The following is a 56,351-nucleotide window of genomic DNA, read 5'->3' as shown; positions in this document are numbered from 1 at the left end:
AACAGGTTTCCGATAAACTGCGTGAAAAAATTGAAGCTGCGGTGCAGGAGCTGGGCTATATGCCCAATCTCGCCGCCAGCGCACTGGCATCCGCGTCCTCATGGACGATTGCGATGGTTGTTCCCAACCTTTCCGAAGCCGGTTGCTCTGAAATGTTTGCGGGCCTACAGCAGGTGCTGCAGCCCGCCGGATACCAGATTATGCTGGCAGAGTCCCAGCATCGGCTTGAGCAGGAAGAGAAGCTGCTTGAGACCCTGCTGGCGTCAAATATCGCCGCCGCGATTTTGCTCAGCGTCGAGCACACCGACACCGTTCGCCACTGGCTGAAAAACGCCTCGATTCCGGTAATGGAGATGGGTGCGATGCGCGCCGATCCGATCGATATGAATATCGGGATCGATAACGTGGCGGCCATGTACGAGCTGACGGAAATGGTGATTAGGCGCGGCTACCAGAATATCGGCCTGCTGTGCGCCAACCAGGAGCAGTGGATTTTCCAGCAGCATTTGCAGGGCTGGTACAAGGCGATGCTGCGCCATCATCTGTCGCCGAACCGGGTGATTAACGCGGCGATGCCGCCGAGCTTCTCGACCGGCGCGGCACAGCTGCCAGAGTTCTTGCTGGCGTGGCCGGAGCTGGATGCGCTGGTGTGCGTATCAGACGAGCTGGCCTGCGGCGCGCTGTATGAGTGTCAGCGTCGACGCATTAAAGTGCCGGACGATCTGGCTGTCGTGGGCTTTGGCGATAGCGACGTGAGCCGCGTCTGCCAGCCGCCGCTGACGACGATGGCGGTACCGCATCGAAAGATTGGGATTGAGGCAGGTAAAGCGCTACTGGAACGTCTGAATGACGGAGACTGGCGCGACCAAAAACCCATCGCGTCCAGCCTGTGCCTGCGGGAAAGCTGTTAAGGCTTACTCAGCCTCTTCCTCTTTTTCCGCTTTGTTTTCCGGCTTAGCGGATTCGTTTTTGGCGTTGCGGGTCATCCACAGCGCCAGCGCTTTTAACGAATCCGGCGTGAACTCGTCGCAGCGGGCGGTAATCTCTTCCGGCGTCATCCAGCAGACTTCGCTCACTTCCTCTTCCTGCAGGGCGAAAGGCCCATGGGAAACGCAGCTAAACAGTCCACCCCAGACGCGGCAATGTTCGTCTTCGAAATAGAACTGCCCGTGCTCGGCAAACGGCACCCCGGCGATACCTAACTCTTCTTCCGCTTCACGACGTGCGGAATCCAGCAGCACTTCATCGGCCTGCACGACGCCGCCTGCGGTGGCATCAAGCATGCCCGGAAGAAAATCTTTGGTGTCCGTGCGGCGCTGGACCAGAATCTTGCCCATGCCGTCATGCACAACGATGTACGTTGCACGGTGACGCAGGCGCTCTGCACGCATTTGTTCGCGGCTCGCCTGCGCGATCACTTCATTTTCTTCGCTGACAATGTCAACCCATTCAGTACTTGCCAAATGATTCTGCTCCACCATCGGGAAACCTTCTCGTCTAAGCGCTCTTTCGGCGCGTTTGCAGTTGTGGTGTAACTTACGGATTAATCGCTACCTGCGCAATAACTTGCTGATCATTAAGTGCGATAACGCTCAGGGTATTTCCATCCAGCAGGCCATAGCTCGCAGGATACCCGCCTTTCGGGATGCTGACCGATCCCGGGTTAAAGTGGTAAATCTCACCGCGTTTTTCAGCCACCGGAATATGAGTATGGCCGTAAACCAGGACATCGCCAGCCGTGAGCGCCGGGAGATTATCCGGGCCGAAAAGGTGTCCGTGGGTCAGAAACAGGCGGCTGTTTTCCAGCAGAACCTGTTGCCATGGCGCGGTAAGGGGAAAATGCAGCAGCATCTGGTCGACTTCGCTGTCGCAATTACCGCGAACGGCGATAATGCCCGAGGCAAACGGGTTAAGCTTTTCCGCCACCTGCGCCGGGGCATAGCCTTCCGGCAGCGCATTACGCGGACCATGATTTAACACATCCCCCAGAATCACCAGCCATTGGGCCCCGCTTTGCGAAAACAGAGAAAGCACTCGCTCGGTCGCGGGCAGCGATCCATGGATATCTGACGCAAACATCAGTTTCATCCGTCACTCCCTGGTAAAAAAACTCCCCTTATCATACCTGAAGCGTCAGGGCTTATCAGCCCGCGCGCTTAGCGGAGAGTGCCACATAGCGCTGTACGGAGGCTCGCTGCCACTGGAACGCCGCATAGTCCACCAGCAGTTGAGGGATCTCATCGCCGTTGAGGATCAAACGGTTCAGCATCAGCGCCAGATCGGTATCGGCAATACACCATTCACCGAACAGGTTCGGGTTGCCGTGAGCGAGCAGCGAGGTTGCAGTTTCAATCAGCTTTTGCGCGCTATCGACGCCTTCTGCGCTGAGCGCTGGCTTTTTCACACCGGCAAACACGACATCCGTGGAGCGCTCGACGCGAATCGGCACCAGGTCGCTACGCAGCCACGCCTGGATCTGCCGGGCGCGGGCGCGCTTTTGCAGATCGTGAGGATAGATGCGCTCCCACTCCGGCGGCGCAAAACGATCTTCCAGATATTCATCGATCGCCGAGGATTCGCTCAGTGCAAAACCATCCAGTTCCAGCACCGGCACGCGTCGCGTCAGGTCGTAACCCTGCCACTGGGGTTTGAGGTGTTCACCACCGTCGAGATCGACGGTCTTCAGCGTAAAAGAGAGCCCCTTTTCGGCCAGCGCGACGTAAACGCTCATAACATAGGGAGAAAAGAAATTTGCATCGGACCACAACGTAATTACGGGCTGGTTCATAACATCCTCATCGGCTGATCGGTTTTTACTCAACATATAATCTCTTTGCTTCGCTGTCACTTGATGAAAACTCACGATTTACAACAAGCACCTATACTCATTTGTCATGGCACCACTATTCGCATGGACAGGAGTTGAGAATGATTGACCTTTATTACGCCCCTACCCCAAATGGCCACAAGATCACCCTCTTTCTCGAAGAAGCCGAACTGGATTACAGAATCATCCGCGTGGATATCAGCAAAGGCGAACAGTTCAACCCTGTGTTTTTGGCTATCTCGCCCAACAATAAAATTCCGGCCATTATTGATAGCCAGCCGGCGGACGGAGGCAGGCCGTTAAGCCTGTTTGAATCCGGTGAAATTTTGCTTTATCTGGCAGAGAAAACCGGCAAGCTGCTGAGCGGTGAACTGCGCGAGCGTCACCACACTCTGCAGTGGCTTTTCTGGCAGTCAAGCGGCTTTGGGCCGATGCTGGGGCAGAACCACCACTTCACCGCCTTCGCGCCGCAGACCATTCCCTACGCCATTGAGCGATATCAGGTTGAAACCCAGCGTCTTTACGGCGTTCTGAACCAGCGGCTGGAGAAAACGCCGTGGCTCGGGGGCGACCATTACAGCATTGCCGATATCGCCTGCTGGCCGTGGGTAAATACGCATGATAAACACCGGATTGACTTAGCGTCTTACCCGGCGGTGAACAACTGGTTTGAGCGTATCCGGACCCGCCCGGCCACCGAACGCGCAATGCAAAAAATCCAGCAGGTTTAATCACCTATGAGGCTGGGTGGCTGAGAGGCTCTCATGTATTATGGGCGGGAAATACTGACACGGAGAAGACCTGCAATGTCACAGCCAGACGCTATTATTCGTATAAAAAATTTACGCTTGCGCACGTTCATTGGTATCAAAGAGGAAGAGATTGCCAACCGTCAGGATATCGTCATTAATGTGGTGATTCACTACCCGGCAGACAAAGCGCGGGCCAGCGAAGACATCAATGACGCGCTGAACTACCGCACGATCACTAAAAACATCATCCAGTACGTGGAAAACAACCGCTTCTCGCTGCTGGAGAAATTAACCCAGGATGTGCTCGATATCGCACGCGATCATCACTGGGTCACTTATGCTGAAGTAGAGATCGATAAACTTCACGCCCTGCGCTATGCCGACTCCGTCTCCATGACGTTAAGCTGGCGACGCCAGGCGTAAACCTGGAGGTTGTATGAAGATTCTGCTGACCGGCGGTACAGGCCTGATTGGGCGCCATCTCATTGCGCGTTTGCAGGCGCTGCATCACGACATTACCGTAGTGACCCGCAGCCCGGAGAAAGCGCGCCAGGTGCTGGGAGCGGGGGTCGATATCTGGAAAGGGCTGGCCGATCGGCAGAATCTGGACGGCTTCGACGCCGTCATCAACCTTGCGGGTGAACCCATCGCCGATAAGCGCTGGACCGAAGAGCAGAAACAGCGGTTGTGCAGCAGCCGCTGGAACATCACCGAGAAGCTGGTTGAGCTGATTCGCAACAGCCAGACCCCGCCATCGGTGCTTATTTCAGGCTCTGCAACGGGCTATTACGGCGATCTCGGCGAAGTGGTGGTGACCGAGGAAGAGCCGCCCCACAACGAGTTCACCCATAAACTCTGCGCCCAGTGGGAGCGCATCGCCTGCGCGGCGCAAAGCGATAATACCCGCGTCTGCCTGCTGCGTACCGGCGTGGTGCTTGCGCCGAAAGGCGGCATTCTGGGTAAAATGCTTCCGCCCTTCAGGCTGGGGCTCGGCGGGCCGATCGGCAACGGGCGACAGTACCTGGCCTGGATCCATATCGACGATATGGTGAACGGCATTATATGGCTGCTGGATAACGAACTGCGCGGGCCATTTAACATGGTTGCGCCGTATCCGGTGCGAAATGAACAGTTTGCCCACGCGCTGGGGCATGCCCTGCATCGCCCGGCGATATTACGCGTGCCTGCGACGGCGATTCGCCTGTTGATGGGCGAAGCGTCCGTGCTGGTGCTGGGCGGTCAGCGCGCGCTGCCAAAACGGCTGGAAGCGGCGGGGTTTGCGTTTCGCTGGTATGACTTAGAAGAGGCGCTGGGGGATGTGGTACGCTGAATATGTTACAGTGATACGCCATGTTCCGATGAAATGGCGTAACAATGGCAACCATCACCACTCCCCGGCTTCATCTCACCCCTTTCGAACCCTCTGACTGGGCGTTCTTCCGCTCGCTGCGCGAAAACCGCGACATTATGCGCTATATGGCCGCGATTGCGCCTGAGAAAGAGACCCGACGCGTGTTTGCCGCACGCCTGATGGCGGAGCATGTCTTCGTGATCCGCTTTCTGAATGAAGATACGCCCCTCGGCGATATCGGCCTGCAAATCAGCCCTGAGAATCGTGAAGAGGCGGACATCGGCTACACGGTTGTGCCTGCTGCGCAGGGAAAAGGCATCGCCAGCGAGGCGCTGCGCGCGGTATGTGACTACGCGTTTAACCAGACCGCCGTGAAGGCGATTAACGCGTACGTGCTGGCGGACAACGGCGGGTCTGTGCAGGTGCTTGAGAAAGCCGGGTTTGTGCGCACGCAGGTGCTTGAAAAGGCGTATGAGATTGACGGTGTGCGGTATGACGACTGGGTGTATCGCCTGGAGTGTGGTGCGGCCTGAATGCCGGGCGGCACTGCGTTTGCCCGGCCTGGGGTTTTGTAGGCCCGGTAAGCGAAGCGTCACCGGGCGATTGGGCTGCACTGCGGGCTGATGCCCTCTTTATTTCAGAGATCCTTTAAGGAACTGCTGCAAACGCGGGCTCTGCGGGTTTGCCAGCACCTCGTCAGGGTGCCCCTGCTCTTCAATTTTCCCCTGATGCAGGAAAATCACGTGGTTCGAGACGTTACGGGCGAAGCCCATCTCGTGCGTCACCACCACCATCGTTTTGCCCTCTTCGGCCAGCTTCTGCATGATGCGCAGCACTTCGCCGACGAGTTCCGGGTCCAGCGCGGAGGTCGGTTCGTCGAACAGCAGCACTTCCGGCTCCATCGCCAGCGCGCGGGCGATAGAGACACGCTGCTGCTGGCCGCCGGAAAGATGTACCGGATACTTCATCTGCTGGCGCTCGTCGATACCCACTTTCGCCAGGTATTTCACCGCGCGTTCCCGGGCTTCTTGCTTGCTTAGACCGAGCACCTGAACCGGCGCTTCCATCACGTTCTCCAGCACCGTCATGTGGCTCCAGAGGTTGAAATGCTGGAACACCATTGTCAGGCGCGTACGCAGCAGGCGCAGCTGATGCTTATCCGCCACCTTCAGCTGGCCGTCTTTGTCACGCACCAGGTTGATGTTCTGCCCGCTCACCACAATCGAGCCTTCGCTCGGCTTTTCGAGGAAGTTAATGCAGCGCAGGAAGGTACTTTTACCCGAGCCGGATGAACCGATGATACTGATCACGTCGCCTGCGTTAGCCTGCAGCGACACCCCTTTCAGCACTTCATGTTCGCCGTAGCGTTTGTGCAAATCAATAACGTTTAATTTGTTCTCAGCCATCATCTTTCTCAGTGCGTCGAAGAAGGTTTTATATGCTGCAGCCAGCGTTTTTCAGCCTTACGGAACAGGCTAATCAGAACATAAGAGATAATTAAATAGAGCACCGCCGCAATGCCAAACGCGGTAAACGGCTGATAGGTCGCGGAGTTGATATCGCGCGCGATTTTGAGCAGGTCCGGCACCGTGGCGGTAAAGGCGAGCGCGGTGGAGTGCAGCATCAAAATCACTTCATTGCTGTAGGCCGGTAGCGCAATGCGCAGCGCCGACGGCAGAATAATGCAGCGGTAAAGCTTCACCGAGGAGAAGCCGTACGCGCGCGCCGCCTCGATCTCACCGTGCGGCACGGAACGAATGGCCCCGGCGAAAATCTCGGTGGTATAGGCGCAGGTGTTGAGCGTTAGCGCCAGCACCGTACAGTTCAGGCCGCTGCGGAAGAACGCATTCAGCATTTCCGTGCCTTTTACGATCTCCAGCGTATACATCCCCGAATAGAACACCAGTAGCTGCACGTACAGCGGCGTGCCGCGAAACACATAGGTAAACAGCCAAATCGGGAACTGAATAAATTTATTGTTCGACACGCGACCGATGGCGAGAAACACCGCCAGAATGCCGCCCATCACCACGGAAGAAATCAGCAGCCAGAGCGTGATCGCCACGCCGGTAAAGCGGTAGCCATCCGTCCACAGCAGGGATTTCCAGTATTCCTGAATAATCTCAATCACAGGTCAGCCCTCTTCACACCCACGGAGTAGCGACGCTCGAGCAGAAGCAGCACACCATTGGAGACGGTCGTAAAGACCAGATAGATCGCGCCGCAGACCACCGCAAAGTAGAACGGCTCCCAGGTGCTCTTGCCCGCCAGCTGAGTCGCTTTCACGACGTCTTCCAGACCGAGCAGCGAGACCAGCGCCGTCGCTTTGAGGATAACCTGCCAGTTGTTACCGATGCCCGGCAGCGCATAGCGCATCATGGCCGGGAACATAATCCGGCGAAACGTTTGTGAAGAGGTAAAACCAAATGCGGTTGCCGCTTCAATGTGTCCTCTGGGAACCGCCATGTAAGCGCCACGGAAGGTTTCCGTGAAGTAGGCACCGTAGATAAAACCGAGGGTGATAATACCGGCCACCATCGGGTCGATATCAATTTGTCCCATGCCCATCGCATCCGTCACGCTGTTCAGAGCAATCTGCAGGCCGTAAAAAATAAGCAGCATCAGCACCAGATCGGGTACGCCGCGAATGAGCGTGGTATAGCCTTCGAAAATGAGCGCCAGCGGTTTGTTTGCCGAAAGCTTCGCCCCTGCGCCCGCCAGACCTATCAGCACCGCCAGCACCACGGAGCTGATAGCCAGCTCAAGGGTGACAAGCGCGCCCTGTAAAATAACGCCAGAAAATCCGTACAGCATACCGCGAGCCCTGTCGTATCGTGAGTGGTAAACCGTGTCTTATCCCCTCCCTCAGCGGGAGGGGCCGCACGTTATTTGACGGAGCGATTAGCCGCCGTACACATTGAAATCGAAGTACTTTTTCGCCAGTTTGTCGTAGGTACCGTCAGCGCGCATTTCAGCAAACGCTTTGTTCAACGCCTCACGCAGTTCGTTGTCTTCCTTACGCAGGCCCATACCGGTGCCCACGCCAAAGAGTTTCTCGTCCTTAATGGACGAACCGCCGAACTTATAATCTTTACCCACCGGCGTTTTCAGGAAACCTTCGCTTGCCGCGACTTCATCCTGGAATGCCGCATCAATACGGCCTGCCGTCAGGTCTGCGTAAATATTTTCCTGGCCCTGATAGGAGACGATTTCGATCCCCTTCGGCGCCCAGTGTTCGTTACCGTAGGTTTCCTGCGTGGTGCCCTGCAGCACGCCCACGCGTTTCCCCTTCAGCGACTCGAGGGTCGGTTGAATGTCAGAAGACTTAGCCACTACCAGACGTGAATCGGCCGCATAGAGCTTGTCGGTGAAGGCAATCTCCTGCTGACGTTTCTCGGTGATGGAAAGCGAGGACATAATCACGTCTATTTTTTTAGCTTTCAGGGAAGGGATCAGCGCATCCAGCGGGTTCTCTACATAAGTACACTGTGCTTTGATGCGTTTGCACAGCTCATTGGCCAGATCGATGTCAAAACCCACCAGTTCACCCTTCGAATTCTTCGATTCAAACGGCGCGTAGGTTGGATCGGTACCAATACGAATTTTCTGCGGAATGGCTGCGAAGGCCGCGGTGGCGCTGGAAAAGGCCAGTACCAGAGATAATGACAACACGAGTTTTTTCATATTTGTCCTCAACAAACTGTCTTCATACGGTTTTTTTACGACGACGGGGTGGGGTTAATGTGCCATTAATCCACGCTGTCAGGCAAAGAATAATGCCTTTCAGACGGGAATTTTTGCATTATAAATGCTTAAGTATGCACATAGCGACCCAATATGGTGCACAAATTGCACCATATTGAATCACCCACACCCGCGACGCACCACGCTGGTGCGTTAGTCACCGTAGACGTTGAAGTCGAAGTATTTCTTCGCCAGTTTGTCGTAGGTACCGTCTTTGCGCAGCTCCGTGAATGCTTTGTCAAAGGCGGCTTTCAGCTCTTTATCGTCCTTACGCAGGCCGATGCCGGTGCCGTCACCAAAGTATTTTTTGTCTTTCACGGACGGGCCCGCAAAGGCGTAATCTTTACCGGCCGGCTGCTTCAGGAAGCCTTCGCTCGCCGCGACTTCATCCTGGAATGCGGCATCCAGACGGCCTGCCGCCAGGTCAGAGTAGATCAGATCCTGGTTCTGGTAAGCCACCACGTCGACGCCCTTCTCGCGCCAGTTGGCATTCGCGTAACCTTCCTGGGTTGAGCCCTGGAGCACGCCCACATGCTTGCCTTTCAGCGAGTCGATGGTCGGCTGGATCGGGGAACCTTTCGCGGCAATCAGACGCGAATCCGCAGCGTAGAGCTTGTCAGAGAAGGCAATCTCCTGCTGGCGTTTTTCGGTGATGGAGAGAGAAGAGATAATGGCGTCGATTTTCTTTGCCTTCAGCGACGGGATTAACGCGTCGAAGTCGCTGCCCACCCATGTGCATTTCACTTCCATACGTTTGCACATTTCATTTCCCAGATCGATATCAAACCCCACGAAATCGCCTTTCGCATCCTTGGAAGAGAATGGCGCGTAGGTTGCGTCTGTACCGATACGAACCGTCTGTGGAAGCGCTGCGTAGCTACCTGCCGCCGCACTTAACCCCACCAGCAAAGACAGAGCCAGAACCGTCTTCTTCATACATTTACCCTCAAGTACCGTGATTTTATTATGTATTGTGTTGTGTGTTGTGTTGCAGGCTTCTCTTGCAGGTCTTATGCCACATTGCCGTCTGGTCAAAAGTTCGACGTTAAATATGTTAATAAAACGTTGCGATATTGCCTTAATGGTGAAAGATAGCAGGTCTGCCGAACGAACCGGAAAGAGAAAAAGGGAAAAAGCGAATTAAATGTCGAGGATATGATCGCCGTTGCATAATTGCCCTGAAACAGGGCAACGTCTCTTTTCATGCACAGCATTTGTGCACAGAATCAGGCTCCCTGCCAGCGGGTGAAGAGGTCTTCGGGCAGGTCGATGTCAAACTGATCCAGCACGCGATTGACGGTCTGATTAATCACATCGTCCAGCGACTGAGGTCGGTGATAGAACGCCGGCACCGGCGGCATGATCACTGCGCCCAGCTCGGCGGCCTGGGTCATGAGGCGCAGATGGCCCAGGTGCAGCGGCGTTTCCCGCACGCAGAGCACCAGCGGGCGGCGCTCCTTCAGCACCACGTCCGCCGCGCGCGTTACCAGCGTGTCGGTATAGCTGTTCACAATCCCGGAGAGCGTTTTGATTGAACAGGGCAGGATCACCATACCGGCGGTTTTAAACGAGCCTGAGGAGATGCTGGCGGCGATATCGCGGGCATCGTGAACCACGTCCGCCAGCGCCTGGACATCGCGCAGGGAGAGATCCGTTTCAAGGGAGAGGGTTTGCCGCGCCGCCTGGCTCATCACCAGATGCGTTTCCACTTCTGCCACGTTACGCAAAACCTGTAGCAGGCGTACGCCGTAAATCGCGCCGCTGGCACCGCTGATGCCTATTATGAGTCGTTTCATGATTTCGCCCTTGCTGAATTCTGGGCTGACTGTGCAGGATTTTGCGGGGAGTTGCAAGTGAGGGCGAGCGCCCTCACCTGCGGAGAGATTAACCTTCGTTGTGCATCTCTAAGCTTTCGAGATCGTTTTGCAGCTGAACGGCTTTCGCATCGTCGTTGCGCAGCGAATCAAGGTAGTCGAGGTACTGCTGGTCAACGTCTTTCGTCACGTAGACGCCATTGAACACGGAGCATTCGAACTGCTGAATCTCCGGATTCTCGGCGCGCACCGCGTCGATGAGATCGTTGAGATCCTGGAAAATCAGGCCGTCGGCACCGATGATCTGGCGAATCTCATCCACTTCACGGCCGTGAGCAATCAGCTCGTTGGCGGTTGGCATATCAATGCCGTACACGTTCGGGAAGCGAATCTCCGGCGCGGCAGATGCCAGGTAGACTTTCTTCGCACCCGCTTCGCGCGCCATCTCGATAATCTGCTCAGAGGTGGTGCCACGAACGATGGAGTCATCCACCAGCAGAACGTTTTTGTCGCGGAATTCCGCGCGGTTGGCGTTCAGCTTGCGGCGCACGGACTTACGGCGCAGGTGCTGGCCCGGCATGATAAACGTGCGGCCAACGTAGCGGTTCTTCACGAAGCCCTGACGGTACGGCTTGTCCAGAATGCGGGCGATCTCCAGGGCGATATCGCAGGAGGTTTCCGGGATAGGAATCACCACGTCGATGTCGAGATCGTCCCACTCGCGGGCAATCTTCTCGCCGAGCTTCGTGCCCATATTGACGCGCGCGCTGTAGACGGAAATCTTGTCGATGAACGAATCCGGACGGGCAAAATAGACGTATTCAAACAGGCACGGGTTGCTGACCGGGTTGTCGGCACACTGCCGGGTGAACAGCTGGCCCTTCTCGGTGATATACACCGCTTCGCCCGGCGCAACGTCGCGCAGGAATTCGAAGCCCAGGGTATCCAGCGCCACGCTCTCAGAGGCAACCATATATTCGGTACGGCCATCGCCGAGGTCGCGCTTGCCCAGCACCAGCGGACGAATGCCGTTTGGATCGCGGAAGGCGACCATGCCGTGACCGATGATCATCGCCACGCAGGCGTACGCACCGCGGATCTGGCGGTTGGTCGCGGCAATGGCAGCGAAGATATTGTCTGCTTCCAGCGGGTAGTGACGGAAGTTATCCAGCTCGCTGGCGAACACATTGAGCAGGATTTCTGAATCAGAGGTGGTGTTAATGTGGCGACGTTTCTCTTCGAACAGCTTCTTACGCAGCTCATGAGCGTTGGTCAGGTTGCCGTTATGGGCAAGCGTGATGCCATACGGTGAGTTGACGTAGAAAGGCTGTGCCTCAGAGGCGCTGGAACTGCCAGCAGTAGGATAACGAACGTGACCGATCCCCATATTACCTTGCAGACGCTGCATATGGCGGGCTTCAAACACATCGTTTACCAGGCCATTGGCCTTACGTAAACGGAAGCAGTTGTTTGCATCAATGGTGATGATACCCGCAGCATCCTGCCCACGGTGCTGAAGCACCGTTAACGCGTCATAAATCGACTGGTTTACCGGCATGAAACCGGCGATACCGACAATACCGCACATTCGTCTTTTCCTCGTTAAGCCACATCTCAGGGTTTATGCCCTGGGCAAAAAACTCGACGAGCTTTGCAGATAGTCAAAGAACCATCTGATGATGAAGCTGAACTCTGGAATGAGCTGCGATTTTTGCCAGTCTTCGCTTTTGGAGAACCCGGTGAAGGTATCCAGGAAGAACAGGATCGCGGCCACAATCAGCACGCCTCGTAATGCCCCGAAACAGATCCCGAGTACCCTGTCCGTTCCTGACAGACCGGTTTTCTCGACCAGCTGACCTATCACGTAATTCACGATAGCGCCGACAATCAGCGTCGCGATAAACAGCACCGCGATGGCGATTCCATTTCGGACCAGTTCATCTTCAAAGCCCGTGAACCAGACAGACAGGTAAGTGTAGTAATGACTGGCAACAAAGAAAGCACAACCCCAGGTTACCAGCGATAACGCTTCACGAACAAAGCCACGGATCAGGCTAACCAGACAGGAAAAACCAATCACCGCAATGATGGCGTAATCAATCCAGACCATATGTGTCCCACGATTAAACGCCCTGTCATCCAGTTCGGGGCGAATTCTAACAGAAAAAGAAAACGTTTGCGTAGGGATTTCCTTCCCGCGCGTAAATAAAAAAGGCGCTGAAAAAATGTTCAACGCCGTGGCTTATCGCCTCTCTCTAAAGGAGCAGGTCGTACTTAGTTCGCGCTGTAGCTCATCACCACACCACTCAGCCCGGAGATCTGCTTCAGCTCGCCCAGCGACCCTTTCAGCTTGTCTTTCGACGCCTCCGGCCCCACGAGGATACGGGTAATTTTACCCTGTACCGGCGTGGAAGGTGAAGTGTAAACGCGATAGCCCGCGCTGCGCAGTTTACCCACAACCTCGTTGACTTTATCGGCGTTTTTCAGCGCCCCCAGCTGCACAACGTAGGCTTTGCCGGTCGGCGCTGCGTCTTGCTTCGCAGGTGGTGGAGTTTCAGACGCTGCAGCAAGCTGCTCTGCTGCTTTATCTCGCTGTTGCTGAGGCTTCGGCTGCGGTTTCTCTACCGGCTTCGGTTTTTCAGCAGGCTTAGGCTTCTCTACCGGTACCGGATCGATCTCGATGTTGTTATTCGCCGCCAGACGCGACGGGTCGAGTGACGGTGCAGCGGCATCGCCCGCGCGAACTTCTTCCGCCGCCCCTTCAGGCGGCTGAGCAGGCAGCGCCTGAGTCGCCGCAGGCAGCATATCCGGCTCATCGCGGTCGCCCGGCTTCGGCACCAGCGGAATGGCTGCAAACTCGTCCTGATAATGTTTTTTCTGCCCGTCGAGCAGCCCGGGAAGAATAATCACCCCGAGCGCGACCAGCACAATGGTTCCTGTTAAACGGTTCTGAAACTTACTCGCCACCGGTTCTCCCCGCGTCCATCACTTCCATGACATGTGCTACCGTGTGGAAAGAGCCACACACCAGCACGGTATCTTCTGGTTTTGCATCCGCCATCGCGGCATGCCAGGCCTGCGCCACGCTACTGTAGATTGCACCTTTACCGAGATGTTCCATCAACTGCTCAGCAGTCGCACCGCGCGGCCCCTCCAGAGGAGCACAATACCAGCTATCGACCACACTCTCCATGCAGGCCAGCGTGCCGCCGATATCTTTATCATGAAGCATACCGATAACCGCCAGCACGCGCCCGGTTTTTGGTAACGATTTGAGACGTCCTGCGAGATACGCCGCCGCATGCGGGTTGTGCGCCACATCCAGAATCAGACGCGGTGACTCGCTGACTATCTGGAAACGACCCGGCAGCAGCGCATTCTGAATGCCGTCACGGATCGCCTGCTCACTTACAGCTAATCCGCTGGCGCGCAGTGCCGCCAGCGCGGTTGCCGCGTTCGGCTGCGGTACCTGCGGCAGCGGCAGATTCTCCAGCACGCCCTGCGCATCGCTGAAGCGCCAGCCGTTGCCCTGCACCTCATACTGCCAGTCAACGCCTCGGCGCAACAGATGTGCGCCCTTCTCTTTCGCCACGTCGTCAATGGTATGCGGCATGTCCGGCTCGCCCACCACGGCGGGCTTATTCGCCCGGAAAATACCGGCCTTCTCGCGGCCAATGCTTTCACGGTCCGGGCCCAGCCAGTCGGTATGATCCAGCGCGATGCTGGCGACTACCGCCACGTCCGCATCCACCATATTGGTGGCATCCAGACGCCCGCCCAGCCCCACTTCCAGGATCACCACGTCCAGCTGCGCCTGTTTGAACAGCCACAGCGCCGACAGGGTGCCGTATTCAAAATAGGTTAATGAGGTTTCCCCGCGCGCCGCTTCGATAGCCGCGAACGATGCCGTATGGGCAGATTCCGCCAGCTCGGTGTTCTGCACCCGCACGCGCTCGGTATAGCGCACCAGATGCGGTGAGCTGAAAACGCCAACCTTGTACCCCGCCGCCATCAGGACTGACTCCAGCGTGCGGCAGGTCGTCCCTTTACCGTTAGTACCTGCAACGGTGAACACGAACGGAGCCGGTTTCAGCACGTCGAGACGCGCGGCAACCTGGCTTACGCGCTCAAGGCCCATATCGATGGTTTTACTGTGCAGGTTTTCCAGATAAGAAAGCCACGCGGCCAGGGGCGACGTGGCTTGGGGAATGCTTTTATTTTCCATAATGCCCGGTTGTCATTAACAGGTTATAAAGCAAAAGGGCAGCGCCATCTGGCCCTGCCCTTTTCAGTTATCAGGCCTCGGGTTCCTGATCCGGTACCACCACGCCTTCGCGCGGCTCATCCGGGTTAGGCGCTGGCAGATTCATCAGCTTCGCCAGAATGCTGGCCAGTTTCAGGCGCATTTCCGGACGGCGGACGATCATATCGATAGCGCCTTTCTCAATGAGGAACTCACTGCGCTGGAAGCCCGGCGGCAGTTTTTCACGAACGGTCTGCTCGATGACGCGAGGACCAGCAAAGCCGATCAGCGCTTTTGGCTCAGCGATGTTCAGGTCACCCAGCATCGCGAAGCTTGCGGAGACGCCACCCATGGTTGGGTCGGTCAGCACGGAGATGTACGGCAGACCGCGCTCCTGCATTTTCGCCAGCGCCGCAGAGGTTTTCGCCATCTGCATCAGGGACATCAGCGCTTCCTGCATACGCGCACCACCGGAGGCGGAGAAGCAGATCAGCGGACAGTTGTCTTCCAGCGCCTGCTCAACGGCACGCACGAAACGCGCGCCGACCACGGAGCCCATTGAGCCGCCCATAAAGGAGAACTCAAACGCAGCAGCAACCACCGGCATCTCGTGCAGGGTGCCTTTCATGACGATCAGCGCGTCTTTCTCGCCGGTCTCTTTCTGTGCAGAGGCCAGACGATCTTTGTATTTTTTGGAATCGCGGAACTTCAGCACGTCTTTTGGCTCAAGCTCGCTGCCCAGTTCTACCAGAGAACCTTCGTCCAGCAGGCTATGCAGGCGGTTGCGCGCCGACATACGCATGTGGTGGTCACACTTCGGACACACCTCGAGATTGCGTTCCAGTTCTGCGCGATACAGAACCTGGCCGCAGCTATCACACTTCGTCCATACCCCTTCAGGAATGCTCGCTTTGCGCGTCGGGGTAATGTTGCTTTTAATTCGTTCAATCCAGCTCATTGATAACCTTTCTGCCTGAACCTGGTCGTATGCCAGTTTTGCTATAAGAGGCGAATAATGCCATTTTTGCCTCCAACAGACCATGAATGTTGCACATTAAAACATAACAGCCCGAAACTTTGGATAAAAAAGTGGTCGAACCGCCAGCGTGCATTTACTTCGCTTGCTTTGCTGCCGCGCGTTTGTGACGAATAATTTCAATCACGCCAGGCAGTACGGAAAGCACAATAATCGCTACAATCAGTAACTTAAGGTTTTCCTGAACCACCGGCAAGTCGCCAAACAGATAGCCTGCATAGGTAAAGAGCAACACCCAAAGCAGTGCGCCCACCACGTTATACATTGCAAAATGACGATAGGACATATGGCCCATTCCCGCCACAAACGGCGCAAATGTGCGCACAATAGGCACAAAACGCGCAAGGATAATGGTTTTTCCACCATGACGTTCATAGAAGGCATGGGTCTTGTCTAAATAGCTGCGGCGGAAAATTTTCGAGTCCGGATTACTGAACAACCGCTCACCGAACACCCGGCCAATCGTATAGTTGACCGCATCCCCGACAATTGCGGCAATCACCATCAACACCACCATCAGATGCACGTTCAAATCATTGGTGGGCAGCGCCGACAACGCACCGGCCACAAACAGCAGCGAGTCTCCCGGCAGGAACGGGGTAACGACCAGACCGGTTTCACAGAACAGAATCAGGAACAGAATGGCGTAAACCCAGACGCCGTACTGCGCGACCAGCTCCGCCAGGTGAACATCAATATGCAGAATGAAATCAATCAGAAAACGTATTACGTCCATATTGTCTAAGCCTTAATTGCACCTTTGTTTAGTCCGCTAAAAACAGCGGGCCCATTGGCGGTTTTGGCAGGTCAAACCGATCCGGATAGTCTACCGAGACCAGATAAAGCCCTTCCGCTTTCGCCGTTGCTGCCGCAAGCGTTCTGTCCTTCGCTGCCAGCAGTTCTGCAATCCAGCTCTCCGGCTGGTGTCCGGCGCCCACTTCCATCAGGCTGCCCACAATATTCCGCACCATATGATGTACAAAGGCATTGGCTTTGATATCCACCACCACATACGCGCCAAAACGACTGACGTTAATGTGCATGACGTTACGCCACGGCGTACGGGACTGACACTGCACCGCACGAAACGACGTAAAGTCATTTTCACCAATCAGACACTGCGCCGCGCGATGCATGCGTTCTGCATCGAGCGGTTCATAAAAATGCGTCACGCCCTGGCTTAACACCGCCGGACGCAGACGCTGGTTGTAGATGACATAGCGATAGCGACGCGCCGTTGCGCTGAAGCGCGCGTGAAAATCATCCGGCACAGATTTCACCCAACGCACCGCGATGTCACCAGGTAAATTCGCATTTACACCCAGCGTCCAGGCGGCATCCTTACGCACGGCGGTGGTTTCAAAGTGAACCACCTGCCCCGTGCCATGAACACCCGCGTCCGTACGTCCTGCGCACAGGACGTTAATCGGCTCGTTTGCCACCTGTGAGAGCGCTTTCTCCAGCTTCTCCTGGACGCTGCGCACCTCATTCTGACGCTGCCAGCCGTAATATTTACTGCCATCGTACTCAATACCGAGGGCAATTTTATGAACCGGCTTTTGATCCACTTCGGACATCAGTACAGATACTCCTGCACCAGCTTCTCGGCGATCTTGACCGCCATCAGCGCGCCGCCAAAGCGAACGTTATCGGCTACGGACCAGAACTGGACCTGTTCCGGCATACCGTAGTCGTTACGCACGCAGCCAACGGAAAGATGCGCGCTGCCGGTGGCGTCACCCACCTGGGTCGGGAACTCGCTCTCTTCAGAAAGGACGATATCTTCACCGCGGCCAAACGCGTCGCGCGCTTCCTCTGCCGCCAGCGGGCGCAGGGCTTCAAAACCGACCATCTGCGCGTGGCCGTAGAAGACCGGAGACTGTACGACGCTGGCGGAAATCATCAGCCCCTCGTCCTGCAGAATCTTGCGCGCTTCGTCGACGAGACGACGCTCTTCGCGCACGGAACCTTCACGATCCGGCAGCAGCGGCAGCATGTTGAACGCCAGCTGGCGGCCAAAGAAATCATCTTCGTCGATCGGGATGCCGTTCAGCAGCTTCGCACTCTGCCCGGCCAGCGCGTCAACGGCCTTTTTACCGTTCGCCGACGCGGACAGCAGACTGGTGACGGTAATGCGCGACAGGCCTCCGTCGTCAATCAGCGGCTTCAGGGCGGTCAGCAGCTGGCTGGTCAGGCTGTTCGGTACCGCGATAACGTTACGGTTGCGGTAGTCAGCCAGCACAAACGGATTGACGTCCGGGATCACCAGCGGCACGTCCGGCTCCAGGGAGAACAGACCGCTCAGGTCGATCACCAGACAGCCCGAATTGGTCGCCTCTTCAATGTAAGACGCCGTGGCTTCAGCACCTGCGGCAAAAAACGCCAGCTGTGCCTGGGTCCAGTCAAACGCGGCCGCATCCTGAACCATCACGGATTTACCGCCAAAACGCAGATGTTCGCCCGCGCTGTCGGTGCGCGCCAGCGCATAGATATCTCCCACCGGGAACTGACGCTCGGCAAGAGTTTCGAGCAGGGCTTCGCCCACGGCACCCGTGGCACCTAAAATGGCAATGTTCCAGCCTTCAGACATGGTGGTTTACTCCAGAAATAAAAAAGCGTCCCTGTCGGCGTATCCGACAGGGAGCATTAAGAAGACATTAATGCGCCGGGTGATGAACGGCGTTAAAACCCAGTTTCTTGAGCAACGTCGCAGCCGCTGCGTCGTCGCACATCACATACAGGGAAGACCACTCGCGGCGCTCAACGTAGTTCTTGCGCAGCTTATCAAATTCACCCGGGATCCCCGCCACCTTACGCAGCAGCGCATCGTCGCGGCGCACATCATACACCAAATGCACCAGCCTTTTCAGCGTTGCCTGATCGAGCGGGCCATGCAGGGTAATGCGGCCAAATTCAGGCGCGGGGAGTAAAGTATCAAGCGCCACCTGCTGCGGATGGCCGATAAAGGCGCTGTAGGCTTCAAATACCTGCGTCGTGCCGCGCGCTTTGCCTTCAAGCGTATAGCCCGCGATATGCGCGGTGGCAACGTCAACCTTGTTCAGCAACTCAACGTTGAGATCCGGCTCCGGCTCCCAGACGTCCAGCACCACGCTGAGATCGTGTCCTTCATTCAGACATTTCAGCAGCGCGGCATTATCCACCACCGGGCCACGACAGGCATTTATCAGAATAGTGCCAGCCTTCAGACGGCGAATCAGCGCCTCGTCCGCCAGATGCAGGGACTTATACGGCCCCTCTTTAAACAGCGGCGTGTGGAACGTCAGCACATCGCACTGTTCAACCAGCTCATCCAGCGCGCGGAAATCCTCGTCGTCACCGTTGTCTTTACGCGGCGGATCGCACAGCAGCGTGCGGATACCTAACGCTTCAAGGCGCTTTTGCAGACGCCCGCCGACGTTACCCACGCCGACAATCCCCACGGTGCGGTCTTTCAGCGCAAAACCATCGCGCTCGGCCAGCATCAGCAGCGAGGAGAAAACGTATTCCACGACGGCAATGGCGTTACAGCCCGGCGCGGCGGAAAAACCGATTCCGGCCTGCTTCAGCCACTGATCATCCACATGATCGGTCCCTGCCGTTGCGGTTCCGACAAACTTAATCGCTTTACCGGCAAGCAACGCCTCATTTACTTTGGTCACCGAGCGCACCATCAGCGCGTCTGCGTCATCCAGTTCGTTAACCGGGATCGGGCGACCAGGGACAGCCTTAACGTCGCCGAGGCGGCTAAACAGCTCGCGGGCGTAAGGCATATTTTCATCAACGAGGATTTTCACGTCTGAGTACCTGTTTGAGAGGAAGAAAACCTGCCAAGTGTGCCATAATCTGGCCGCCAGGCATATACGTATGCCGGGTTTACGCTGAGTTTTGACTTTAAGGATTTTTGACGATGCAGCCCATTTCAGGTACGCCGCCACGCCCTCCGGGTGAAGGCCCTGTCACGCCAAACGTTGCCGGTGAACAGCCACTATCCACGCAACAGCGCACCGTGCTGGAGCGACTGATCACGCGCCTGATAGCGCTGACTTCGCAGCAAAACGCGGAAGTCTGGGCCGGGGTAAAGCATGATTTAGGCGTGAGGAACGACGCACCGCTGCAGTCGCGCCATTTCCCTGCCGCCGAGCAAAATCTCAACCAGCGTATTACGACCGCGCAGCAGAACCACACCACGCGTCAGATTGTCACGCAGTTGACTGAGCTGCTGGGCCAGGGAAATAACCGTCAGGCTGTCAGTGACTTTATCCGTCAGCAGTATGGCCAGACCGCCCTGAGCCAGCTGACGCCAGACCAGCTTAAAACCGTGCTGACGCTGTTGCAGAACAATCAGTTGTCTATTCCGCAGCCTCAGGTGCGCCCCTCAACCGAGCGCCCGCTGCAGCCTGCCGAGCACAACACGCTGAACCAGATGGTGACCAAACTGGCCGCCGCCACCGGCGAGTCGACGAAGCTTATCTGGCAATCCATGCTGGAACTGTCCGGCGTGAAGGCGGGCGAGCTGATTCCGGCCAAACAGTTTACCCATCTGGTGACCTGGCTCCAGGCGCGCCAGACGCTCAGCACCCAGAGCGCCCCTACCCTGCATACCGTTCAGGCGGCGCTTAAACAGCCGCTGGAACCGCACGAGTTCGAGGTGATTCGGGATTACGCCCAGCAGAACTGGCAGGCCACGCCGCAAACGGTACTGACCACCGCGCAGGTGCAGGATGTGCTGAATCAGATCTTTGTTCGCCGCGCCGAGCGGGAAGGCGGCGTGCCGGAGGTAAGAAACGTTCAGCCGATCTACAGCCCGCTGTTTGCGCCCGTTGTGGAGACCTTCAGAACGCTCTCTGCCCGCCCGGGATTAATGTTGATTGCATTATTGATTGCGCTGGCGATTTTCTGGCTGGTTGCCTGAGGATTTGCCCGGTGGCGCTACGCTTACCGGGCCTACAACGGCTCGAACCGTAGGCCGGGTAAGGCGCAGCCGCCACCCGGCGACAACAGTTAATTTCTGCGAAACGCCACCAGCGTCACCACGATCCCCACCACCGCAGAAACCGCGCCGGCCAGGAAGACGGACGGGTAGCCAAACGAGGTGGCTAACAGACCCGCCAGCGGCCCGGTTACGCCGTATGAGATATCCTGAAACGCCGCATAGCCGCCCAGCGCCGTACCGCGGACCTGCGGCGCCACGCGCTTCACCACCTCAACGCCCAGCGCCGGGAAGATCAGCGAGCAGCCGCAGCCGGTTAACGCCGCACCAAGCAGCGCAACGGAGGCGACCGGCGCCTGCCAGAGCAACACCAGCCCAACGGTTTCAATCACCAGCGATGCCACCGCCACCTTCACGCCGCCAAAGCGATCCGGCATCCAGCCGAACAGGACACGCATCAGGACAAACGCGCCGCCAAAGGCCGTCAGCGTAAAGCCCGCCATTGCCCAGCCGCGGCTCATGAAATAGAGGGAGACGAAGGTACCAATCACCGCGAAGCCTACTCCCTGAAGCGCCAGCCCCAGCCCTGGCTGCCAGATTTGCCCCACCACACTCCACAGCGAAGGACGTTCGCCTTTATGGGCGGGCACCTTGCGTACCGAACCGTTAAAAGCCCACGCCAGCAGCGGTAATACCATGGTGGTTGCTGCCAGTACTGCAAAACCAAACTGGCTGTGGATCAGCAAACCCAGCGGCGCGCCTGCAGCCAGTGCGCCATAAATCGCCATCCCGTTCCATGACATCACTTTGCCGGAGCGCGCAGGCCCCACCAGCCCCATCCCCCAGGTCAGGGTGCCGGTCAGCAGCTGGCTTTCACCGAAGCCAAGGATTAAACGGCCCACCACCAGCAGCGCAAATTTATACGCGGCGTCGACCGGCAGGAGAGCGGCCAGCAGCCACGCGCCCCCCGCCAGACCGCAGGCAGACATGCCCTGCAGCGCCGAGCGTTTTGCACCGTGCTGATCGGCCAGCCGTCCTGCGTAGCCGCGGGTTAATACCGTGGCTAAAAACTGAATGCCCACAGCAATGCCGACCATGGTGTTGCCATAGCCGAGTTCGTGATGAACGAACAGCGGGATCACCGGCAGCGGCAGGCCAACGGTCATGTAGGTCAGGAATACCGCAAAGGCGATGCGGAAAAGAGAAAGGTTCCCGGAAGGAGTGCCCTTCTCGGGGGTAACAGCCTTCATGCATAACTCCGTGTTCAGGCATAAAAAAAGGGAGCCTTTCGGCTCCCTTCTATTATACATTCAAACGCTTATGCTTTCAGCTTGCGCATAACCAGCGTGGCGTTGGTGCCGCCGAAGCCGAAGCTGTTGGACATGACGGTGGTCAGCGTCGCTTCCGTTGGTTTGGTCACGATGTTCAGGCCAGCCGCCTGCTCGTCCATCTCGTCGATGTTGATGCTTGGGGCGATAAAGCCGTTTTCCAGCATCAGCAGAGAGTAGATCGCTTCCTGCACGCCCGCCGCACCCAGAGAGTGACCGGTCATGGCTTTGGTGGCAGAGATAGCCGGGCTGTTGTCGCCGAACACTTCGCGGATCGCACCCAGCTCTTTCACGTCACCTACCGGAGTAGAGGTACCGTGGGAGTTCAGGTAGTCGATTGGGGTATCAACACCGTGCATCGCCATCTTCATGCAGCGCACCGCGCCTTCGCCGGACGGAGCAACCATGTCGGCGCCGTCGGACGTTGCGCCGTAGCCCACGATCTCAGCGTAGATGTGCGCGCCGCGCGCCAGCGCGTGCTCCAGCTCTTCAACCACAACCATACCGCCGCCGCCCGCGATAACGAAACCGTCACGGTGCGCGTCATAAGTACGGGAGGCTTTGTCTGGGGTTTCGTTGTACTTGGTGGACAGTGCGCCCATCGCGTCGAACTCACAGGCCATTTCCCAGCCCAGCTCTTCGCCGCCGCCAGCAAATACGATGTCCTGTTTGCCCAGCTGGATCTGCTCAACCGCGTTGCCGATACAGTGTGCGGAAGTCGCACACGCGGAGCTGATGGAGTAGTTCACACCGTGAATTTTGAACGGGGTCGCCAGGCACGCGGAAACCGCAGAACCCATAGCTTTCGTGACCACGTACGGACCTACCGCTTTCAGACCACGCGGGCTGCGCATGGCATCAGCACCGAATACCTGCGCTTTAGAGGAACCGCCGGAACCGGCAATCAGGCCCACGCGCGGGTTGTTCTGATAAACCTCTTCGCTCAGGCCGGAATCTTTGATCGCTTCCTGCATGGAGAGATAAGCATAAATAGAGGCATCGTTCATGAAACGAACCACTTTGCGGTCAATCAAACCGGTGGTGTCCAGTTTGACGTTACCCCATACGTGGCTACGCATACCTGAATCTTTAAACTCTTCAGAGAAAGTGATCCCGGAGCGTCCTTCACGCAGAGATGCCAGGACTTCCTGCTGGTTATTACCGATGCTGGAAACAATGCCCAGGCCAGTAATCACTGCACGTTTCATTCAATACCTCTGTAAGTCGCACTATAAAAAGTTTCGAGTCGCACAATAGCGTACACTTGTACGCCGAACAAGTCCGATCAGACATTTTCTGCGGAAATTTGCACCGATGGACTCACATCGTTAAGATCGTGCCACTGCCTGTCAGACGAGTAACTTACGTGAAACAAAACGCTATACAACCCGCCAACCTCGAATTCAACGCTGAGGGTACACCTGTTTCCCGAGATTTTGATGACGTCTACTTTTCTAATGATAACGGACTCGAAGAAACCCGCTATGTTTTCCTCGAGGGAAACCAGCTCAGCGCCCGCTTCCCTGCGCACCCGCGCAGTCTGTTCGTTGTTGCGGAAAGCGGATTCGGCACCGGGCTCAATTTTTTAACCCTCTGGCAGGCGTTTGACCAGTTTCACGCTGCGCACCCTGAGGCTACGCTACAAAGATTACATTTCATCAGTTTTGAAAAATTTCCGCTTACCGCGCACGATCTGCGGCTCGCCCACCAGCGCTGGCCGGAGCTTGCAGCCTGGGCGGAGCAGCTTCAGGCGCAGTGGCCGCCGCATATCGGCGGCTGCCACCGTCTGATTCTGGACGGCGGACGGGTGACGCTGGATTTATGGCTGGGCGACATTAACGACCTGACCGATACGCTCGACGACGCGATGAACCAGACGGTGGACGCGTGGTTCCTTGACGGCTTTGCGCCCGCCAAGAACCCGGACATGTGGAGCCAGCATCTGTTTAGCGCGATGGCCCGGCTGGCGCGTCCCGGCGCAACGCTCGCCACCTTTACCTCGGCCGGCTTTGTTCGCCGCGGCCTGCAGGACGCGGGCTTTACCATGCAGAAGACCAAAGGCTTTGGCCGCAAGCGCGACATGCTGGTCGGCACGATGGAACGGACGCTGGACATTCCCGCTCGGGCTCCCTGGTTTGCGCGCAGCGCCAGCGCATCGCGCGAAGTGGCGATCGTTGGCGGAGGGATCGCCAGCGCCCTGCTCTCTCTCGCGCTGCTGCACCGGGGCTGGCAGGTGACACTCTACTGCGCTGACGAGGCACCAGCCAACGGCGCGTCCGGCAACCGCCAGGGCGCGCTTTACCCGCTTTTAAGCTCGCACGATCAGGCCCTGTTCCAGTTTTTCCCGGCAGCGTTTACCTTCGCTCGCCGCCTGTATGATTCCATTCCGGTGGCATTCGACCATGACTGGTGCGGCGTGACGCAGCTCGGATGGGATGAAAAGAGCCAGCAAAAAATCGCCCAGATGCTGTCGCTGGGTCTGCCGGAGGAGATTGCCCGCTCGGTCAGTGCGCAAGAGGTGGCAGACACCGCGGGTGTGGAAACCGACTGTGGCGGCATTCAATATCCGCTCGGCGGCTGGCTGTGCCCGGCTGAACTGACCGCGGCGGCGATTAGCCTGGCGCAGTCACGCGGGCTGAGGGTGCATTATGCTCATAAGGTTGAATCGCTTAGCCGGTCAGAACGGTGGACTCTGCATTTTGCTGATGGCAAAGCGGCACGCCATGCCAGCGTTGTGCTGGCAAACGGACATAACATCAGCCAGTTTATCCAGACCGAGACGTTGCCGGTTTATCCGGTCGGCGGCCAGGTAAGCCATATCCCGACCGCGCCCGAACTGAGCAAGCTGCGCCAGGTGCTGTGCTATGACGGCTATCTGACGCCACAAAATCCGTCTAACGGACATCACTGCATCGGCGCCAGCTACCATCGTGGCGAAGCGGATATGCGCTACAGCGAAGCGGATCAGCAGCAAAACCGCCAGCGCCTGATTGACTGCTTCCCGGACGCGGCGTGGGCGAAAGAGGTTGACGTGAGCGAGGGCGAAGCGCGCTGCGGCGTGCGCTGCGCGACCCGCGATCACCTGCCGATGGCGGGAAACGTGCCGGACTATGAAGCCACGCTTGAACTCTATCAGGATCTGGCAGAAAACAAGGAAACGGCGGTAAGTGCCCCGGTTTATCCGGAACTGTTCATGCTGGGCGGATTAGGATCGCGAGGATTGTGCTCCGCGCCGCTGCTGGCTGAAACGTTAGCCGCGCAAATGAGTAATGAGCCTGTTCCGCTGGACAGAACCACGCTTGCGGGGCTGAACCCGAATCGACTGTGGGTACGGAAACTGCTGAAGGGGAAAATGGTTAAGTAGGGTGCGGTCGAATCCCCTCTCCCCAAAGGGGAGAGGGAAGAGAGGGCAGCGGCTTAGCGTTTAGCCTGCTGGAATAAATTGTCCCACATCCCCAGCACCAGAGACTGGTCGCGCGGAGAGAGCTCCCCGGCCAGAATGGCTTTTTCCAGGCTGCGCGTGACTTCAGCGTGAACGGCGTCGGCAGAGTGATCGTCACCTGCTTCCAGCTCGGCTACCGCCAGCGTCAGGTGACCACGCAGATAACCGCTGGCGAACAGCTCATCATCACTGGCGTGTTCCACCATGTCATCAATTAACGCCAGAATGCGTGATTCAAATTCTGCGATCATCTTCTTTCCTCTGTTAAAGATCTTCCGGCCAAGGGAAGCATTCCGCCGTGATCTCCGGCGTGTGGTAATAATTCTGTAAAGCCTCGATCAGGCGCGCCGGACGTTCCGGGATGCCTTTCTCAAAATACTCCATCACCTGAGCATGCACGCGGCGCTGGAAGGCGATACGGTCTGGCTCAAAGTCACCTTCAAGGTTGTCACAGCTCACGTTGAACGGGAAGCCCGCCGCCACGCAGAACAGCCATTCCAGCGCCTGCGGCTTCACTTCCACATCTTCAAACTGGCCCTGGGTGGCGGCGTCGCGCCCGTCCGGACAGTACCAGTAACCGAAGTCGACCAGCTCGCGACGCGCTTTCCCCGCGATGCACCAGTGCGAAATTTCGTGCAAACCGCTGGCGTAAAAGCCGTGGGCAAAGACGATGCGGTTGTACGGAACCTCTGCATCAGCAGGAAGATAGATCGGTTCGTCGTCGCCTTTAATCAGACGGGTATTAAAATCATCAGCAAAACAGCTATCGAAGATCTCTATCAACTGTTCGTATTTATGCGTACTGTTCATTAGTTCATCCCCAACCAGGTGAGGATCTCCTGTCCATGGCTGTCATAAAGAAGTTTGGCGCTCATCACCGCCGAGACGACAACAATCATCGGGCGGATCAGCTTTTGCCCTTTGCTTAATACCAGACGCGAGCCTGCGCGCGCGCCCAAAAACTGCCCTGCCATCATCACAAACCCGGTTGCCCAGATAACCTTGCCGCCAATGATAAACAGCAGCAGGCCGCCGACGTTCGAGGTCGCATTCAGCACCTTGGCGTGGGCGGTGGATTTGGCGAGGTTAAAGCCGGCCAGCGTCACGAACGCCAGCGCGTAAAACGAGCCCGCCCCCGGGCCAAAGAAGCCGTCGTAAAAGCCGACGCAGCCACCGGCAATCAGCGCAAACGGCAGGCCGTGCAGCCGCCGCGCCCGGTCTTCCTCACCGAGCTTAGGCATCAGCAGGAAATAGAGACCGATGCAGATAACCAGAATCGGCAGGATCTGGCGCAAAATATCCGACTGCACGTGCTGCACCAGCAGCGCGCCCGACGTTGAGCCGATAAAGGTCATCAGGATATTGAGCTTTTGATCGGCGAGATTCACCACCTTGCGGCGGATAAAATAGAGCGACGCCGAAAGCGAGCCGCCGCAGGCCTGCAGCTTATTGGTGGCAAGCGCCTGCGCCGGGCTCATGCCCGCCGCCAGCAGCGCGGGCACGGTTAACAGCCCGCCGCCGCCCGCGAGCGCATCGATAAAACCGGCCAGCATGGCCACAAAGAACAGCACCACCAGCAGCAGCGGTGACACCATAAACAGATCGACGAAATTATCCATTAAAGTACATGCTCATCCAGTAGCGCCTGGCAGGAAGGCGGCAACGGAGGCGGTGTCTTCTTCTCAGGCTTAGAGGTTCCAGGTTTTGCCGGCTCAAACCAGCTTTGCAGTTCGTAACCACAGCCATCGCCTGGCGGAGGTAACGGCTGATCTTCACATTCCAGGCTGTTCGCCGGGCAGCGCAGACGAACGTGCATATGCGCACGATGCTGGAACCACGGGCGCACTTTGCGCAGCCAGTCGCGATCGGTTCCGGCATCCAGGCAGAGCTGCTGCTTGATCGCCGGGTTCACAAAGATCCGCGTGACGTCGTTATCTTCTGCCGCCAGCTTGATCATACTGGAAACCTCCCGCGTCCACAGCGAGGGCACCACGCTTTTGCCGTCGCGCGACACCAGATCCAGCGCCTGCGGCTTCAGCAGCTGCGCAGACGTCCAGCGCGTTTTCGGCAGCTGCAGGAAGATGTCGACATCCAGTCCGGTCTGGTGGCTGGCGTGCCCGCCGTTAAAGCGGCCACCGGCAGGCATCCCCATATCGCCAATCAGCATCGTCCCCAGCCCCAGGTTATGCACCTGGTTCCCCAGTCGCTGAATGAACAGCACCAGATCAGGGTGGCCGAAGTAACGACGCTGGTCGGTACGCATCACCTGATAGGTATCTGATTGCAGCGGCAACTCCTGCGCGCCCACGATACAGCCGTTAGAGAAGGCGCCGATGGACTGCGCGCTTCCCGCCACCGGATGGGTGATTTTTTGCCACGGCGTGGCGGCCAGACTGGCTCCACTGGCCAGCAGCGCCAGCAGAGCAATTGCGGTTTTTTTCATGTTTACCAGCGTGGAATGGTGGTCGTCACGTCCGCGTTCTGCGCGCGCTGGCGCAGGAAGTGATCCATCAGCACGATCGCCAGCATCGCTTCCGCGATCGGCACCGCGCGGATCCCCACGCACGGATCGTGACGACCTTTGGTGATCATCTCAACTTCTTCGCCTGAGCGGTTAATCGTGTGGCCCGGCACGGTGATGCTTGAGGTCGGCTTCAGCGCGATGTTGGCAATAATCTGCTGTCCACTGCTGATACCGCCGAGAATGCCGCCCGCATGGTTGCTCTGGAAGCCCGCTTTCGTGATTTCGTCGCGGTTCTGGCTGCCGCGAAGTGCCACCACGTCGAAGCCGTCGCCAATCTCGACGCCCTTCACCGCGTTGATGCTCATCAGCGCGTGGGCGATATCGGCGTCGAGACGGTCAAATACCGGCTCGCCCCAGCCAGCCGGGACGCCATCTGCCACCACGGTGACTTTCGCGCCAATGGAGTCGCCCTCTTTTTTCAGGCCGCGCATCAGTTCGTCCAGGGCGTCAAGCTTATCCGCATCAGCGCAGAAGAACGGGTTTTGCTCGACCTGATCCCAGTCCTTGATCGCCAGCGGAATGTCGCCCATCTGGGTCAGACAGCCGCGAATGACGATGCCAAATTTCTGCTGCAAATACTTTTTAGCAATCGCGCCAGCGGCCACGCGCATCGCGGTCTCACGCGCGGAAGAGCGTCCGCCGCCGCGATAGTCGCGAAAACCGTACTTTTGCTCGTAGGTGTAGTCGGCATGGCCCGGGCGGAACACGTCCTTGATAGCACCGTAGTCCTGAGAGCGCTGATCGGTGTTTTCAATCAGCAGACCAATGCTGGTGCCGGTGGTGCGGCCTTCAAAAACGCCGGAGAGAATTTTGACCTGGTCCGGCTCGCGACGCTGCGTGGTGTAGCGAGAGGTGCCCGGACGACGGCGGTCAAGGTCGTGCTGTAAATCTGCTTCGGTCAGTTCGATGCCTGGCGGTACGCCATCAACGATACAGCCCAGCGCCAGCCCGTGCGACTCGCCAAAGGTGGTCACGCGGAATAACTGTCCAATACTGTTTCCTGCCATCACGGCTCCGATGTTGTTGTTTGTGTTTGAGCATTGTGAAACGGGCCGAAGCCCGCTGGATTAATCTTTATAGATGCTGAAATGTTCGCGCGCGTCGTGCAGCTGCGCTTTGGTCAGCATAAAGACGCCGTCACCGCCGTTGTCGAACTCAAGCCAGGTGAACGGCACATCCGGGTACTGCTCTATCAGATGTACCATGCTGTTGCCCACTTCACAAATCAGAACGCCGTCATCGGTCAGGTAATCCGGCGCGCAGGCCAGAATGCGGCGGGTCAGCTTCAGGCCGTCAGAGCCTGACGCCAGGCCCAGCTCCGGCTCGTGACGATATTCGTTCGGCAGATCGGACATGTCTTCTGCATCCACGTACGGCGGGTTAGTGACGATCAGATCGTACTGCAGCGTCGGCAGGTCGCGGAACAGATCAGAGCGGATTGGCGTGACGTGATGGATCAGGCCGTGCTCTTCGATGTTGTGTTCGGTCACGGCCAGCGCGTCGGTGGAGATATCGACGGCGTCCACTTCCGCTTCAGGGAAAGCGTAGGCGCAGGCAATAGCGATGCAGCCGCTGCCGGTGCACATATCGAGAATGTGCTGCGGCTGATGGTTAATCAGGCCTTCAAAGTGGTTGTTGATCAGCTCACCAATCGGCGAGCGCGGTACCAGCACGCGTTCATCGACGTAAAACTCGTGGCCGCAGAACCAGGCTTTGTTGGTCAGGTAAGCAACCGGAATGCGCTCGTTTACGCGACGGATCACGCGCTCAACGATGCGATGTTTTTCGCTGGAGGTCAGGCGCGCGGTGCGCATGTCTTCCGGAATGTCCAGCGGCAGGTAAAGAGACGGCAGCACCAGCTGAACGGCCTCGTCCCACGGGTTATCGGTACCGTGACCGTACCAGATATTAGCGGCGCTGAAGCGGCTAACCGACCAGCGCAACATGTCCTGTATGGTATGCAGCTCGTTTACTGCTTCATCGACAAATATTTTATCCACTCTTTCCTCCAGGGCATGCTCGCATAATTTTCGGCGGCTAGTTTGCCATGAAGACGGCGATAAATCAGCAATGACGCGTACCGCTTGAGGTTAAAAAATGCGTTTAGTCGGGTACACTATCGGAAATACGAGATGAGAATGACGAATGAAAAAGAAAACATCGCTCAGCGAGGAGGATCAGGCTCTCTTCCGCCAGCTGATGACCGGGACGCGTAAAATCGCGCAGGACACGATTGTCCACCGTCCGCAGCGTAAAAAAATCAGCGAAGTTCCGGTCAAACGGCTGCTCCAGGAGCAGGCGGATAACAGCCACTATTTTTCAGATGAATTTCAGCCGCTGCTCAATACGCAAGGGGCTGTGAAGTACGTGCGCGAAGACGTCAGCCATTTTGAGCTGAAAAAGTTACGACGCGGAGATTATTCGCCGGAGCTGTTTCTCGATCTGCACGGCTTAACGCAGATGCAGGCGAAACAGGAGCTGGGGGCGTTGATTGCCGCCTGTCGCCGCGAACACGTTTTTTGCGCCTGCGTGATGCACGGCCACGGTAAACACATTCTGAAGCAACAGACGCCGCTGTGGCTGGCTCAGCACCCGCACGTGATGGCGTTTCATCAGGCACCGAAAGAGTACGGCGGCGATGCCGCATTGCTGGTGTTGATTCAAGTTGAGGAGTGGCAGCCGCCAGAGTTGCCCTGACAGAAGGGCGGGAAACACGTAGTACCCCGCCCTGTCACACGTCACGTCAGATGGCTTTTGCCATCTTCAGGTTGCACGGGCTCATTTGCCAGTTGAAGACCCCTTTGCCGGTTTCGTCGAGAGTGACGTTGGCAATGGCGGAAGTGGTGAACATTGGCGGCGTTTCGCCCGGGCACAGCTCAGATACCAGATAGCCGACCAGCGGCAGGTGGGAAATGACCAGTGCGGAAGCGACACCTTCATTGCACAGCGCCTGAAGGTAAGCGCTGACAAGACCGACATCGCCGCATGGCGTCAGCTCAGGGAGAACGTCCACGCTGGATGGCAGGTTCATACACTCCCCTACCACGTCCAGCGTCTGTTCTGCACGCAGGAACGGACTCACCAGAACGCGTTCAATGTCCACTTTTTGACCTTTAAGCCACGTCGCCATTTGACGGGATTCGTCACAGCCACAGACGGTTAAAGGACGTACTGAGTCACTGGCGGCATCGAGTGCCGCGTCGCCGTGACGCATGATAAAAACTTGCATATTGCACCGCTTTTGTTAACCAGAATCACCGGCGTTAACTACCCGCGATTAATGCTCTGAGGTAGAAAACCCGATGGCCGGGCATTGTGCCTGATCCATTCGGTGAATGAAACGCTGTTTTTTACCTCAATGGCGTAAGTATAGTCAATCTCTGTTTACAAAATCGCCAGAACAGGTTCATTCATCTCAGGATTTACCCTTCTTTGACTTCAGTTTACGAAATCAGTTTCCCTTGCAGGCCAGAATGTCTGGCCCCGCTCCGCCATCTGCAATAATTCGTCACACGGTGTAAACCGCGGACCGTATTGCGAGGCCAGACGTTGCAAAATGACAACCACTTCACCCGCACCGAGCGTATCCATATAACGGAACGGGCCGCCAAGGAACGGCGGGAAACCAATACCAAATACCGCGCCGATGTCGCCATCGCGTGCGCTCTTGATCACCTGTTCACCAAAGCAGCGCGCCGCTTCATTGAGCATCATCATGACGCAACGTTCTGCGCACTGAACGGCAGACAGTCTTCCCTGACCGGTGGCCGAAATAAGCCCATAAACCGAAGGGTCGACCTGTTTCTTGCTTTTACGCCCTTTCGCGCCGTAAAGATAGAAACCTCGTTCATTTTTTCTGCCTTTGCGATCGTCCTTCAAAATTGCAGAAACAATGTTTGCAGGCGGGGTAAAACGATCGCCATAAGCCGCTTCCAGCACAGGTATAATTTTAGTGCCGGTGTCTATTCCCACCTCATCCAAAAGTTGGATTGGACCGACGGGGAAGCCAAACTTTACGAGCGCCTCGTCAACGTGCTCGATTTTCTCCCCTTCCGTCAGCAGCCGCATCGCTTCGTTGATATAGGGTGCCAGAATACGGTTGACGTAGAAGCCAGCCTTGTCCGCGACCACAATAGGGGTTTTACCCTGTTTTTTCGCCAGCTTCACCACGGTGGCGATGGTCTGCGGGCTGGTCGTGGCGTGCGGGATCACCTCCACCAGCGGCATTTTTTCGACCGGACTGAAAAAGTGCAGACCAATGACCTGCTCCGGACGAGCAGCTTTCGCCGCGATATCGCCAATCGGTAAAGACGAGGTGTTTGAGGCAAAAATAGTGTGCGGCGCGCAATGCTGCTCCACGTCAGCCACCATCTGCTGCTTAAGCGCCAGGTCTTCGAATACGGCTTCAATCACCAGGTCCCGGTGCGCAAAACCGCTGTAATCCGTCGTGCCGGAGATCGTCGCCAGGGTTTTATCACGCTCGCTTGCCTTGATATGGCGGCGTTTGACCTTCCGATCAAGGTTCTGCCAGCTGTACTGCAGCGCGTGGTTGATGCCCTTTGCGCTGATGTCTTTGATACGCACGGGCAATTTGCCTTTGCTGGCGGTAACAAACGCAATTCCGCCGCCCATGAGCCCACCGCCCAGCACGCCAACGGCGCGCAGCGGAGCAGGTTCTGCCTCGCTGCCCGGATCTTTTTTCACCTCAGTACTGGCGAAGAAGATGCTGCGCAGCGCCTGCGACTGCGGCGTCATCGCCAGTTCGCCAAAGGCTTTGGCCTCAGCGGCATAGCCGCTGCTGCTGCCCTGCGACAACCCGGTTTCCATCACTTCCAGAATGCGCTTTGCCGCCGGGTAGTTACCTTTGGTTTTTTGCTCGGTTTTTTTGCCTACCATGTTGAACAGGAGCGCGCGCCCCAGTGGCCCTGCCAGCACGCGCTCGCGTACAGGGAGAGGACGTTTTGTCTGACGTCCCTTCAGCGCCAGCTCAACGGCAGCGTCCAGTAGAATGGTGTGCGGAACGACGTCGTCAACCAACCCCACTTTCAGTGCCTGACGGGGGCGTAGCTGCTTGCCGGTTAAGATCATCTCCAGGGCGGTGCTAACCCCAACCAGACGCGGCAGACGCTGTGTTCCACCCGATCCCGGCAGCAGGCCTAACTGCACTTCTGGCAACCCTAAAACGGTTTTCGGATCGTCAGTGCAGATACGGCTGTGACAGGCCAGCGCCAGCTCCAGCCCGCCGCCCAGGCAAGCACCGTGGATCGCGGCAATAACCGGAATCGGCAGAGCGTTGATTTCAGCCATCACCTGCTGTCCCTGACGCGCCAGATCTTCAGCTTCCTGCGCGCTTTTCGCTCGGGCGATCATGTTGATATCGGCCCCGGCAATAAAGTTATCCGGCTTAGCCGAGATAAAGACCAGACCACGAATCGCTTTATTTTCGCGGATCTGCTTGAGCATGGCGCGAACCTGAGTGCCGAATTCAGCCTTCAGGGTATTCATCTTTTCATCAGGCACATCAATAGTGATAACCGCGACGTTATCGAGGCGAACCGTCAGATTAAATGCAGATGGCATATCCATTATTCAGCCTCCAGAACCATTGCTGCACCAAGGCCGCCCGCCGCGCAGGCGGTGACGAGACCAAACCCGCCGCCGCGGCGACGGAGTTCGTGTAGTGTCTGGGTGATCATTCGCGCACCCGTGGCCGCAAACGGATGGCCGTAGGCGATCGACCCACCCAGCACGTTGAATTTGCTCTGATCCACTTCGCCGGTGGCATGGGCGCGGCCCAGCACGTCGCGTGCAAAACGCTCGCTTGCCAGCAGCTGGACGTTTGCCAGGGTTTGCGCGGCAAAGGCTTCGTGCATATCAATCAGGGTTAAATCCGCCAGGGTTAGCCCCGCGCGATCCAGCGCCAGCGGCGTGGACCACGCCGGACCTAACAGCATGTCCTGCCAGACATCAATGGCGGTAAAGGCATAGCTGCGCAAATAGCCCAGCGGCGTGATGCCCAGCTCTTTTGCACGCGACTCCGTCATCAGGATCACCGCAGCAGCACCATCGGTCAGCGGCGTACTGTTGGCCGCCGTCACGGTGCCGTGCTTGCGGTCAAACGCCGGGCGCAGTTTGGCGTAATCCGCCAGCGTCGAGGTGCCACGAATATTGTTGTCTTCAGTAAGAGGCTCTCGATAGGGAGGCGTGTAGGCGGTCATGACCTCGTCGGTGAGTTTGCCCTCCGACCAGGCTTTCGCTGCCAGCTGATGCGAGCGATGCGCCAGCGCATCCTGCTGCTCGCGGGTGATGCCGTAGGTTTTGGCCATCTGCTCGGCGGTATCGCCCATTCGCAGGCCAGTCGAGTATTCCGCGACGGCAGGTGGCACGGGCATGAGATCGCGCAGGCGTAAACGCGAGAAGAGTTTGAGCTTCGCACCGGTGGTGCGGGCTTTATTGGCATCCACCAGAATGCGGGCCAGCTTTTTACTGACGCCAATCGGCAGTACGGAGGAAGAATCGGCGCCACCTGCGATCCCGGCGCGAATGGTGCCCGCCATCAGACTTTCCGCCACGTTTGCTACCGCCTGGAAGCTGGTCGCGCACGCGCGGCTGACGCTGTAGGCATCGGTATGAACGTTCATGCCGGTACCGAGAACAATCTCCCGCGCAATGTTAGGGGCTTCAGGCATCTGTACCACCTGGCCGAAGACCAGTTGTTCGATGACCTCAGGCGGAATTTCGCTGCGAGCCAGCATCTCCCCCACTACCATTTTCCCCAGATCGACAGCCGGTATACCGTGAAACGCCGTCGCCTGACGTGCAAACGGCGTACGCAGACCGCTGACAATGGCAATGCGGTCACCTTGTCGGGTGATTAGCGGTAATGCCTGACTCATAACCTTCCCCTGTGAAAAATTGTACATGACTATAAAGTGGTCTGACCTGATAACAGTCTTAACCATTTTTTTACATTCAGCCAATCGGGGAAGCTTAAAAATGCGAGGTAAAACACAGAGAAAAAAAAGAAAATGCCCCTGCATGGCAGAGGCAATTGTGCGGTTTGTTGCCGGGTAGCGACGGTGCCTTACCCGGCCTACACGATCGTAGGCCCGTGCAAGCGAAGCGCCGCCGGGCAAAAAGAATTAACGCAGACCGAGCTGGAAAATCAGCGTTTCAGCTTCGCAGGCAAACACAAAGTCGATATCCAGCTTCACGCCGCCCTCCACTTCCGTGAAGGTAGATTTGATTTCACACGGATCGGACTCCACATCACGCGCGCGCTTGCTCAGCGCGGCCAGCGTTTCTTCGGCTTCGGCGCGGTTGGTGAACACACGGCTGTAAGACGCGGTGCAATCGGTGTTGTCCATGATGGTGCCAACATCCATACAGCAGCAAACCGGGGTTTCATCAGCACTGCATTTACTCATAGCTCAATTTCCTCTGTATTCGCGCAGCGCGCGAGATAAACACGATGCTGATATTTTACGCCCCAGCGCTGGCTCTCTCCAGCCGTTAATGGCGCAAAATCGGATAAGTGACCGATATCACACTAAAAAATGATCTAAAACAAAAACCACCCTTTTGAGTGAGCCGCGATGGTCACAATTTTGCCAACCAGATCTCGTTTCAAGAAACATGTTTGAAAATATTAATAAACAAACTTGCAACATTCCGGCTGGTCGGACCTATACTCTGGCCACTGGTCTGATTTGTCTGTCATACCTCAGACCCTACACTTCGCGCTCCTGTTACGGTATGTAACAATTATTGAATAAAAATAACTCAATGAGGTTATGGTCATGAGCCAGAAAACCCTGTTCAACAAGACTGCGCTGGCAGTCGCAGTGGCAATCGTCTCTACTTCCGCCTGGTCAGCGGGCTTTCAGCTAAACGAATTTTCTTCCTCTGGCCTTGGCCGTGCGTATTCAGGGGAAGGTGCAATCGCTGATGATGCGGGTAACGCAAGCCGTAACCCTGCATTAATCATGATGTTCGATCGCCCGACCTTCTCTGCTGGTGCGGTGTATATCGATCCTGATGTCAACATTTCCGGCACGTCACCTTCTGGTGCGAGCCTGAAAGCAGATAACATTGCGCCAACGGCGTGGGTACCTAACCTGCACTTCGTTGCACCAATCAATGAACAATTTGGCTGGGGCGCATCCGTCACGTCTAACTATGGCCTTGCTACCGAGTTCAATAACAACTACCCGGCAGGCGAATACGGCGGTAAAACAGACCTGACAACGCTAAACCTGAACCTGAGCGGTGCTTATCGTCTGAACGACAGCTGGAGCTTCGGTCTGGGCTTTGATGCCGTCTACGCCGATGCAAAAATTGAGCGTTACGCCGGTGAACAAACGGCTCGCCTGCCGAAAAACAGCAACAAAATTGCCAGCCTGAAGGGCGATGAGTGGGGCTATGGCTGGAACGCCGGTATTCTGTACGAGCTGGACAAAAACAACCGCTGGGGCCTGACCTATCGTTCCGAAGTAAAAATTGACTTCGACGGCGATTACAAGAGCGGCATCCTGACGCCGGTCAACAGTCTGGTCCCTGGTGCGGGTACCACTATCCCGTGGGGGACTTCCGGTCAAACTGTCCCTGGCTCACTGTCACTGCATCTGCCAGAAATGTGGGAAGTCTCGGGTTACAACCGCGTAGCGCCACAGTGGGCTATTCACTATAGCCTGGCCTATACCAGCTGGAGCCAGTTCCAGGAGCTGAAAGCGACCGGCACCAACGGTCAAACGCTGTTCTATAAGGACGAGAGCTTCCACGACGCCTATCGCATTGCGTTGGGTACCACCTATTATATGGATGATAACTGGACATTCCGTACCGGTATCGCATTCGATGACAGCCCGGTACCGGCTGATAAGCGCTCCATTTCCATTCCGGATCAGGACCGCTTCTGGGTGAGTGCTGGTGCAACCTACGCGTTCAACGAGAATGCTTCTGTCGATGCGGGCGTATCTTATATGCATGGCCAGAAAGTGACCTTCAAGGAAGGTCCGTACGAATTTACCTCTGAAGGTAAAGCCTGGCTGTTCGGTACTAACTTCAACTACGCGTTCTAATCGCGCAGGGATCAAAAAAGGTGAGCGTTGCTCACCTTTTTTATTTATTCCGAATCAATATCTTTGAGTTCGTTTTCAATTGCCTTCGCGTTTGGATTATCTTCCGGCTTCAGCTTGCCGCCGTTGGCGATAAAGTCATGATTCTGGAAGTACGCTTCACGCACCATAATGTACGGATCGGACGACTGGCGCAGCAGACCGTCTGAATCAAGCAGTTGCGCACGGGTTTCAATCCCTTCCACCGTCCATTTACCCACCGACAGCGGCCAGGTCAGCCACGACAGAACCGGATACAGCGTATCGACCATATCGCCGCCATCATCACGCACGGTGAAGCTGCCATAGAACGGCAGATGGACGTAAGGACCGTAACCGACACCATAATGCCCCAGCGTACTGCCGAAACGGTGCGGCTGTTCACGCTGCAGTTTCGGGTTTGCCATACCTGCAACATCGATAAAACCACCCATACCCAGCAGGGAGTTCAGGAAGAAGCGCGTAAAGTGCACCATCCCCTGATACGGATCGCCCTGCAGGAAATAGTTGACCATCACCGCAGGCTCTTCGAGGTTGCTGGTAAAATTGCTTAACCCGTTACGCGCGGGCTGTGGAACGTAATCGCGCCATGCTACTGCCACCGGGCGAACCACATACGGGTCCAGCACGTTGTAGTTGAAGCTATACATAGAGCGGTTAAATCCTTCGAGAGGATCGGAGCGTCCCGTTTGCTCCCCGGAGCTGGCGCAGCCCACAAGCATCGTCGCGCCCAGCGCAAGCGCCGACAGCCGAAGTTTCATAAATATCTCCCTGTTCAGTATGGCTATCGTTGATTGCCATCCGTAACGGAGCATCTGGCGCTCCGTCTGAAAACGTGCAAGTGATTGTAACAGCACGTTTACCGATGTCTATGAGTACAGTTACGGGCAGTAATCACCGTGACTCTGATCTCAGCATAGCCTGACTTTTGGAATTCGTTTCGCTGGCAATTTTATAATGTCTTTGAACAAGATGTATCACCTTTGTTGTCATTCCCGCCAATTTAAGAGCATCCCCACAGGCATCCCGATAAAAGCCGCTACGCTTAAAAGAAAGATCAACCTCCGGGAGCAGATATGAAAGAAGTGAGTGAAGACAAAATTGGCGAAAGTAATGAGGAACATGAAATTGAAAGCGAGGAGAAAGCGCGCGGGGAGGAGATAGAGATTGATGAGGATCGCCTCCCCTCCCGCGCGATGGCAATTCACGAACATATACGCCAGGACGGCGAAAAGGAGATGGAGCGCGATGCCATGGCCCTCTTCTGGTCAGCTATCGCGGCTGGACTGTCAATGGGCGCCTCGCTGCTTGCTAAAGGGATATTTCATGTGCAGCTGGAGGGCGTGCCCGGCGGATTTTTACTGGAGAACCTCGGCTACACCTTCGGCTTTATTATCGTCATCATGGCCCGCCAGCAGCTATTTACTGAGAACACGGTGACCGCCGTACTGCCGGTGATGCAAAACCCTACCCTCGGCAATTTTGGTTTATTGATGAGGCTCTGGAGCGTGGTTCTGCTGGGAAATATCATCGGCACGGGCATCGCGGCCTGGGCATTTGAATATATGCCGATATTTGATGAACCCACCCGGGACGCATTTGTGAAGATCGGTATGGATGTGATGAAAAACACGCCAGTCGAAATGTTTTCAAATGCCATTATCTCTGGGTGGATTATCGCCACAATGGTGTGGATGTTCCCTTCTGCCGGTAGCGCTAAAATCGTGGTGATCATACTGATGACCTGGCTAATTGCGCTGGCGGATACCACGCATATTGTGGTCGGTACCGTTGAAATACTTTACCTGGTCTTTAACGGTACGCTTCACTGGAGCGATTTTTTCTGGCCGTTCGCCATTCCGACGCTGGCGGGGAATATCTGCGGTGGAACGTTTATCTTCGCGCTGTTAAGCCATGCCCAAATCCGTAACGACATGTCGAATAAACGCAAAGCCGAGCTTAAGGCGCAGGCAGAAAAGGATAAAGCAGCAAAAAAATCAACCTGAATGGTGACTCTTTGAGCAGTCAGGCGGCAACGCGCTTAACGCAAAGTGTAAATAACGCTATACTCGTGCCGCCTCGTCCCCTTAGTTAAATGGATATAACGAGCCCCTCCTAAGGGCTAGTTGCAGGTTCGATTCCTGCAGGGGACACTTTTATCTTCCTCTGTTTTTAACCCAAATTAGTCTGTTCGCTGCAAAAACTCATTGAGCAGAAGCATCCTGCTTTATTTGAGCATAACGCGTTGCCAGTTGCTTTAGGTGAAGCTCAAGTTGGGTCTTTTCTGCTTCAGGGAGCACACTTCCTGCAGGATACTGCGACAGGCGCCTGAGCTGCTCTTCAGCGGGTATCGTATGGTTAAATGACTGCATAGTCGAAAAAACCACGGATTTAAGCTCACTCACGGTTATATATTTTCCTTTTTGCTCATCCAGACTACTCAGCCGATCACTCAGTTGCTGAAGCGTCATCATCCCCTGATACCAGCTGTTCATTGCGTCTACAGGCAACGCCGTCGCGTTAAACTTTTTTTGCCACTGTATTATCAGCGCGTTAGCCTCTTCGGGCCGTAATGTCTGGAGCTGCTTTAACAGCTGTAGGCTGTAGGAAATATTCCAGTCAGGAGACAGTTTATCCAGCCGTGTAAGCTGCTGCTGCGTATCTGAGATAAACGTAGACGGTAACGTTCCTCGCTGCGTTAACGCGTCTTGCTGAACAGGTGTGAGCGCTTCAGGTAATGGTGCCAGCGAGGCAATGGCCTGAGTCGTTAAGGGATCGGGTCTGGAGAGAAAGCCCCCACCCCACGCTATGGCGACGCAGGCCAGCAGCGCAGAACACATCCCGGCGACAAAGGGTTTCCGCTGCCCGGCAATCCGGGAGGGCATCACAGGTTCCTCACCGTTCGGCTCATTTTTCTGCTGGACAACATATACCCTTTTCACCGCCTGGATCGGTTCATCCTTTTCCAAAGGCGCTTCCCTGTCGGGCTTCATCTCATGCGAATCTGTTATTCCATGATTTTTTTCCAGTCTTGCCGCATTAGAATGTATCACCGTTCGTAATGTCTCGAACTGGCTAAGGTGTTTAAGCTCAAGGGTCTGGAGCACCGCCCCCAGCCTGGAAAGCAACGCTTCAGCGTTATATAGCTCACTCAGATTGCTGTCATCCAAAGTGAGCATACGCATGAGTTGCTGCAGGCGCTGGCTCAGGCTGCTAAGGATTTCCATTCGCACGTGTTGCGAATGCGGCCAGAAAACCTCCCACTGGTGGCTAATCAGAGCCTCCAGGATCGCCAGCCCCTCATTCAGGCCAGCGACTCCAGACTGCTGCGTACGGGCGAGGGTGTACCAGGCTGCAGTCTGCAACTCAACACCGTTTTGCTCGAATAATGAAAGGCAGCGTTTTTCAACGTATACCCAGTTCACGTCCGGTCGAGCGGGATGGCTTAATTTACTCAGTTCATCGCGAAGGGCGGAATAATCCGGAAGCGTGCGCGGGTCGCCGCCGGTTTTTAACGTTATATCTATAGTCATTCTGGAGGGCCTGCATATTCGTGTCAGTTGATTTCGTCAGTTGATGAAATAATGTTATCGCTATGGCAACAGCGCTAAAATCAGACCGAAAAAAATACCTTCATCAAATAATTGTCCTGACCGGGATGGTGCATCTGGGGGAGTGAAGATCCAGTCACTTCCCCCCCCTACCCGCATAAAGAGCCGCCCTTGAGAAATAACATTTTCTCCGGAACAGAAAGTCACCTCGACACAACCGGCGACGCCCTGTCCATACAGAAAGATCGGCATAAACTTTACCGCCCGACTGTCATAACGAAGAACAATACCGGAAATCTCAAAAGCCCCTCCCTCCACCAGCAGGTCCGAAACGGAAGCAGAGACAGTGCTCACATTCAGTCCGGTACCTGTGAGCCACTCATCCATCTGCTGCTGAAGTTGCTCCATTCGCAGGCGAAACGCTGCAATATCTGCCTGAGTTTTACTGACTGGAGGAACGGGTGAAGGTTGACTGGCCTGCAGTTTTTTTATGAATTGTGATTTTACTGACATAGTGTTTCCTGGCCTTAAATACGGGCTGTGGTATCGAGGTACTGCTGTTGCCTGAGGTGCCTCAACAGAACCCGTCCTTCGGGCATAAACTCAGTGCCATAGCGCACCAGGCCAATCCCCTTGAGTTCAGCGTCAATGGCATAGCGCAGTTCGCCTGGAACTTTTTGGTCCAGCAGAACAACATCTATCTTCTTCAGTCGAGGTTCATATTTGAGCAAGACAGTCGACAGCGTGCTCATAAGTTCATGGGCCGTCCCTGGCATACCCTGAAGGATTTTCGTCATATCGGGCAAGCCGAAGTCAGGGAGATGCGCGAGCGTGCCGGCGCGACAGTTGAGAACGCGCTGCATATTATCCAACACTGAGAGGATGACCTGATTTTCTTCACTCACCTGGTTGAGGTTGAGGCCACCGGAAAAATTTCCGGTTAGCATTTCATAGAGCGAAGGTGTGTTATGTCCGTGGGGCATCAGTTGTCCTTAAGCGGTTGCAGCGTCAGATGATTCTCGCCAGCTTCCAGAGTACGCGGTTTATCCGGATCCAGGTCGCTGCGTTTAATAACCTGCTTCCAGGTGCTGTTGACCTCATCCGGATGGCGGAACAGCCCCACCACAGCCACAAACTGCGCAGCTTCTTCCATCGGCATATCAAGGCTTGCATCACCGCCTGGTTTTACCACGACATCACGGCTCGCTAGCATATCGTCTTTCAGAATGCTGCTATCATCCTGAAGCAGTTGCATATAAACCGTCTTATCAAAGATTTTTCGATCTTTAAGCTGGTAAACCCGCACCACGACTGGTTCAGAAAGCGGATTACTTTCTCGGGCATCAATGTTCAGCGCCTCACGTGCAGTGAAATCCAGATGCAGTATTTTAATCTTTTTATAGAACACAGAATTAAACGCCGATTTGGTCCCATCGGTAACGCTCTGCGCCACGCCGCAGCCTGTCAGGCTAATCGCTATAAAAGGCATAAGCCAGCGCATGGTCTTAATTAAACTTGTAGGTAACACGTCGATTTCCTTGTTGCGGTTTCGCAGGCTCCAGCCCGCGGTAATCACCCAGTTCTGTCGTAAAGGTCTCGGGTATTTCATCCGAAAGAGTATCACCCTCTACTCCCAGCACACCGTTCATTCCCAGCCAGAAAGGGCTTTCGCCCAGCGGTGGAACGGCCAGCAGCCGGACTGAAGTGGTCAATGTAATTCTGGCCTTGAACCGCCAGCCCAGGTACACCCGGAGCATGACCAGGAAATCCTGATACAGCTGGCCGTCCGGCTTCCAGCCCTGCGCCTCCTGTTCGTTTTCCGTCGCGAGCGCAACCAGTAACTGGCTGCTGGCATCCATTGCTTCGTCACCCAGCGGGGTATTGCCGTCCAGTTGAAAATCGTCATCACCGTAGAAGCCCAGTTGCTGACTGACCTCCACCGGTCGAAGGCAGTATGGACTGACCTTCACGAGAGTATCCGGGGCCAGCAGTGTCACCAGGGCCTGCATTCCCTCCTGGGTTTTGCCCGGCTGCTGCAGAACCCCGAGTAGCGCCAGAAAGCGGGACACCGGGGTGGCAATGTGGTTTGCGGTTCCCGGTATGCCCAGCCCTACCAGCCCCAGCAGCGACTGTGAAATGCTGTCCGTTCCCCCCGGCTCAAACGTTGCGGGATAGGAGTATTTGCGCCAGATGCGGTAAAACTGCGTCAGGATGCGATGGCTGAAGATATCCAGAAAACCCTGCAGCGCTTCATACCCTTCACGACGCTGAGTAATATCATCGAGATAGGCCGTCGGCAGCGGTGAATCAACGCCATACATCCCCATAAAGGTTGTACGGATGATCGGTGGCTTGCTGTCATCATCCTCGTCATACTCGACAGCCTTCAGTTCACTGGCCGGGAACCCCATTCCAGGGTGCGGCGCAAAGCGTACCGGGTCATCCGCCGGATGGCTGGTCGAGCCCATCAACGGCTTACCTGGATTGCGCTTCTCCAGCAGTTGACAGAAACGGTAAAAGTTAATGCGGTGAAGATCCGCCTCCAGCCGTGGGCTCAGCCGGGAATACGGCGGTTGTGCTTCTCTTGCCATTCCAGGCGTTCTCCGGTCGGTTGCAGAATGATAATCAGGCGGTTAAACAGATAAATGTCGGTGTAGAGCGCAAAGAAACGACTCAGCATCTCACCAAACAGGCAGATGTCACCGCGCCCGGCAAAGCCATGGCTGTCGAGCGTCACCTCAATCTGCACGCCGCGCACCAGGTAGCCCTGCTCAAAGCGTTCGGTTTCACTGTGCTTCACGTCGATAATCGCCTCCAGACGACGGCGGTTCATCTCGCTGTCGGTCCACTCGTACAGCGCCAGGGTGCCGCGCAGCACGTCGGCGTTATCCATCATTGACAGGAACCCGCTGCCGAGGTGGCTCAGCACACGCCAGTGAAAACGGTCCTGCGCCGGGGGATAACAGGGCAGCGTCGGCGCACACAGGTTACGCACGGCAATACTGGCTGAAGTCGTTTTCATCACTGTATCGAGCACGGTGCTCTGGAGCGCTCGCCGCGGGAGCTGGCCGTTTGTGCCCGTGAGCGTCAGGGACAGGCTTTCATCTTCTGGTACCGTGTGGTTATCAAACGCTTCGCCGCCCAGAATAAGCCAGGTGTTGTACAGGCCTGACGGGCCGCGCCGCACACGAGTGTGATAATAATATTCCGGGGCTTCATGACGCATCATGCCGCCTTTGTGACGGAAGCTCGAGAATGGCACGTAGGTATGCTGGCTGGATGACATCACCGAGTCCACAGAGTAAATCTCAGTATGGCCGTCCTGCACCCGCATCGGTCGCAGCATGTATTCGGTCTGCAGGGAGTTGAGCGTCAGCGGGTCAGATTCCAGCGGGAACAGGTTGATCACCGGCACACAGTTCAGGCGCAGATGCTTTTCGGTAAAGCTGAAATCATGCTCCCAGCGTTCTGCAAGCACCACGTCGATTTCAAACCAGGGGAGTTCAGCCGGAAAGACTACGGTCTCCAGCCCACGCAAGCCGGTAAACATGAATTTCTCACGGAAGGTGAAGTACTCCAGCAGCAGTTGATAGCCGCTAAAACTACTGCTCCCCTTCGGCCAAAGGTCGTCATCATCGTCAAATCCCAGCACAGCGAAATAGCCGTCAAGCGGTCTTCTGTCTATATCACCCGGCATCCGCAACCACAGGCGCGCCGTATTCATGGTAAAGGCTTCATGCATGGCGCAGGCTAGTGGTGCGTCTGCGTTGAAGTAGAACGGGAGCTGGCTGAGATCGATACGGCTCCAGTCGGCGAGATGGCTGCAGTTAAACCGCAGGCTAATAACCGAACGCCCGTCAGGGTCAGTCGACAGGCGGACGTGCTCAAGCGACAACGGCTGGAGAGTAATCTCTTTAGTTGTGGTATACCGACAGCGCGTGCCCTTCTCACCGATCGGCCTTGAGTTCACCTCAAAGCCTTTGACGATGCGCATCTGCTCTTTCATCTCACGCCACTCAGGGGTGAACTCCACCACCGACATCGACGGTATGGTGCGCAGGTAATGCGGCCAGAGCAGGCTGACCAGCCCTTCTGTCAGTTCAGGCAGGTCGTCATCAAGCTTTTCACGCAATCGCCCCATCAGGAAGGCAAAGCCCTCAAAAAGGCGTTCCACGTACGGGTCGCGCGCGCCCGCTTTATCGAGATTGAGCATTGCCGCCTGCTCGGGGTGAGCACGGGCAAACTCTTCGCCGGCTTCCAGCAGGTAGCGCATTTCAGCGTCGTAGTAACGCAGGGTTAAGTCGTCCATAAAAAACCTGAATATAGGAATGTTAAAGGTAGCCAGGCGTTTTTATCCGCAAAGCACCGCACTACTTGCCGGGTCGAGCGCAATCAGACCGGCAAGAAGCTGGTCCATCTCAGGCTGAAGACGTGATTTATCGGTTTCACTGCGTGTAGCTTTCATGCGTAGCAGTCTGAGGCGACGGGATTTCACTTCAAATAACAGCGCCGGTGTCCACTGCGTGAGGGTGATTGACCGTGCGGCGCTATCGAGTTCACCCAGCAGATGCAGGGCCAGCTCATTTTTACCCTTTTGCTCGGCTATGCGGGCCATCAGCAGGCGCAGCAGCCATTTGTCTTTTGTAGAGTCGCAACCAGGACGGGTCTGGAGCCAGTGAAGTGTGGCATCCAGACCGTCAGTGTCCGCTTTATCCAGCGCTTCCGGCTCGAGGAGCAGGATATCGTTATCTGTCTCACCAACAGCACTGACCGGCTCATCTCGCCAGTTGGACAAATCGTCCAGCACGCTCTGATTTATCCAGTTGAGCGTGACCTCATCGGCAAACGGCGTTCCGTCATTAAAGGCCAGCGTTTCAAGTCCTGTGAGACGGCTCAGCAGCCCTTTCAGATCGGCGATGATGATATCGGCCAGCACATCGTGCCCCAATTTCACCAGAGCCTGGTGGATATACCACTGCAAATCCAGCCAGAGGTGATTAGCGCCACGCGAGAAGGTGCTGTCCGCCTGCTCCAGTATCTCCAGCCAGCTCTGTTGCAGGTACAACCGTTTAAGCATGGCCCGCTGGTCAGCCCGCGGTGGTTCGATACGTGTTTTCCCTTCGGCATCCGGTGCAGGGATCGCTCTCAGCGTGTCATGGCGCAGGCTTTTCATCAACCGGTGTGCGGCAAGCCAGCCATCGGGCTGCTCGCGCAGATATCCCGTCAGGGTACGGGCCTGGGCCAGCAAATCCTGACCGGAGGTGATGCGGTTCAGAACCGGCGCATCTGACTCGGTCGCATGCGTAAAGGGCTGTGACTGCGCCTTATTCCCTGCGTTCTGCGGTACCACGGCATCCACACCACCGGCCTTCATCAGGCGAGACTCCAGCCCGCTGTACAGGGCATTCAGCTCTGGCCGCGATGCTTCCGGCTCGGTCTCCAGACGGGTACTGATGAGCAGCAAGGCCCCGGCGGTACGCTGTGCATCCTCGCGGATGACCTCCGGAAACAGTGACAGACTGTCCAGGACACGGCTACCGGCAAGCCATTCCAGTGCAGCCTTGCGGCTTCGGTCCCGCTGCGGGTGAAGCTGCATGCCGTAGCGCTGCAATAATCCGGCAAGCAGTTCAAGCCCTTCGGCAAAGCCGGCTTCGCCATCCTGGTGCAATCGCGCCCAGCAGTAATAGGTCGCAATACGGATGTCTTTGGCTATGGTGGTCAGTAACTTTTCAGCAAGCGTGCATATCAGTTCGGTATCAATCCCGGAGAGCTTATTAACCTCTTCGCGGATACGCTGAAAATCATCGTCATATCCCGGGTCTTCCCCTGTCGGACTGGCTACGCTTACCGGAGCAAGCCAGGGCTGCCAGTTATTCGTGCGCGTCTGCGCCTGTTGCCGCAGCTGAGCATCGTCAGCCTGACAGGCGGCAACCAAATTCTGTAGTGTACTCATTATTCGACTCCCTCCATGTCATTGTTTCCCGTATTAGCCATTAGCGCCTGAGCAGTGGCCGCGCTGTCGATACTGAATATTTGATCCGGCAGCGTAAAACCACGCAGATCCAACAGCGCCAGCGGACCTTTTCCGAGTTGTGAGCGCAGCACCCACTGCAGGGTGCGACCATCCGGTGCGGTAAAGCTCATCATCCACTGGCTGCGGTCAAGCTGCTGACGCTTGCTCAAGTCCAGCCAGCGGATAAAGCCCCAGGTCCCGCTGTAATCCCCGAACAGGCGCGCACCAGCGTTGACCGTGGTCCATGTCAGCATCGTTCCCGGCTTGTAAGTTTCTCCCGGCCAGCGGAAGCTTTGCCAGTCGGCCATCTGGTTGAAATAGTGCAGCTTTTGTCCATCAATGGTTAGCTGCGTCTCCACCACCTGTGGCACAGGACGCGCCTGCAGCTCAAAGCTGATGCCCTGACTGCCATCGGTGAACAGGATGTCTGACAGCTGGCTCAGCTGGTTAATGGCCCGCAGGAAGGCCGGGTTAAAGTTCAGTCCCTGGCTGTTGACCTTATCCGGTACCCACTGGCTACCCTCTTTGTGCAGCACACCGTTGAGCTCTGTCGACAAGAAGCGCTCTATCCGTCCACTGTCCTTACGCACAAATTCAGCTAGCATCGGTAAAGAGGCATCGCTTTTGCTGGCAGCAAACGGGAAACGACCGTCAAAGGCAGTTTGCCAGTTCGCGACAACCGAGCGGCTCCATTTGTCATTCAGACTGGCTGCCGACGGCTGAAGTACGGTCTCCCAGGCCTGGGTCAGCGGCTGCACAAACATTGTGCTGCCAAATCCGCTCCACTCCTCGCCAAGACTTGCCGAAATCAGGCTGCCGTATTGCTGAGTGTCGGTGAGGTCCACGCTTTTGCCCTGGAATACGGTCTGCGCCAGGGTCTGCATCATTGCCTGCGGGTCAGAAGCGCTGGCCACCTGCTGCAGTCGCAGACGCACGCGGGTGATACGGGTCAGATACGTCTGCAGACTCAGGGAGTTGTCCGCCGACATGACATTACCACCTTTGTTTTTACCCAGAAGCTGCAGCAGCGGGCCAAAGGTATCGTCCAGCGGCCCCTGCGGCCCTGACGCAGACTGATTAATGGCAGGTTTATCTTTTCCACCGACGAGATCTTTAGCCGATTTGATGAGGGAGTCCGAAAGACCTTCGCTTTGCTGGCCTGTCTGTCCCTGCCAGGCGAGGGTATTCATCAGGGCAATCAGTGGCGACTGGCGGACATCGCTCATCAGCGTAAGCTGGTCGGTAACGTCCGCAATATTGTTTGCCGGGTTCCAGTGCAGGCTGTTAAGGAAATTCAACCAACTGCCTGCAAAGTCAATGAAATAACGCTCTGTCAGGCGTGCTTTGAGCGCTTCCGGCGACAGATCCGCCGATACGGCTTTACGGGAATCACTCAGCACCCAGTCAATTTCATCCCGGCGGGAATTTGCAGCCTTTTCGATAGCCTGCTGAATGCCACCTTCCCAGGCCTGGCGGGTGAACATGCCCGGCACGACCTCCTCGGTAGTAAAAAGTCGACGCGCATCGGTACCGCTGGTCATGTCCTCCAGGGAGACATCGGCGAAGTTACGACGCACTGACTTGAGCATATTTTCATACAGTGTGCTTTCAGCGTTACGACGCCCAATTTGCTGCAGCAACAGCTGGCGACTCTGGCTGACCAGCTGCGCATCCGGTGTGATTTTCCACTGTGGCTGCTTAGGCAGTTCGGTGATGTAGAAGGCCCACAAATCCGGCGCCAGGCTTTGCCACAGACCGGTAGAAATACCCATTCGTGTCGGCTGCACGGTTTTCAGGGTCTGCGCATAAAACGCGCCGTCGACTTTATCCGGACGGGCCATCATCAGCCAGGCTTTAAGCTGGTCATAACCTGGCTTCGCCAGCTGTGCACGCTGGTCGCTGTTGGGGGCAGAGTTTGCCAATGCGCTGAGTTTTTGTGTCAGCGCCTGATTCGCCGGGTCGCGTATCAGGCGGTTGTTTGCCACGCCGTACCAGGGCAGCAACGCATCGAGCAGCTGCTGGTTATGGTCCAGACCGAAGCGCTGGTACCAGGGCGCTCCTTCCTGAATACGGTGCTGCAGGCGGCCGGCGTCATTACGTAGGGTATGCAGAGCCGTGAGCTGGTAATCCGATACGGAAGAATGCTCCACCAGCGCATGCGCCTGCTCGGCAACAGAGACTATCTGCATGCGGTTGATCGCGAACGACAGCAGTATTCCCGCTCCCCAGATACCGATGATAGTCATCAGCGTCCAGGCCAGCGTCTGTTCCCAGGCCATACCGACACGGCGGCCACGCACACGGATGCAGTCATCCACAATGCCCTGCCAGGTTACGGGCAGGGCGAGGGCATGGCGTTGTGATTCGGGGATATATTTCTCAGGTTCGGCTGTCCCCTCTGTAGTATGAACAGGGTAACTTTCCGGCAGGCTGAACATCAGACCACGCAACGGAACACGCTGCTGAGAGGCAGCCAACCATGGCACCAGTTGTTGAGTCCAGCGGGCGATACCGCCGTCTTTGAGGTACTGGCCCAGACGCAGCAGGAAATCGTGGCCGTTGTTCTCAGCGACCTGACTCATCCCCTGTATCCGCAATGCAGGCAGCATCAGCTCAAGCTGACGGCTAATATCGTCAGCTTTGGCACGCAGCGGGAAACGGGCTCCTACCGCCTGTTCAGTACGTTTTGCCTGCGACCATTTGCTGTCACACAGTTGCCACAGCCAGACCGGCGCGGAATAACGGAGCAATTCGCTGATTTTTTCCAGCCCGCGTAAATTGTTGTCGCTAATCTGAGGGGTGAGATTAAGCGACTGCGGTACGACGCGAATTATTCCGTCCAGAGGACGACCGCGACGCAGTTTACGCAACGCGGTATATTTCTCCCGGCCAGGCTCTAATGCCAGGCTCCCGCCGTAAATCAGCACGGTGCGGTTGCCTTCAAGCCACTGGCTTTCCTGCAGGCCTGGTACCAATTGCTCTATAGCGGCTTCATTGCCAGTGACGAGCAGCAGGTGGACTTTGCGTCGCCAAAGGACGCCATAACGAAGATTAAGATGCTGTTTTAAATCGGTATAATCTCTGATGGTTGTACTCACATCTGGAGTTGTTTTAGTTTCAGCACTTGAGGGTTCCGGTGGTAAATAAATGAGTTGTTTTTTTCTTTGCTTCCAGCGCCAATAAAAAGGAGAGCAAATAGTGCCTAAGAATAAAAAACCAAATACACCACCCCACACCGACCAAATTTGGCGATATGTCAGCCCATATTTAAGCAAGGCATCTTGATTAATAAATAGTAAAAACGCAGTTATACCCGCAAGGCCAACAATTAAAACAAGATAGCCCCAAAATCCATAACGTGCTGACTGTAATTCCTTTTCTTGGGTCATAAGTAAAGTTTCCGAGTAATCAAACAAAGCAGTCTGGACTGAGGTGATGCCTGAATAATTAATAATTGGTTAGCTTCAGTCTTTTGAGCCGCGTCAACCAACAATGCGAGTGAAACAGGGAATACCATTTCACCAGGGGGACCAAAAGAAAAATCAATCAAATTAAAAGGATGTTTCTCTGGAAGTTTCCACTGACATCGATCGGCATACTGAATTAGTTTTGAATTAATATCAGCAGGAATACCAGAAAGCCAGACATGGCGTAAATCACGCTTGTCAATTCGATTGTATTCAAAAAGCATATCTAAATCTTTTTCAATATTCTCATTATCCACAGGCATAACACGGCCTAATCCGGCAAGTACCGGTACAGCATGTTGTCTGGAAAAAGTTGAGGATGATAAAAGCTGGGCAGAGACCATTTCGCTGGATTGTTTCGATACACCTGCCAACCAGCATTGGAAACTAAGAACTAATATCAAACCATCAAAATTAACGTTATCGTGGAATTTTCCAATACACTCAACGGAACAATTTACTTCAGGAAGCAGATCCCATTGAGACAGAATAATCTGGCATACGTTCTTTTTGTCCCAACCAGAGGGTTGCAATACATAAATAGTATGCAAAAATTTCCGATAACCAGGATACTGTTGCTCAAGCTGTTTGTCGATCATATCAGACAAAACACGAAGGGAGCCCCAGGAATGTGACAACGACCTGACTTTATCTGGATATGCTGGAATATCAGACAGAGGTCCAAGAAAACTCGCGGCCCCGTTTTCCTCAGGAGTAAAGATAACATTACCAACCACTGACAACTGCTGTCGGCTCCAGTGCTGCCATAAAGCCTTAGTTCTATCAGTTTCTTCTTTCCAGGCAGAAAGAGCGCTCCTTGACTGCTCATAACGGTTTAGCGCTGCGCCAAAAATACATAACCATATGAAAAATGCCGGAAGTAGCAGGAAAAATACTATTTTAGTATATGCCTCCGTTCCCCACAAAGAAAAACCAAAAACAGAACAAACCATTAAAATAGAAATAAGAACAATCCCCCATCGCTTGTATGACAAGCTGGCAATTGTACTTTTTTTGGGTACTTTGGGGATAGGCCACATAATATCAAGACTCAATAGTATTTTCGATGTGAGAACTAATGACTCTGCATCCACAGGAACAGGCGCAGTTATTAACAACAACGTTCATCCCATTTTCTGACGCTCCGGGATCACCTTCTTTTATCGGATTAATTCCGTGTTCTGGACATGAAACCAAATCACCGACCAAGGCAACCTGAATACCATTGATAAACATTGTCGACGACGCGGTAATAACCTTTCCACCATGGGTGGTATCATCACCCAGGCAAACAATTCCAGGCATATCTTCCTCTTTTTTAAAAATTAATTTACGACAATATAATGGTTTGCGACCAAGACAGCGCCCCACTTAATTATTATCGATAAAATTTTAATTTTCGCTGTATGAAAATACATAATCAAAACGCGCCGGGGCGCACGCGTACGCTACGGCTGATCGTGTCCCAGAAGGCGATAATTTCCTCCTTGCTGTAGGAGGTTGGCGGCATGGAATCATTCTCCAGGGTCAGAATAAAATTGGGAGTCTTGTAGCTGGCTGTCATTTCATTGATGAACATATCAAAGCCGTAACGTGGCTCGTCCTGAGATGCCTGTAAACCCGTTGCCAGAAACTCCTGGGCCTGCAGTCCGTTAATACTAAAGGCCCCTTTTCTTTCCACATGGCCACGGTACAAGTTACTCTCTATCTCACCTGCTCTCTCCAGCACCGTGTCTTTTTCTCGGGTGAAGTTATCAGTAGAAAGAATAACTCTGATATGTTCCAGTGTTTTACTTTCAAGCCCAACGGAGATATCTTCCCGTTCCCTTGCCGCCGGGTCGGTGGCAATAAACGCATGGGCGATACAGGAACCTGGTTTCGTCGGAATGACGTCATTATCCCTGCCACTAATTCTCGCCATCAGCGACTGCATCTGGCTGACGTCACTTGTGACATAGTTTCTGGCGGGTCGCCCTCTTCGTTGCTCATTATATACAGAGCTGGAATCATTAATGGTTTGCTTCTGAAGTTTAATAACTACGCCATTAGTATATAAATAGCCTTCCAGTGTTCGAATAAAATCTGCGGTACCCCCATTATCATTCCGTTCAAAAATCACACCATCCATACCGTCCGGCAAAGACCAGACTTTTTTTAAAAAAGGCATATCCTGAGCGTCAATAGTTTTACTTTCTCGCAGAGCCTTTTCACGTAATGCGATTAACTGCTTAAAACCCGGATGATACATTTTCTTTGTCGCCAGATAGGTTTTATACGTATCCTCAGGCCGGGAAATCACCGCCGCCCAGATATTATTATCCAGCGGTGCAGCGTCATTATAAGCCGTAAAGGATGATGGCAGGTCGAGCATATAGCGCCCGACGCAATAAGGTTTCATTTCAGCGTTTATTTTGTTCATGGTTACCTGCTGTGATGACGTCAGTGTCTGCGGTGATGGATTGTAAGGGCGAAAATACTGATACAACCCATATCCCGCTACGATTAAGGCGACCAGGATCATTGCTTTTTGTTTTATCTTATTCATGGTATGCAAGCCCTAGGTCGTCCTCACCGTACTGCATCACCTGTTCACGGCGCGGGTATTCTTTTGACAGCAAGAACAGAAAATCCTGACCGCGCATACCGTGGCGCTCGCGCAGGATTTTTTCCACGATTTGCGGAACCGACATGTCCTGGTAAATGGCGTTCTGGTGCGAGCGGTCAAGCAGCGCCAGTCGCGGCCGGAGCATCAGGGCGTAGCGGGTTTGATCTTTTGACGTGCTGAGGCGTTCAAAACCGGTCACCATGCCCTGAATGGTGCGCACGGCCTGCTGCACTTTAATGCCGTAACCCTGGTCTACCGGGGCCTGCAGCGTCAGCGAACCGGGCTTCATCAGCATCGCCTCTCTGGCGACAGCGTGGTCACTGCTGGTGAATTCAATACGATAGCGGAACGGCGTGCTCAGGGCCTCATCGCCTTCAAACGCCAGCACGTCGAGCGCGGACTCACAGCCTTTCACCGCCAGCAGGTGGTGGTTATGGCTGTATCTTAATGGAGGATTATTACTCATGCGTCCACTCCCTGTTTCACATCAAATTCAAGCACGCTGCTCTTTTCTCACTCCAGCTGGCATAAGTAATTGCAGTTTTAATTTATAGGATTCTGTAGATTAGCAGCGGGTGGTTATCTCAAAATTAAAACCAGCATTAAAAATATGTTTAGAGCGTTCTCTTATTTAAGATGCATTTACTCCCTGATGTTTACCGGAGCTGTTCCAGTTCGATACCTGAACGTTCTTGTGATTCTGTCCCAGATATCAACCAGTTGTGAATCCGTATAGGTTTTCGTTTCCAATCCAGAATTATTCAACTCAACGGAAAATACCGGATGCCTTGAGTCGGCTATATCCTCATTCCCATAAAAGGCGAATCTGTAGGCAGGAACTATTTTCTCTTTCGGTTGATAAATGTCCTGCTTACCTTTCATCAACCACTCTTCTGCATTTATCTTCGGTAGTTTTACTGCCCCTTTCTTCAGAGTGCGTGCGCCAACTCTGATGAGGGTAGCATTTATTTCATCAGACCTTTCTAAGAATGGTTCAGATTTTCGAAGCGTATTATCACTGTTAACAATAAGGCCAAAGTCATCACTGTTATATATAATGTTGATGACATCGTTCGATACCCCCCCCGAATCATTAATAAAACCTTCCGGAATACAGATACCAGGCAGTGTTGGCACTTCATCATCATTTCTTCCCTTTAGTCGGGATAGCAGGCTTTGCATTTCTGCCAGCTTCTGAGGCTTATTACTTAAGCTAGACTCACTCAACCCCGCATTTTTTAACATCTTTTTCTTTTCAAAATATTTAGTGCTTGTATGATCTAAGAATTCTAAATACACAATAAATGCAACTCCATTACTATATAGATGTCCTTCAAGAATCCGCATTCCTCCTGCCACACTTTCATTTACATTGCGATCAAAAATGACTGCATTGTCATTTATCCGGTATACCTGTTTCAGATAAGGAAGGTCCAGGGGATCAACTGCAGGACTATTTTTTAACTCCTGTTCACGTAACCGGATACGTTGTGCAAACGCCGGAGGATACAGCCGCTTGCTGGTAATTCTCATTTCATTGATCTTTACCTGACCTACGTCAGCGTTATTGAATGAAGCGGGCACATCAAAAAGATAGCGGCCAATGCACTGAGGTCTGGTCTGTTCAAATAGTTTATCCGTCATTTGTTTTTCCTTTGCCGTTAAAGGGGCTACCGGCCACGAACGGGTGAGTAACCAGAAAGCTGTTGAAAGAATAAGGACGACAACAAGTAATCCCATCCATAAATGCCTTACCCGCATGAGGCGACCTCCCCGGCCATTTTTATAATCGAGCGTAACGTGAACTTCATCGCAACGGAAAGACAGTTTTCCGTACTGGTATCCCCCACGGCGTAGGCACCTTCATGATCTACTTCAGTCGCAAGCAGCGAACGGATCCCGGGAAAATTAATCCTGCCGGCACGTACTGGTACGGTTCCGTCCCCGGCGCTGCCGGAGGAGGTCAATTCAAACGTGTTCCCTGCTGCATGGCGATAAACGGGAAGCTCCGGCGGTACGCCCATAACCGGTTTCGGTGCCGGGATCTGCTGCCATATCAGATGATCGTCTGAAGGATATTTTTTACTGGCACCATAAAATGCATAGGTGTTGGGATGATATTTTCCGTTTAATTTTTCAATAAAATCATAAATCGTATAAGTAATGCAATTAACATAATTACTCCATTCAATTTCTATATCATCCAGCAGCAATTCTTTCTCACACAGCCGCCACCAGTCACTTTCATTCAGATAAATTTCCGTGTAAGGGTCAGACTCCGGCTTATTCATATTTACCGTGCCGTTAATTTTCAGCCAACCCGGCCTGTAGGCTTTACCCGGCAGCAGTTGCAGAGGGCCGGGTGACTGGGCCAGTACCGGCATCAGGTTGGCTGCATCAGCGCCAATTACCGCTCCGACAATACCCCGTTCTCCGGTCTTCATTCGGCGATATGCCGCTGGCGATCCCAGATCAGGCATAACGCCATGAACGATGCCCAGAATATTGTCTCTGCCGTTCATTTGTTCTGAATAATGTCGGGCCACCAGGCCACCCATGGAGTGGGTGACCAGAATGACTTTACTGGTGGCAAGCCTGCCGTGATAAGTGCCTAAAGTCTCACTGATATATCGCCCGAGAGACGCGGCCGAATCGGCGTTTGACTGCAGCCAGTTATAGCCAAAAACATGCACGGGAAAAAGGTAATCATAACTCCGCCTGACCTCAGGCTCAGTCAGCGCATCTTCGCCTTTCTCTGCACCTAAATTTTCACCAATCAGTAACTGGCGGGGCGTGCGCCTGCTGGTACCATTGATCAGGTTATCAATCAGAATATGACCGTCATTCAGCATGCACTGAAGCACATGGAGAGGTTCGCCGTAGCTTTTGTAAAGTGCACTGCCCCAGCCACGGGCCGCTCTGGAGGGAAACCCTCTGCCGTCAAGATCGTCGTAAAGTACCTTTCCCGTTAAATCGACTTCGGTGGTAAGAGGATCCAGCAAGGCTTTTCTTTGTTCTTTAGACTTATAGAGCCATGCCAGCGCATCTGAGCCCTGAAACATGTCAGCATGCCAGACTTTTTCAGGGGATTTTATCTTTTTGAGATTCGTTCCCATGACTCCCGGCAGAAAAATAACCGGGATCACCTTTTCCGCCACCTTAGGACAGGCAATCACCAGATTGTCTTGCGCTCTGCCATTAGGCAGGCTGTAGTACACTCGCCCATTTTCATCATGTTCTGGTCGGCTCACGATCTCATTTTCTGCTGCTTGAGTCATGGTTATTTTTCTCCCTCGAACCGCAGTTTGTCCATCACCACACTAACCTGCTTCATTAAATCGCCTTTTCCATCTTCAGAGGTTGAGACGGTTTGACTGACTGCATCCTCACCCTGAATGGCCATTTTCTGCGCTGCCAGAGCTGACCCATCGTAGGCATCAATCGCCTTAGGCGTATAAGAAAAATTCGCGTTTTCCCAGCTCTGCATTGCCTGACTTATGCTCTGCCCACCAAACTTCTGCCACACCGCCCCGCGCTCGATGATTTTGTCCGGCGCCGCACACTCCACCGTTCCGTCTGCTATCCGGATATATCCTCCGCCGCTCGTC

General features: G+C 55.2%; 54 protein-coding genes, 1 tRNA gene and 2 pseudogenes (1 of these 57 running past the window's edge). 11 read left to right on the top strand and 46 right to left on the bottom strand.

Features of this window, described 5'->3' with window-relative positions; translation table 11 throughout:
* Positions 1-911, top strand: the 3' portion of a protein-coding gene (locus tag APT89_RS06380; RefSeq protein WP_041908911.1) for a LacI family DNA-binding transcriptional regulator. It extends 109 nt beyond the left edge of the window; 911 of the gene's 1,020 nt are visible here — the last part of the coding sequence; its start codon lies off the left edge, out of view; its stop codon occupies positions 909-911.
* Positions 912-914: 3 nt separating this feature from the next.
* Here the strand turns inward: APT89_RS06380 and yfcD are convergent, their stop codons facing one another.
* Genes yfcD through yfcF form a run of 3 tightly spaced genes read right to left on the bottom strand, consistent with a single transcriptional unit; the run spans position 915 to position 2,788 of the window.
* The gene (gene yfcD / locus APT89_RS06375; RefSeq protein ID WP_006811396.1) at positions 915-1,481 is read right to left on the bottom strand and encodes an NUDIX hydrolase YfcD; all 567 of its coding nucleotides are present in this window, start codon (positions 1,479-1,481) and stop codon (positions 915-917) included.
* Positions 1,482-1,536: 55 nt separating this feature from the next.
* Positions 1,537-2,088 carry a phosphodiesterase gene (gene yfcE, locus APT89_RS06370; RefSeq protein WP_060571945.1) on the bottom strand — a complete coding sequence of 184 codons (552 nt, stop codon included), beginning with the start codon at positions 2,086-2,088 and terminating at the stop codon, positions 1,537-1,539.
* A gap of 55 nt (positions 2,089-2,143) precedes the next feature.
* Positions 2,144-2,788, bottom strand: coding sequence for a glutathione transferase (yfcF, locus tag APT89_RS06365; RefSeq protein WP_041908907.1), 645 nt, complete (start codon positions 2,786-2,788; stop codon positions 2,144-2,146).
* Positions 2,789-2,928: 140 nt separating this feature from the next.
* Here yfcF and yfcG point away from each other — a divergent pair, with 140 nt between their 5' ends.
* The 4 genes from yfcG (at position 2,929) to APT89_RS06345 (ending at position 5,463) form a co-directional block, all read left to right on the top strand.
* Positions 2,929-3,558, top strand: a complete 630-nt coding sequence (yfcG, locus tag APT89_RS06360) for a GSH-dependent disulfide bond oxidoreductase (RefSeq protein WP_028013949.1) — start codon at positions 2,929-2,931, stop codon at positions 3,556-3,558.
* A gap of 75 nt (positions 3,559-3,633) precedes the next feature.
* Positions 3,634-4,002, top strand: a complete 369-nt coding sequence (folX, locus tag APT89_RS06355) for a dihydroneopterin triphosphate 2'-epimerase (protein ID WP_028013950.1) — start codon at positions 3,634-3,636, stop codon at positions 4,000-4,002.
* 13 nt (positions 4,003-4,015) lie between these two features.
* Positions 4,016-4,909, top strand: coding sequence for a TIGR01777 family oxidoreductase (locus APT89_RS06350; RefSeq protein WP_028013951.1), 894 nt, complete (start codon positions 4,016-4,018; stop codon positions 4,907-4,909).
* A gap of 44 nt (positions 4,910-4,953) precedes the next feature.
* Positions 4,954-5,463, top strand: a complete 510-nt coding sequence (locus tag APT89_RS06345; RefSeq protein WP_060571944.1) for a GNAT family N-acetyltransferase — start codon at positions 4,954-4,956, stop codon at positions 5,461-5,463.
* A 99-nt stretch (positions 5,464-5,562) separates the two neighbouring features.
* On the opposite strand, the gene hisP is transcribed toward APT89_RS06345, so the two are convergent.
* The 15 genes from hisP to pdxB form a co-directional block, all read right to left on the bottom strand.
* On the bottom strand, positions 5,563-6,336 hold the full coding sequence (gene hisP, locus APT89_RS06340) for a histidine ABC transporter ATP-binding protein HisP (RefSeq protein WP_010433274.1): 774 nt from the start codon (positions 6,334-6,336) through the stop codon (positions 5,563-5,565).
* Positions 6,337-6,344: 8 nt separating this feature from the next.
* Positions 6,345-7,061, bottom strand: coding sequence for an ABC transporter permease (locus APT89_RS06335; RefSeq protein WP_028013953.1), 717 nt, complete (start codon positions 7,059-7,061; stop codon positions 6,345-6,347).
* Positions 7,058-7,744: a histidine ABC transporter permease HisQ gene (locus APT89_RS06330; protein ID WP_028013954.1), complete on the bottom strand. Its 687-nt coding sequence runs from the start codon at positions 7,742-7,744 to the stop codon at positions 7,058-7,060. Before APT89_RS06330 ends, APT89_RS06335 begins: the two co-directional genes overlap by 4 nt.
* Positions 7,745-7,831: 87 nt before the next feature.
* Positions 7,832-8,614, bottom strand: coding sequence for a histidine ABC transporter substrate-binding protein HisJ (gene hisJ, locus APT89_RS06325; RefSeq protein WP_060571943.1), 783 nt, complete (start codon positions 8,612-8,614; stop codon positions 7,832-7,834).
* Positions 8,615-8,827: 213 nt separating this feature from the next.
* The gene (gene argT, locus APT89_RS06320) at positions 8,828-9,610 is read right to left on the bottom strand and encodes a lysine/arginine/ornithine ABC transporter substrate-binding protein ArgT (RefSeq protein WP_028013956.1); all 783 of its coding nucleotides are present in this window, start codon (positions 9,608-9,610) and stop codon (positions 8,828-8,830) included.
* A gap of 290 nt (positions 9,611-9,900) precedes the next feature.
* On the bottom strand, positions 9,901-10,470 hold the full coding sequence (locus APT89_RS06315) for a UbiX family flavin prenyltransferase (RefSeq protein ID WP_048958028.1): 570 nt from the start codon (positions 10,468-10,470) through the stop codon (positions 9,901-9,903).
* A gap of 88 nt (positions 10,471-10,558) precedes the next feature.
* Positions 10,559-12,076 carry an amidophosphoribosyltransferase gene (gene purF, locus APT89_RS06310; RefSeq protein ID WP_014884664.1) on the bottom strand — a complete coding sequence of 506 codons (1,518 nt, stop codon included), beginning with the start codon at positions 12,074-12,076 and terminating at the stop codon, positions 10,559-10,561.
* A 33-nt stretch (positions 12,077-12,109) separates the two neighbouring features.
* The gene (cvpA, locus tag APT89_RS06305; protein WP_000262116.1) at positions 12,110-12,598 is read right to left on the bottom strand and encodes a colicin V production protein; all 489 of its coding nucleotides are present in this window, start codon (positions 12,596-12,598) and stop codon (positions 12,110-12,112) included.
* A 164-nt stretch (positions 12,599-12,762) separates the two neighbouring features.
* The gene (dedD, locus tag APT89_RS06300) at positions 12,763-13,455 is read right to left on the bottom strand and encodes a cell division protein DedD (RefSeq protein WP_045631481.1); all 693 of its coding nucleotides are present in this window, start codon (positions 13,453-13,455) and stop codon (positions 12,763-12,765) included.
* Positions 13,445-14,713: a bifunctional tetrahydrofolate synthase/dihydrofolate synthase gene (gene folC, locus APT89_RS06295; protein ID WP_060571942.1), complete on the bottom strand. Its 1,269-nt coding sequence runs from the start codon at positions 14,711-14,713 to the stop codon at positions 13,445-13,447. The genes dedD and folC overlap by 11 nt, the downstream gene beginning before the upstream one ends.
* A gap of 70 nt (positions 14,714-14,783) precedes the next feature.
* Positions 14,784-15,689, bottom strand: a complete 906-nt coding sequence (gene accD / locus APT89_RS06290; RefSeq protein ID WP_003861408.1) for an acetyl-CoA carboxylase, carboxyltransferase subunit beta — start codon at positions 15,687-15,689, stop codon at positions 14,784-14,786.
* 154 nt (positions 15,690-15,843) lie between these two features.
* Positions 15,844-16,503 (bottom strand): DedA family protein, encoded by a 660-nt coding sequence (locus APT89_RS06285; RefSeq protein WP_008502599.1) that lies wholly within the window; start codon positions 16,501-16,503, stop codon positions 15,844-15,846.
* 28 nt (positions 16,504-16,531) lie between these two features.
* Positions 16,532-17,344, bottom strand: coding sequence for a tRNA pseudouridine(38-40) synthase TruA (gene truA / locus APT89_RS06280; protein ID WP_041908896.1), 813 nt, complete (start codon positions 17,342-17,344; stop codon positions 16,532-16,534).
* Entirely contained in the window at positions 17,344-18,357 is a 1,014-nt protein-coding gene (locus APT89_RS06275) for an aspartate-semialdehyde dehydrogenase (RefSeq protein WP_060571941.1), read from the bottom strand. The genes truA and APT89_RS06275 overlap by 1 nt, the downstream gene beginning before the upstream one ends.
* Positions 18,358-18,424: 67 nt before the next feature.
* Entirely contained in the window at positions 18,425-19,561 is a 1,137-nt protein-coding gene (gene pdxB, locus APT89_RS06270; protein WP_045631484.1) for a 4-phosphoerythronate dehydrogenase PdxB, read from the bottom strand.
* Positions 19,562-19,674: 113 nt separating this feature from the next.
* Here pdxB and flk point away from each other — a divergent pair, with 113 nt between their 5' ends.
* Positions 19,675-20,679 (top strand): flagella biosynthesis regulator Flk, encoded by a 1,005-nt coding sequence (flk, locus tag APT89_RS06265; protein WP_028013964.1) that lies wholly within the window; start codon positions 19,675-19,677, stop codon positions 20,677-20,679.
* Between the two features lie 89 nt (positions 20,680-20,768).
* Here the strand turns inward: flk and APT89_RS06260 are convergent, their stop codons facing one another.
* Both APT89_RS06260 and fabB read right to left on the bottom strand, forming a co-directional pair.
* Positions 20,769-21,947: an MFS transporter gene (locus APT89_RS06260; RefSeq protein WP_060571940.1), complete on the bottom strand. Its 1,179-nt coding sequence runs from the start codon at positions 21,945-21,947 to the stop codon at positions 20,769-20,771.
* A 68-nt stretch (positions 21,948-22,015) separates the two neighbouring features.
* The gene (gene fabB, locus APT89_RS06255) at positions 22,016-23,233 is read right to left on the bottom strand and encodes a beta-ketoacyl-ACP synthase I (RefSeq protein WP_023336433.1); all 1,218 of its coding nucleotides are present in this window, start codon (positions 23,231-23,233) and stop codon (positions 22,016-22,018) included.
* Between the two features lie 158 nt (positions 23,234-23,391).
* Here fabB and mnmC point away from each other — a divergent pair, with 158 nt between their 5' ends.
* Entirely contained in the window at positions 23,392-25,389 is a 1,998-nt protein-coding gene (gene mnmC / locus APT89_RS06250; RefSeq protein WP_060571939.1) for a bifunctional tRNA (5-methylaminomethyl-2-thiouridine)(34)-methyltransferase MnmD/FAD-dependent 5-carboxymethylaminomethyl-2-thiouridine(34) oxidoreductase MnmC, read from the top strand.
* A gap of 53 nt (positions 25,390-25,442) precedes the next feature.
* Here mnmC and APT89_RS06245 read toward each other — a convergent pair whose 3' ends face one another.
* From APT89_RS06245 to prmB, 6 genes are read right to left on the bottom strand one after another with little or no spacing between them, the layout of a single operon-like run.
* A complete protein-coding gene (locus APT89_RS06245; RefSeq protein ID WP_028013966.1) occupies positions 25,443-25,718 on the bottom strand; it encodes a YfcL family protein in 276 nt (91 codons plus the stop codon).
* 13 nt (positions 25,719-25,731) lie between these two features.
* Positions 25,732-26,277: an elongation factor P hydroxylase gene (locus tag APT89_RS06240; RefSeq protein ID WP_045631487.1), complete on the bottom strand. Its 546-nt coding sequence runs from the start codon at positions 26,275-26,277 to the stop codon at positions 25,732-25,734.
* Complete coding sequence (locus APT89_RS06235; RefSeq protein ID WP_041908882.1) at positions 26,277-27,086, bottom strand: sulfite exporter TauE/SafE family protein; 810 nt, start codon at positions 27,084-27,086, stop codon at positions 26,277-26,279. Before APT89_RS06235 ends, APT89_RS06240 begins: the two co-directional genes overlap by 1 nt.
* Positions 27,086-27,910, bottom strand: a complete 825-nt coding sequence (mepA, locus tag APT89_RS06230) for a penicillin-insensitive murein endopeptidase (protein ID WP_060571938.1) — start codon at positions 27,908-27,910, stop codon at positions 27,086-27,088. Before mepA ends, APT89_RS06235 begins: the two co-directional genes overlap by 1 nt.
* 2 nt (positions 27,911-27,912) lie before the next feature.
* The gene (gene aroC / locus APT89_RS06225; RefSeq protein ID WP_028013970.1) at positions 27,913-28,998 is read right to left on the bottom strand and encodes a chorismate synthase; all 1,086 of its coding nucleotides are present in this window, start codon (positions 28,996-28,998) and stop codon (positions 27,913-27,915) included.
* Between the two features lie 60 nt (positions 28,999-29,058).
* A complete protein-coding gene (gene prmB, locus APT89_RS06220) occupies positions 29,059-29,991 on the bottom strand; it encodes a 50S ribosomal protein L3 N(5)-glutamine methyltransferase (RefSeq protein ID WP_060571937.1) in 933 nt (310 codons plus the stop codon).
* Between the two features lie 145 nt (positions 29,992-30,136).
* Between prmB and smrB the strand changes: the two genes are divergently transcribed.
* Positions 30,137-30,688: an endonuclease SmrB gene (gene smrB, locus APT89_RS06215; protein WP_060571936.1), complete on the top strand. Its 552-nt coding sequence runs from the start codon at positions 30,137-30,139 to the stop codon at positions 30,686-30,688.
* Positions 30,689-30,734: 46 nt separating this feature from the next.
* On the opposite strand, the gene sixA is transcribed toward smrB, so the two are convergent.
* The 4 genes from sixA to APT89_RS06195 all read right to left on the bottom strand — a co-directional run bounded on the left by sixA (position 30,735) and on the right by APT89_RS06195 (position 35,418).
* Positions 30,735-31,220: a phosphohistidine phosphatase SixA gene (sixA, locus tag APT89_RS06210; protein WP_003861375.1), complete on the bottom strand. Its 486-nt coding sequence runs from the start codon at positions 31,218-31,220 to the stop codon at positions 30,735-30,737.
* Positions 31,221-31,429: 209 nt separating this feature from the next.
* Positions 31,430-33,577 (bottom strand): fatty acid oxidation complex subunit alpha FadJ, encoded by a 2,148-nt coding sequence (gene fadJ / locus APT89_RS06205; protein ID WP_047364131.1) that lies wholly within the window; start codon positions 33,575-33,577, stop codon positions 31,430-31,432.
* Complete coding sequence (gene fadI / locus APT89_RS06200; RefSeq protein WP_041908875.1) at positions 33,577-34,887, bottom strand: acetyl-CoA C-acyltransferase FadI; 1,311 nt, start codon at positions 34,885-34,887, stop codon at positions 33,577-33,579. The genes fadJ and fadI overlap by 1 nt, the downstream gene beginning before the upstream one ends.
* 246 nt (positions 34,888-35,133) lie before the next feature.
* Entirely contained in the window at positions 35,134-35,418 is a 285-nt protein-coding gene (locus APT89_RS06195; RefSeq protein WP_023336445.1) for a YfcZ/YiiS family protein, read from the bottom strand.
* 372 nt (positions 35,419-35,790) lie between these two features.
* On the opposite strand from APT89_RS06195, the gene fadL reads away from it, so the two are divergent.
* Positions 35,791-37,071: a long-chain fatty acid transporter FadL gene (fadL, locus tag APT89_RS06190; protein ID WP_041908871.1), complete on the top strand. Its 1,281-nt coding sequence runs from the start codon at positions 35,791-35,793 to the stop codon at positions 37,069-37,071.
* A gap of 44 nt (positions 37,072-37,115) precedes the next feature.
* Here fadL and mlaA read toward each other — a convergent pair whose 3' ends face one another.
* Positions 37,116-37,868: a phospholipid-binding lipoprotein MlaA gene (mlaA, locus tag APT89_RS06185; RefSeq protein WP_041908870.1), complete on the bottom strand. Its 753-nt coding sequence runs from the start codon at positions 37,866-37,868 to the stop codon at positions 37,116-37,118.
* A gap of 315 nt (positions 37,869-38,183) precedes the next feature.
* Between mlaA and APT89_RS06180 the strand changes: the two genes are divergently transcribed.
* Both APT89_RS06180 and APT89_RS06175 read left to right on the top strand, forming a co-directional pair.
* Positions 38,184-39,113, top strand: a complete 930-nt coding sequence (locus APT89_RS06180) for a formate/nitrite transporter family protein (RefSeq protein WP_060571935.1) — start codon at positions 38,184-38,186, stop codon at positions 39,111-39,113.
* A gap of 75 nt (positions 39,114-39,188) precedes the next feature.
* A tRNA-Arg gene (locus APT89_RS06175) sits at positions 39,189-39,260 on the top strand.
* A gap of 51 nt (positions 39,261-39,311) precedes the next feature.
* Here the strand turns inward: APT89_RS06175 and APT89_RS06170 are convergent.
* The 15 genes and pseudogenes from APT89_RS06170 to APT89_RS06105 all read right to left on the bottom strand — a co-directional run.
* Positions 39,312-40,640: a VasL domain-containing protein gene (locus tag APT89_RS06170; protein ID WP_060571934.1), complete on the bottom strand. Its 1,329-nt coding sequence runs from the start codon at positions 40,638-40,640 to the stop codon at positions 39,312-39,314.
* A gap of 60 nt (positions 40,641-40,700) precedes the next feature.
* Positions 40,701-41,171, bottom strand: coding sequence for a hypothetical protein (locus APT89_RS06165; RefSeq protein ID WP_060571933.1), 471 nt, complete (start codon positions 41,169-41,171; stop codon positions 40,701-40,703).
* A 14-nt stretch (positions 41,172-41,185) separates the two neighbouring features.
* Entirely contained in the window at positions 41,186-41,641 is a 456-nt protein-coding gene (tssE, locus tag APT89_RS06160; RefSeq protein WP_041908863.1) for a type VI secretion system baseplate subunit TssE, read from the bottom strand.
* Positions 41,641-42,186 carry a type VI secretion system lipoprotein TssJ gene (tssJ, locus tag APT89_RS06155; RefSeq protein WP_060571932.1) on the bottom strand — a complete coding sequence of 182 codons (546 nt, stop codon included), beginning with the start codon at positions 42,184-42,186 and terminating at the stop codon, positions 41,641-41,643. The genes tssE and tssJ overlap by 1 nt, the downstream gene beginning before the upstream one ends.
* The gene (gene tssG / locus APT89_RS06150) at positions 42,164-43,249 is read right to left on the bottom strand and encodes a type VI secretion system baseplate subunit TssG (RefSeq protein ID WP_045631591.1); all 1,086 of its coding nucleotides are present in this window, start codon (positions 43,247-43,249) and stop codon (positions 42,164-42,166) included. The genes tssJ and tssG overlap by 23 nt, the downstream gene beginning before the upstream one ends.
* Positions 43,213-44,967 (bottom strand): type VI secretion system baseplate subunit TssF, encoded by a 1,755-nt coding sequence (tssF, locus tag APT89_RS06145; RefSeq protein ID WP_045631590.1) that lies wholly within the window; start codon positions 44,965-44,967, stop codon positions 43,213-43,215. The genes tssG and tssF overlap by 37 nt, the downstream gene beginning before the upstream one ends.
* 42 nt (positions 44,968-45,009) lie before the next feature.
* Positions 45,010-46,611: a type VI secretion system protein TssA gene (tssA, locus tag APT89_RS06140; protein WP_060571931.1), complete on the bottom strand. Its 1,602-nt coding sequence runs from the start codon at positions 46,609-46,611 to the stop codon at positions 45,010-45,012.
* Complete coding sequence (locus tag APT89_RS06135) at positions 46,611-50,060, bottom strand: ImcF-related family protein (protein WP_060571930.1); 3,450 nt, start codon at positions 50,058-50,060, stop codon at positions 46,611-46,613. The genes tssA and APT89_RS06135 overlap by 1 nt, the downstream gene beginning before the upstream one ends.
* Positions 50,057-51,259, bottom strand: coding sequence for a hypothetical protein (locus APT89_RS06130; protein WP_223239747.1), 1,203 nt, complete (start codon positions 51,257-51,259; stop codon positions 50,057-50,059). Before APT89_RS06130 ends, APT89_RS06135 begins: the two co-directional genes overlap by 4 nt.
* Positions 51,183-51,443, bottom strand: coding sequence for a PAAR domain-containing protein (locus tag APT89_RS23205; protein WP_072050499.1), 261 nt, complete (start codon positions 51,441-51,443; stop codon positions 51,183-51,185). Before APT89_RS23205 ends, APT89_RS06130 begins: the two co-directional genes overlap by 77 nt.
* Before the next feature lie 115 nt (positions 51,444-51,558).
* Positions 51,559-52,683 (bottom strand): T6SS immunity protein Tli4 family protein, encoded by a 1,125-nt coding sequence (locus APT89_RS06125; RefSeq protein WP_072201700.1) that lies wholly within the window; start codon positions 52,681-52,683, stop codon positions 51,559-51,561.
* 13 nt (positions 52,684-52,696) lie between these two features.
* A pseudogene (gene vgrG / locus APT89_RS06120) lies at positions 52,697-53,209 on the bottom strand (type VI secretion system tip protein VgrG); the annotation flags it as partial.
* Positions 53,210-53,385: 176 nt separating this feature from the next.
* Positions 53,386-54,483, bottom strand: coding sequence for a T6SS immunity protein Tli4 family protein (locus APT89_RS06115; RefSeq protein WP_131728586.1), 1,098 nt, complete (start codon positions 54,481-54,483; stop codon positions 53,386-53,388).
* Between the two features lie 11 nt (positions 54,484-54,494).
* On the bottom strand, positions 54,495-56,021 hold the full coding sequence (locus APT89_RS06110; protein ID WP_060571927.1) for a lipase family alpha/beta hydrolase: 1,527 nt from the start codon (positions 56,019-56,021) through the stop codon (positions 54,495-54,497).
* A gap of 2 nt (positions 56,022-56,023) precedes the next feature.
* A pseudogene (locus APT89_RS06105) lies at positions 56,024-56,351 on the bottom strand (DUF2345 domain-containing protein); the annotation flags it as partial.

Origin of the sequence: Enterobacter sp. 50588862 (assembly GCF_001462935.1) — a bacterium.
GTDB classification, from domain to species: domain Bacteria; phylum Pseudomonadota; class Gammaproteobacteria; order Enterobacterales; family Enterobacteriaceae; genus Enterobacter; species Enterobacter bugandensis.
This window is presented reverse-complemented; position numbering and strand designations above follow the sequence as displayed.

What these genes read in the sequence shown, in the direction of transcription:
- yfcD (WP_006811396.1), bottom strand. Translation starts at nt 1,481, where the DNA reads ATGGTGGAGCAGAATCATTTGGCAAGTACTGAATGGGTTGACATTGTC.
- yfcE (WP_060571945.1), bottom strand. Translation starts at nt 2,088, where the DNA reads ATGAAACTGATGTTTGCGTCAGATATCCATGGATCGCTGCCCGCGACC.
- yfcF (WP_041908907.1), bottom strand. Translation starts at nt 2,788, where the DNA reads ATGAACCAGCCCGTAATTACGTTGTGGTCCGATGCAAATTTCTTTTCT.
- yfcG (WP_028013949.1), top strand. Translation starts at nt 2,929, where the DNA reads ATGATTGACCTTTATTACGCCCCTACCCCAAATGGCCACAAGATCACC.
- folX (WP_028013950.1), top strand. Translation starts at nt 3,634, where the DNA reads ATGTCACAGCCAGACGCTATTATTCGTATAAAAAATTTACGCTTGCGC.
- APT89_RS06350 (WP_028013951.1), top strand. Translation starts at nt 4,016, where the DNA reads ATGAAGATTCTGCTGACCGGCGGTACAGGCCTGATTGGGCGCCATCTC.
- APT89_RS06345 (WP_060571944.1), top strand. Translation starts at nt 4,954, where the DNA reads ATGGCAACCATCACCACTCCCCGGCTTCATCTCACCCCTTTCGAACCC.
- hisP (WP_010433274.1), bottom strand. Translation starts at nt 6,336, where the DNA reads ATGGCTGAGAACAAATTAAACGTTATTGATTTGCACAAACGCTACGGC.
- APT89_RS06330 (WP_028013954.1), bottom strand. Translation starts at nt 7,744, where the DNA reads ATGCTGTACGGATTTTCTGGCGTTATTTTACAGGGCGCGCTTGTCACC.
- hisJ (WP_060571943.1), bottom strand. Translation starts at nt 8,614, where the DNA reads ATGAAAAAACTCGTGTTGTCATTATCTCTGGTACTGGCCTTTTCCAGC.
- argT (WP_028013956.1), bottom strand. Translation starts at nt 9,610, where the DNA reads ATGAAGAAGACGGTTCTGGCTCTGTCTTTGCTGGTGGGGTTAAGTGCG.
- APT89_RS06315 (WP_048958028.1), bottom strand. Translation starts at nt 10,470, where the DNA reads ATGAAACGACTCATAATAGGCATCAGCGGTGCCAGCGGCGCGATTTAC.
- purF (WP_014884664.1), bottom strand. Translation starts at nt 12,076, where the DNA reads ATGTGCGGTATTGTCGGTATCGCCGGTTTCATGCCGGTAAACCAGTCG.
- cvpA (WP_000262116.1), bottom strand. Translation starts at nt 12,598, where the DNA reads ATGGTCTGGATTGATTACGCCATCATTGCGGTGATTGGTTTTTCCTGT.
- folC (WP_060571942.1), bottom strand. Translation starts at nt 14,713, where the DNA reads ATGGAAAATAAAAGCATTCCCCAAGCCACGTCGCCCCTGGCCGCGTGG.
- accD (WP_003861408.1), bottom strand. Translation starts at nt 15,689, where the DNA reads ATGAGCTGGATTGAACGAATTAAAAGCAACATTACCCCGACGCGCAAA.
- APT89_RS06285 (WP_008502599.1), bottom strand. Translation starts at nt 16,503, where the DNA reads ATGGACGTAATACGTTTTCTGATTGATTTCATTCTGCATATTGATGTT.
- truA (WP_041908896.1), bottom strand. Translation starts at nt 17,344, where the DNA reads ATGTCCGAAGTGGATCAAAAGCCGGTTCATAAAATTGCCCTCGGTATT.
- APT89_RS06275 (WP_060571941.1), bottom strand. Translation starts at nt 18,357, where the DNA reads ATGTCTGAAGGCTGGAACATTGCCATTTTAGGTGCCACGGGTGCCGTG.
- flk (WP_028013964.1), top strand. Translation starts at nt 19,675, where the DNA reads ATGCAGCCCATTTCAGGTACGCCGCCACGCCCTCCGGGTGAAGGCCCT.
- APT89_RS06260 (WP_060571940.1), bottom strand. Translation starts at nt 21,947, where the DNA reads ATGAAGGCTGTTACCCCCGAGAAGGGCACTCCTTCCGGGAACCTTTCT.
- fabB (WP_023336433.1), bottom strand. Translation starts at nt 23,233, where the DNA reads ATGAAACGTGCAGTGATTACTGGCCTGGGCATTGTTTCCAGCATCGGT.
- APT89_RS06245 (WP_028013966.1), bottom strand. Translation starts at nt 25,718, where the DNA reads ATGATCGCAGAATTTGAATCACGCATTCTGGCGTTAATTGATGACATG.
- APT89_RS06240 (WP_045631487.1), bottom strand. Translation starts at nt 26,277, where the DNA reads ATGAACAGTACGCATAAATACGAACAGTTGATAGAGATCTTCGATAGC.
- APT89_RS06235 (WP_041908882.1), bottom strand. Translation starts at nt 27,086, where the DNA reads ATGGATAATTTCGTCGATCTGTTTATGGTGTCACCGCTGCTGCTGGTG.
- mepA (WP_060571938.1), bottom strand. Translation starts at nt 27,910, where the DNA reads ATGAAAAAAACCGCAATTGCTCTGCTGGCGCTGCTGGCCAGTGGAGCC.
- aroC (WP_028013970.1), bottom strand. Translation starts at nt 28,998, where the DNA reads ATGGCAGGAAACAGTATTGGACAGTTATTCCGCGTGACCACCTTTGGC.
- smrB (WP_060571936.1), top strand. Translation starts at nt 30,137, where the DNA reads ATGAAAAAGAAAACATCGCTCAGCGAGGAGGATCAGGCTCTCTTCCGC.
- sixA (WP_003861375.1), bottom strand. Translation starts at nt 31,220, where the DNA reads ATGCAAGTTTTTATCATGCGTCACGGCGACGCGGCACTCGATGCCGCC.
- fadJ (WP_047364131.1), bottom strand. Translation starts at nt 33,577, where the DNA reads ATGGATATGCCATCTGCATTTAATCTGACGGTTCGCCTCGATAACGTC.
- fadI (WP_041908875.1), bottom strand. Translation starts at nt 34,887, where the DNA reads ATGAGTCAGGCATTACCGCTAATCACCCGACAAGGTGACCGCATTGCC.
- APT89_RS06195 (WP_023336445.1), bottom strand. Translation starts at nt 35,418, where the DNA reads ATGAGTAAATGCAGTGCTGATGAAACCCCGGTTTGCTGCTGTATGGAT.
- fadL (WP_041908871.1), top strand. Translation starts at nt 35,791, where the DNA reads ATGAGCCAGAAAACCCTGTTCAACAAGACTGCGCTGGCAGTCGCAGTG.
- mlaA (WP_041908870.1), bottom strand. Translation starts at nt 37,868, where the DNA reads ATGAAACTTCGGCTGTCGGCGCTTGCGCTGGGCGCGACGATGCTTGTG.
- APT89_RS06180 (WP_060571935.1), top strand. Translation starts at nt 38,184, where the DNA reads ATGAAAGAAGTGAGTGAAGACAAAATTGGCGAAAGTAATGAGGAACAT.
- APT89_RS06170 (WP_060571934.1), bottom strand. Translation starts at nt 40,640, where the DNA reads ATGACTATAGATATAACGTTAAAAACCGGCGGCGACCCGCGCACGCTT.
- APT89_RS06165 (WP_060571933.1), bottom strand. Translation starts at nt 41,171, where the DNA reads ATGTCAGTAAAATCACAATTCATAAAAAAACTGCAGGCCAGTCAACCT.
- tssE (WP_041908863.1), bottom strand. Translation starts at nt 41,641, where the DNA reads ATGCCCCACGGACATAACACACCTTCGCTCTATGAAATGCTAACCGGA.
- tssG (WP_045631591.1), bottom strand. Translation starts at nt 43,249, where the DNA reads ATGGCAAGAGAAGCACAACCGCCGTATTCCCGGCTGAGCCCACGGCTG.
- tssF (WP_045631590.1), bottom strand. Translation starts at nt 44,967, where the DNA reads ATGGACGACTTAACCCTGCGTTACTACGACGCTGAAATGCGCTACCTG.
- tssA (WP_060571931.1), bottom strand. Translation starts at nt 46,611, where the DNA reads ATGAGTACACTACAGAATTTGGTTGCCGCCTGTCAGGCTGACGATGCT.
- APT89_RS06135 (WP_060571930.1), bottom strand. Translation starts at nt 50,060, where the DNA reads ATGACCCAAGAAAAGGAATTACAGTCAGCACGTTATGGATTTTGGGGC.
- APT89_RS23205 (WP_072050499.1), bottom strand. Translation starts at nt 51,443, where the DNA reads ATGCCTGGAATTGTTTGCCTGGGTGATGATACCACCCATGGTGGAAAG.
- APT89_RS06125 (WP_072201700.1), bottom strand. Translation starts at nt 52,683, where the DNA reads ATGAATAAGATAAAACAAAAAGCAATGATCCTGGTCGCCTTAATCGTA.
- APT89_RS06115 (WP_131728586.1), bottom strand. Translation starts at nt 54,483, where the DNA reads ATGGGATTACTTGTTGTCGTCCTTATTCTTTCAACAGCTTTCTGGTTA.
- APT89_RS06110 (WP_060571927.1), bottom strand. Translation starts at nt 56,021, where the DNA reads ATGACTCAAGCAGCAGAAAATGAGATCGTGAGCCGACCAGAACATGAT.